Genomic DNA, 55,927 nt, shown 5'->3' with positions numbered 1-55,927 from the left:
CCACCAGAGAACTGAGAGACATGCCGATGGCCGCCAGCCAGGGTGGAACCAGGCCTGCCGCTGCCAGGGGCAGGGCGCAGACATTGTAGGCCAGAGCCCAGGCCATGTTCTGGCGGATAACGCGGCGTGTGTCCTGGCCGGCTTTCAGGGCTTCGGATAGCTGCGTCAACTGCCCACTCAAAAGTACGGCATCGGCCTTGAGCTGAGTCAGGTCGGCAGCGCTTCCCATGGCCACGGACACGCCTGCACCAGCCATAGAGGGCAGGTCATTGAGACCATCGCCAACCATCATGATATGACGGCCCTGGCCACGGAGGCTCTCCAATACACGGAGCTTCTCTTCCGGCGAGGCCTGGCCAATGGCTTCATCAATACCGAGTCTGCCCGCTATCTGCTCAACGTGGCCTGAGCGGTCGCCGCTGAGCAGGATGGTGCGCAGTCCTGCATTTTGCAGGGCCTGGACGGCTTCTCTTGCATCCGGCCTGGGTTCGTCGTCCAGTGTGAACCGGGCCAGCCAGTCATCGTCCGTGGCCAGCCATATTTCCATACCAGTGGAGGTGTCGGTTTCCGGAGCCGGGCTGCCGACTCTCTCTTCCACGAAACCGCGGTGGCCGATATAAAGGGGAGCACCGTCTACCTGTCCTGACAGACCGCCACCCAAGTGGTTCTGTACCTGCCTGGCGACGCTTCCACCGGATATCGGGTGAAAGACTCTGGCAATGGGGTGTTCGGAATGTTTTTCCAGGCTGGCAGCCATTTGCCGGCACCGATCCGCATCCAGGGCGCTGAAGGTTTGGGTATCCACCAGGCTGAGCTCACCTCGGGTCAGGGTACCGGTTTTATCGAAAATCACCGTGTCGATGGTGTTCAGGGATTCCAGGGTATGTCCTCGTGTCGGGAGGAATCCCAGTTTTCGAAGTCTCATGGTCGCAGAGGTAATCGCGGTCGGTGTGGCGAGTGACAGGGCACAGGGACAGGTGACTACCAGGACCGAGAGCGTAATGTCGAAGGCGTTATCGGCACCGGCCAGCCACCAGCCAATCCAGATGAGCGGCGCCAGGATCAGCACGCGGCTGACAAACACGCCGGCAATTCGGTCCGCTGCCAGCGCAACGGGCGGTTTCTCAGCCTGCACCCGGTCCAGTACCCGCAGAATGCCCGACAGCCTGGTCTGAGCGCCAGCGCGGCGGACCTCAACTTCCAGCGGGTTCTCACCATTAATGCTGCCGGCGTGGACCGGGTCATTTTCGCTGCGGGTTTCCGGTAGATATTCACCCGTCAACGCCGCTTCGTTGAGGGTGGAATGCCCGCTGACGATCACGCCGTCTGCGGGCAACGTCTCGCCGGGCCTGATGCGAATAACGTCGCCGGCAATCAGGTCGTGGGTGGCGACGACCTCACTGTTATGCCCATGGATGCGGTTGGCGACCATGGGCTGGAAACCGGCCAGTGCGTTGCCCGTCAGTCCTGCCCTGTAACGGGCCTGCATCTCGATGTAGCGGCCAAGCTGCAGGAAAAAGGTAAACATGCAGACCGACTCAAAATAGACTTCCTGACCGCCAAACACCGTCACCCAGGCGCTGGCAGCATAGGCTAGGCCAATCGCGATGGCCACCGGCACGTCCATGGTCAGGTGACGGCTGCGAATATCCCTGAATGCGTTGGTAAAGAATGGGCGAGCGCTGTAGAGAACAACGGGGGTGGCGACCAGAAGACTGAACCAGCGGAAAAAACTGACGAACTCCGGCGACAGGTCATTCACCAGTTCGAAATACAGCGGAAAGGCCAGCATCATGCTCTGGAATGAGCCGATACCTGCGACGGCAAGACGGATCAGTGCGGAGCGATGTTCGGCATTCAGGGCTTTCTCGGCTTCATCGGCCTGATAGGGGCGGGCGCGATAACCCAATTCGTGGACAGCGATCAGTAACTGGCTGAGTTTCGAGTGTTCCGGGTTCCAGACCAGCCGCGCGCGTTGGGTGCTGTGATTTACGGAAAACGACACCACGCCCGGTTGCCTGGCCATGTGGTTTTCCAGTAGCCATATGCAAGCAGCGCAGGTGATGCCGCTCACAAGCAATGTGGCTTCCTGTCCTGCGGTAACGGGGGACACAAACGATTTCTGAACGAGGGGATGATCGACTTCGAGGATACGGTTCCGTTCGGAATCGCTGAGTGCCTTTGGGGTGACCGCCGGCTCGGTGCGGAATTGGTAGAACCCGGTGAGCCCCTCGGCACGAATGGTCTCACAGACCGCCTTGCACCCAACGCAGCAGAAGTGTCGCAATGACCCTTCGAGCTCCAGGGTGATGGGGGGTGTTCCGATTGCCGGCTCACCACAATGATAACAATCCAAGGGGGTCACCCGCGGTCTTCTGTGACCGCACCGAAGCTCAGGGAACGTTGGGATGGCAGGCTTGACTCACCCTTCAGTCGCCATTGGTTATCTGGGCCACGCAGGTCAAAATACCAGCGGCCTTGAATCGGCTGATTCAGGGTTGCGCTGTAAAGCCCCTCTCCGATTGTCCGGAACTGTATGGTGCGGTCGTACTCCGACATGGTCGGGTGATACAGGCTCAGTATCAGATAAGGAAAGTCTGCAGGCCCGTTGGCAGTATCCATGGAGAGGGTGATTTCCCGTTCGCCAAACGTCATATCCGCCGTCAGGCCGAGATCTTCGGCTTTCTGGTCGCGGGCAATCGCCATGTTGATCCCCCGGCCTTCCTTGGAATAGTCATCGCTCACCATGGAGTTGTCGGTATTTATCGCGACCGTGATGGCAATGGAGCACCAGATAATAGCGGCGCCTGGGAATATCAGCAGGAACCACAGCCAGGGTTGCCGGTACCAGGGAATGACGGGTGCGTTTTCATTCATAATGCTGTCTCTCAAGGCTGGTCCCTCTGGTGGGTGTCAGGGACTCAGCGATTTGGACCGACAAACCGGCTTTCGGTTTCAAGAACGAGCGATTTGTCAGATTGTGATTTAAGCGTGAAGACAATGGCATTGTTGCTTTCCGAGATGTTCTCAGGTGAGACATCCACCACAGTCGGCAGCGCCCGGTTTTCACTGCTGGCCACCGTCAGGGTGCTCTCGGTCAGCAGCCGGATGCCTTCCATGCCTGAAACCGAGATCGTAAAGGTCTGCGGCATTTCCGACATGTTTGCGACTTTGAGGGTGTAGGTATTCTCTACCCGGCCTTCACCGTTAAAGCTGAATAGGGCACCGCGATCCCTCAGGACATCAAGTTGCGCAGGAACCCGGGTCGCAATTGTGAATATAATCGCTCCAACCATCAGGAGTAGAGCCAGCCCGTAACCAAAGGTACGAGGCCTCATCAGCTTCGAGGTTTTGCCTTCCAGTTCGTTTTCAGTGGTATAGCGAATCAGGCCGCGCGGATACTCCATTTTGTCCATGATCTCGTCACAGGCATCAATGCACAGCGCGCAGCCAATGCACTCGTACTGCAGCCCGTCACGAATGTCGATGCCGGTAGGGCATACCTGAACGCACTGGCCGCAGTCGATGCAGTCTCCGAGGCCCAGATCCGAGGGCTCTATGCCTTTCTTGCGTCCACCGCGGGGTTCTCCCCGGTTGGGGTCGTAGGACACTACACGGGTATCGGGGTCGAACATGACGGCCTGGAAGCGGGCGTAGGGGCACATGTACAGGCATACCTGCTCCCTCAGCCAACCCGCGTTCAGGTAGGTTGCTGCGGTAAAGAAGGCTACCCAGAAATAGGCCCAGCCATTGGCCTGCAGGGTAAACAGGTCGGTAATGAGTTCACGGATGGGATAGAAGTACCCGACAAAGGTCAGGCCAGTGGCCAGCGCGATCAACAGCCATGCGGAATGCTTTGCGGATTTCTTGGCGATTTTCTCGGCGGAACGGGGCGCCTTGTCCAGTTTCATGCGCTTATTGCGGCTGCCCTCTATACGCTCTTCCACCCACATGAAGATAAACGTCCACACGGTCTGGGGGCATGTATAGCCACACCACACCCGACCAAACAGCGTGGTGATAAAAAACAGGCCGAAAGCGGCGATGATCAGCATACCCGACAGCAGGATGAAATCCTGAGGATAGAACGTGGTTCCGTAGAGATGGAATTCCCGGGCCGGGAGGTCAAAATGAATCAGCGGCTGACCATCCACGGTGAACCAGACGAACAGGAAGTACATGCCCATCAGAGCGGTCAGGCTGACATTTCGGATACGCTGAAAGAAGCCTTTCGTGACCCCTTTGACGTAAATCTTTTTGCGGCTGGCGTATAGCTCGACAGTTCCGGTGTTTTTATTGTTGTCGGAGGTGTCAGAGGATGGGTCAACCTGTTTGACCGGAATCTCACTGCTCATCGTTACCTCCCGATGATGTGGCGCCCTAAATCACAATGGACTGTGGGGCAGGCGATCTTCTCAAGCCTTGGCCCGCAGGTGGCAGGCCAAGGGTTGAGCAGACCAGGCCGGGACAGGGTCCCGGCCGGGTACTCAGTTGGACAGGCTGTAGACGTACGCAGCCAGGATCTGGATCTGGTCGTCGGAGAGCCGGTCACCCTGTGCGGGCATCTGGTTCGCACGACCGTTCATCACGGTTTCCTTGATCCATTCGTAGGTAGAGCCGTACAGCCAGGTATTATCGGTGAGGTTCGGAGCGCCCATGGCCTGGTTGCCCTTGCCGTCCTGACCGTGGCAGGCCACACAGGCCTGTGCAAATACCTGCTCGCCCTGGGCAGCGGCTTCTTCGTCTTTTGCCCGGTCACTGAAATTGAGCACGTAGTTCACTACCTGATCAACCTGTTCAGAGGTCATGCCCGGCATGGTGCCCTTGGCGGGCATGTTGCCGTTACGCCCCTGGTGTAGGGTGGTCAGGATGGTGTCCGGGTCGCCGCCATACAGCCAGTCGTCATCCGTCAGGTTGGGAAACCCGAGAGAGCCGCGCCCTGCGGAACCGTGGCAGACGGCACAGTTATTGGCGAACAGCCGCTGCCCCATTTTCATGGCGTCGTCGTTCTCAGCCAGGTCGGCCACCGGGGTGTCACCAAACTTGGCGTAGAGCTCGCCGTAACGGGCATCGGCCTGCTGCATCTCGGCCTGCCACTGGTTCTCAGCAGTCCATCCCAGTAGCCCTTTGTAGTTACCCAGGCCCGGGTACAGTGCGAGATAGCCCAGCGCGAAAACACAGGTCGCGATAAAGAGGTAGTACCACCACTTGGGCAGCGGGTTGTCGTACTCCTCAATGCCATCGAACGAATGACCAACGGTTTTGTCGGTTTCAGTATCGGTGGTCTGGCCTTTGCGGGTGGCATAGAGCAGCCACCAACAGCCAAACACGGTACCGAGCACGATCACGCTGATCCAGATGCTCCAGAAGGTACTCATTGCTTTTTCTCCGTCTGTTCCTGTTCAAGAGTACGCTTTTCCACCTCGTCATCCTCGAAGGGCAGATGGGCCGCCTCGTCGTTGGGCTTCTTCCGGTGGGCGCTGTAGGCCCACCAGATAATGCCAAGGAACATGGCCATAATGACCAGTGAGTGAATGCCGCGTAACTCGTTAATATCCATGGGGATCACCGTTTATCTGAAATCACGGTACCAAGCTGTTGCAGGTACGCCACCAGAGCTTCGATTTCGAATTTGCCCCTGACTTCGTCCTTCGCACCGGCAACCTGCTCGTCGGTATAGGGCACGCCCAGGGTCTGGAGCGTTTCCAGCTTGGACTCGGTGCTGGTGTGATCGATGCGATCCTCGAACAGCCACGGGAAAGCGGGCATGTTGGATTCAGGCACAACGCTGCGGGGATCGTACAGGTGCTGGCGCTGCCAGGCATCGGAGTAGCGACCACCGACACGGGCCAGGTCAGGACCGGTACGCTTGGAGCCCCACAGGAACGGACGGTCGTAGACAAACTCGCCCGCAACGGAGTAGTGGCCGTAGCGCTCGGTTTCCGCGCGGAACGGACGGATCTGCTGGGTGTGGCAGACGTGGCAGCCTTCACGGATATAGATGTCCCGGCCTTCCAGTTCCAGTGCCGACAGGGGCTCAAGGCCTTCAATCGGCTCGTTGGTCTCGTCCAGGAAGAACAGTGGAACCACCTCTGCGAGAAAACCACCACTAATGGTGAAGATGATCAGCACGATCATCAGCCCCAGGTTCTTTTCAACAATTTCGTGTTTCATTGACTCTGTCTCCCGTTACGCCGCTTGCGCTGCTGTATTGTCCTGAGCAACGGCTTCTTTCTGACGCACGGTCATGTAAACGTTGTATGCCATTACCAGCATACCGGTCAGGAAAATGACACCGCCAAGGAACCGCACGAAATAGCCTGATTCGGACGCTTCAAGGGCTTCGACAAAACTGTAGGTCAGGGTTCCGTCTTCGTTGACGGCCCGCCACATCAGCCCCTGCATAATACCGTTTACCCACATGGCAACGATGTAGAGCACAGTGCCCACGGTAGCTAGCCAGAAGTGCACGTTGATCAGGCTGACGCTGTACATGGCCTGCAGACCCCACAGTTTGGGAATCAGGTGATAGATGGCACCGATACTGATCATGGCAACCCAACCCAGGGCACCGGAGTGCACGTGGCCAATGGTCCAGTCGGTGTTGTGCGACAGCGCGTTAACGGTCTTGATGGCCATCATCGGCCCTTCGAACGTGGACATGCCATAGAATGACAGGGAGACCACGAGGAAGCGGAGAATCGGGTCCGTGCGCAGTTTGTGCCAGGCACCCGACAGCGTCATCATGCCGTTGATCATGCCACCCCAGGAAGGCGCAAGCAGGATCAGAGACATCACCATTCCCGCGGTTTGGGCCCAGTCCGGCAACGCCGAATAGTGCAGGTGGTGGCCGCCCGCCCATACGTAGGTGGCGATCAGCGCCCAGAAATGGACGATGGAGAGACGATAGGAATAGATCGGGCGATTGGCCTGTTTGGGAACAAAGTAATACATCATCCCGAGGAAGCCCGCGGTCAGGAAGAAACCGACCGCGTTATGGCCCCACCACCACTGCATCATTGCGTCGGTCACGCCTGCGTAGGCCGAGTAGGATTTGAAGGCGCCCGCGGGCAAGGCCAGGTTGTTACCAATGTGCAGGATGGCCACGGTCAGAATGAAACCGCCATAGAACCAGTTGGCCACATAGATGTGGGCCGTGGCACGACGCATGATGGTGCCAAAGAAGACCAATGCGTAGGACACCCAGACAATGGCGATGAGGATATCAATTGGCCACTCGAGTTCCGCGTATTCCTTGGACGACGTGAGACCCATTGGCAGGGTGATGATCGCGGAGACCATCACGGCTTGCCAGCCCCAGAAGGTGAACGCCGCGAGTCCATCGGAAATCAGTCGCGCCTGACAGGTACGCTGAACAACGTAATAGGAGGTGGCAAACAGTGCCGAACCACCAAACCCGAAGATGACGAGGTTTGTGTGGAGTGGTCGTAATCGACCGAAGTGAGTCCAGGAGAAGTCGAGGTTCATCGAGGGCCAAACAAGCTGGGATGCGATCAGCACACCCATGCCCATGCCAACAATGCCCCAGACCAACGTCATGATGGCAAACTGTCTCACCACCTTGTAGTTGTATGTCAGGTTAGCATTTACTGTGCTCATAGCCTTACCAATGGGTTTAGAGTGGGGAAAATATGCGGGCGCAAGTATGGAGAAACGATTAGCTGTTTGCAATGACGTAGATCAACTCTGAAACTCTGTCAACTGTGTCTAAATCAGTAACATGGCGAATCTACAAGGGTAATCACGAATGCTCCAAAAGCGGTTTTTGATCTTCGGTTGATGCATTGCTTCCCGGAACACTAATGATAGTCATAATTCGGAGGTTTGGTGAATTCTGTAACCGTGTTCAAAACCAGGGCGCAAGGTAGTGTGGCCGCGCCGGTGCTTGTCCTTGCCCATGGCGCAGGTGCACCCGCCGATTCGCCATTCATGGAGCTCCTGGCAGCAGCGCTGTCAGCGCAGGGCGTGACAACCGTCAGGTTTGAGTTCCCGTATATGGAGAAGCGACGGGAGGATGGCAAAAAGCGGCCACCGGACCGCCAGCCAGCACTGCTTGAGCATTTTCGCGCCGTAATTGCAGAAACCTGCGCCGGCGCTGACGGTCAGGCCGGGGTTTTTGTCGGCGGCAAGTCCATGGGCGGGCGAATGGCCAGCATTCTGGCGGCGGAACCCGGTATTGATGACACGGTCCGTGGTGCCGTGTGTTTTGGCTATCCCTTTCACCCTCCGGGAAAAAATGATCGGTGGCGGACGGATCATTTCCCGTCGCTGCGCCGGCCGATACAGATTATTCAGGGGACGAGGGATCCTTTCGGCAGGCAGGCCGAGGTTGAAGCGCTCAACCTGGATGTGCTGAAAAACGTGAACCTGGCCTGGCTGGAAGGCGGAGACCACGACTATCGGCCTTTGGTGCGGCAGAGTGAGAGCCGGGAAGACCTGATCCACCAGGCGGCGACAACTGCTGCGAGGTTTATGACCGGGTGGGAATGAGTCAGGAAGCCTCGGGTATTGCTTGCTCAGTCCGGTTTCGACCCGACGCTTTGGCGCGATAGAGTGCCTCATCGGCACGCCGGAACAGATCACGCTCATCCTCCCCCTGAGATAAGGTTGCGGTACCGGCACTCATGGTCAGCCTGACCGGTGTACCGTCATCCGCGGGCACGCGTATCGCGGCGATATCCTCAAGAATGCCTATACAGACGCCCAGGGCGCCTTCTGCGTCAGTGCCGGGTAACAGGATGGCAAACTCCTCGCCACCAAATCGGATCGCGACATCACGTGGTCGTTTGACATGGTGCCTGAGAATGTCGGCAATGCGTTGCAGGCAGCGATCTCCAAACTCGTGTCCCCAGGAGTCGTTAACAGCCTTGAAGTGGTCCGCGTCCAGCAAGGCAATGGTCAAGGGGTGGCCAGTACGTCGGGCTTCGGCACACAGTTCCGGTAGCAGGTTGTCCATATGGCGGCGATTATAGAGCCCGGTCAGGGCATCATTGAGGCTAAGGGTTGCCAGCTGCCGGTTTGCCTTTTCCAGCTCCCTCATGGTGCTGCGAAGCTGCGCTGTGCGTTCATGCACCTTCAGCTCAAGCTCGGTCCGGGCGTTTTGCTCTACGTCTAGCAACTTCTCATTCAACAGTCGCCAGCGTTGCACCATAGCGTAATTGAGCAGGATGACCTGCGCTCCGACTGCAGCCTGCATAAAGATCTCCCGGGCCAGAAAATCGGCCAGGTAGCCAAAGGCCGCCATTGAATAGATCAGGGCGCCTGCGAGCATGCCTGACCATGCCATCACGTACCACTTGGCTGGAGAGTAGCCCTGGCGCCAGCGGATGATGCCCATGATGAACAGGCAGGCGATGATCACCAGTGCAATCCCGGTATTCAGTACTATGGATTTGTTGTAGGGCAACAGGAACGCCATGATGAACAGGCTTACGCTGGCCAGGGCCAGCCCCGTCAGTACCTTGTCTGCAATCGTTTTGGTCGGGATTTCAAGGAATGAGCGCCCGAACAGGGTCATCGCCAGCGAGCCGATCGACATCAGCATGGGAATCGACGTATTGGCGAAACCGGTACTGTCGGGCCAGAAATACTGGTTGGCGAAACCACCCATGGCGAACAGGAACAATCCCAAGGATGCCATGTAAAAGGCGTTGTAGAAGTAGTAGCCAGTGCCAGAACTGATAAAGAGCAGCAGGTTGAAGACCGCGAAAACCAGTAAGGCTCCATAGAAGACGCCGTGTATGAGGGTGAGATGATTGCTTTCAGCGATCGTGGTTTCCGGCGTTTCCAGTGACAGCGGCACATTCAGCGCCCCGCTGCTCTGGATCCTTAAGGTGATGGTTTGGGTTTCCCCGGCACCGAGCGTGACGGGGAGCAGGAAATACCGGTAATCTATGCCCCGCGATAGAAAGGGGTGCTGGTCCCCCGTGGTCATGGCGGGTTCGGCGAGTTCGCCGGAACGCCAGAACGTCACTTCGTCCAGCAATGGGTAATTGAGCTTCAGGTACCAGAGCTTCTGGGTACCGCCGGAGTTCCGTACGTTGAGGCGAACCCAGTAAACCGAATCGGTATGACTGAATACCAGATCGTGCCCCTTGGCGGATGTCCACTGAGTATCCGCCGGCAATTCACGAGGGGATTCGGCCTGATGTGCGGGCGTGCCGGGCGTTGCGCTCAGGAAGCAGACATGGGCCATCAGCGCTTCCCGCTGCACCGGATTGTTGGCGTTCAGCGCCGGACAATGAGGTGTCGTTCCCGGAAGAACTGCCAGTGACAGTTCGGTGACCAGTAATAGCCCGATCAGTGGGAGCAAATAGCGCAGGTACAGCGGCATTAAGGTATTCCTGCCAGCGGAAAGCCCAATAGTGTAGACAATTGCGGGCTGTGTATATGTTAAACAGATTCAAATTTAGGGGTTTCTGACGAGAAGCCCGGTCCAGGTGCCTGATGGAACAACTGATTGCAATTTGTCGTCCCGGATTCGAGACGGAAGCGGGTCGGGAATTGACCGACTCGGCTGCCAGCGGCGGGGTCTATGGTTACTTCGAGCCCTCTGTAAACCAGGGATTTCTGACCTTTCACTGCCCGGGGCCCGGGCAGGTGGAGATGTTGCTCCAGCGGTTGTCCATCGATCAGTTGGTGTTTGTCAGGGACTGGTTTGTGGTTTTAGCGGACGTAGCCCTGCCCACGTCTGATCGGGTCGGTGCTGTCATTGGCGCATTGCGATCCGTTGATGGGGCGATTCCTGTTTCTGCCCGTATTGAAATTCGCCTTCCCGAAAACAACGCTGACGCAGACCTTGGCAACTTCGCTCGCAAGTGGGTCTCCCCGCTGTCGAAAGCACTCAGGGGCGCCGGGGTACTGGAGCAGGATTCGAAAGCTGAGTCGCCGGCGCGGCTTGAAGTGTTATTGACGGGGTTTGAGCGCGCCATTGTCGGGTTCAGTCTGGCCAGTAATCGTGCGCGCTACGTCAGTGGCATTCCCAGACTTCGGCTACCTGCATCCGCGCCCAGCCGGTCAGCGCTGAAGCTGGAAGAAGCCTGGAAAGTGTTCCTGCCCCCAGGTGAGGAGTTGGATTACTTGGGCGGCGGCAAGCAGGCCGTGGACCTGGGGGCAGCGCCGGGCGGATGGACGTGGCAACTGGTCCGGCAGGGCATGATGGTGACTGCCGTCGACAATGGCCCGATGAATGACGAGCTGATGGCGTCTGGTCATGTGGAACACGTCGAGGCGGATGGCTATCAATGGCGGCCCCGGCGTGGTGTGGACTGGATGGTGTGCGATATCGTCGACCACCCACGTCGAACATCGGAGATGGTCGTGCATTGGCTGTCCGCCAAGCTCTGCCGCTACACCGTTTTTAATCTGAAACTGCCGATGAAAAAACGGTATGACGAGTGGATGGCGTGCCGGGATATCCTGGAGCAGGGGTTTGCCCGGACGGAGATGAATTTCCAACTGAGGGCTCGTCACCTCTACCACGATCGTGAGGAGATCACCTGTTTCATAGAGCGCCGGGACTGAGCGCCTTTGAATCGCGTGCTTTAGCTATGCTGCCACACGGTGATAATCTCGTCCCGGTCCATCATTGGAATCAACTCCGCCATCAGTTCCCTGCGTTCCTCGGAGAGGAACCAGCGCTGCCAGTCGGCTTCGGATCGCCAGTTGGAGAGGGTAAGACGATGGTTGGAGTCGTGGGTATCAACCAGCGTTTCACCGGAAACGAAGCCGGGGGCGCTTACGGCGTTCTGAAGGACCTTGCGAGATCTGTCCTCGTAGGCGGATTCGAGTGTTTCAGCAATATGACGTTCAATCAGCACCCGGATCATTGTTTACCTCGTTTTGTTTTTTGACATCTATAAACAATAATTTAGCACGTATTTTCCAAAATTCAGGTTGAATCGCAGGAGGAAAAACATTGGAGCAACCGGAACACGATGCAGAGCTGGACGCCCGGGGACTGTTTTGCCCGGAACCGGTCATGCTGCTGCACAATAGAATCGTGGATATCAGCATAGGGGGCGTGTTGAAAGTGATCGCCACGGACCCATCGACAACTCGGGACATACCAAGGTTCTGCCAGTTCCTGAATCACGAACTGGTGTACAGCGACGAGGACGACCAGGAATTCGTCTACTTCATTCGCAGGGGGGAATAACCGAAGGTAGTCAGGAGCCGCCGGACATGTCCAGAGCGTTCAGGTGGCCGAGAAATTGTTCGCGGTCCATTTCCCCCAATACCCGGGCGGTTTCCAGCTCAGCGCCATTGTCGTCGTAGAACAGGATGGCTGGCGGGCCGAACAGGCCCAGCTCCTCCAGCAGCGCCTGCTGGGCGGGTGTGTTGTCCGTCATGTCCAGCTGCAGCAGTGTGTAGGGTGAAAGCGCCTGGATTACAGAGCCATTATTGAAGACGTTTCGCTCCATGACCTTGCAGGAGATACACCAGTCGGCATAGAAGTCCAGCATCACTGGTTTGCCCTCTCGCTTCGCCTGGGCCAGTTCATTACGGATATCAGCTGGCGATTCAAGTCTGAGGAATTGGGCGTGGGCCATCTGGGATGAGGCGCCGCTATTGATTGCCGGGCTCGATGCCGTGAATGGTGCTAATGGTTTCATTGGGTCATTGGCGCCGGACACCGCACCGGCCAAGAGTGCAATACCGTAGGCAAACATCACCAGGCCAAGGCCTTTACGTGTGCGCTCCCAGCCAGCCTTTGCTGCATCGAAAGCCCCGAGTTGCACGCCGGTGACGGCAATCAATAACCCCCAGAGTGTCAGCGCCAGCCAGGCTGGCACCAGCCGTTCCACCAACCAGATCGCAACAGCCAGCAGCATGACGCCGTAAAAGGCCTTGACCACGTTCATCCAGGGGCCGGTGGAGGGCAACAGCTTACGGCCACCCACCGCTACGAGTATCAGAGGAACGCCCATGCCGAGCCCAAGGGCGAACAGGGCTACGCCTCCGATAACGGCATCCTGGGTGCTACTGATGTACAGCAGACTGCCCGCCAGAGGTGCTGACACGCAGGGTGAAACGATCAGTGCTGACAGCGCACCGATGCCGAAGATGCTGACTACCCGGCTTCCGGTCAGGCGATGACTGGCGTCGTTGAGTGGTTCCCGGATAAACCGGGGGAGCTGGATCTCAAACAGGTTGAACATGGAGAGGGCAAATACTACGAACAGTGCCGCGAAAACGCTCAGCACCCACGGCGACTGCAGGTGCGCCTGAAGGTTGAAGCTGGCACCCAGTAACCCGGTAATCACACCTGCTGCGGCATAGGTCAGTGCCATCCCCAGGACATAGCTGCCAGACAGCAACAGCGCATGGGCGGTGGTACTGGTGTTGCGACTGGACACCAGTGAGGAAATGATCGGCACCATGGGTAGGACGCAGGGTGTAAAGGTCAGCCCCAGCCCCAGCAGCAGAAACAGGGCTGCGATGACCAGGACAGACTGGTTGGCCAAAAAACCGGCGAGCCCGGTAGCCGTGGATGTATCCGGGGAGGGATTTGTGGAAGGCGACTGCGCACCGCCTGATGACCCCAAAGAGCCGGAGATGCCGGCAGGAACAGAGGCATCGTCGCTTCCGGCGCTGGCGTAGTACAACACGTCACGGGTTTGCGGTGGGTAGCACAAGCCTGCCTTGGCACAGCCCTGGTAGGTTACCTGGAGCTCTGCCTCGCGGACGCCTTCCGGGAGATTGATCGGGACACGTGCCTGAACCGGATCGTAGAAGACCGTGACCTTGCCGAAGAACTCATCCTCCGTATCGGTACCGGTGTAGGAGAAAACAGGTTCACCCAGGGTGGCGCCGTCTGTTTTGCTGCTTACCTGGATGCGGCCTTTATAGAGGTAGTGTTCAGGGGTGACGTCCCAGGACAGTACAATAGCGCCGGTATCGACGGTGTAATTGAACGGCAGGGCTTCGTCCACCGGCAGGAAATCGTTGCCGCCGCCGAATAGCGAATTGCCTGCCGCGGACGCGAACAGCGATACGGCGAACAGGGCCAGAAACAAGAAAAAGCGGCTCAGCGCCCGAGGGGGAGCACTACTGCGTGAGGCTGTGTTGTTGCCGGTCATAGTCAATGGATTACCGTAGCTGGTTCCGGAAATATCTGCGCGGTCTCAGTGTCTGTAGAAACCTTACATCCCAAGGTTGCAATGGACTCATTTGTCAGGCAAAAGTTCCCTCTGGTATTGAACGGTCTAAAGTCGCACAATAGCCGTCCCATGAAACACGATCCTGATGATCTTATCATGCTGTTTAGCGACCTGTTCCGGGAGAACTACCGGACCGTTCTGGTCAAGGGCAGCGATGAGCCTGAATACCTGCCTGCAACGGCGTCTGGCAGTTACGCACAGATTATCTTTGCTCACGGTTATTATGCCAGTGCTCTGCACGAAATCAGTCATTGGTGTATCGCCGGTGAGCACCGGCGCACACTTCGGGACTTCGGCTACTGGTACTGTCCCGATGGCCGCGATGAGGCGCAGCAGCAAGCCTTTGAAAAGGCTGAAGTCAAGCCGCAGGCCCTGGAATGGCTGTTCTCTGCCGCATCGGGCACACGTTTCCACATCAGCGTCGACAATCTCTCCGGTTGCGGGGCATGGGATGAGAGCGCCTTTCGCAGGAATGTGCGGGCGCAGGCAGATTATTACCTTGAGCACGGCCTGCCGGCCCGCGCGGGCCTGTTTTTCGAAACGCTCAAGACATTTTATGGAACCGGGGCTGACTTTAACGAAGCCTGGAAGAAAGAGACCAGGCGCTTGATGCCCGATGATTCCGCCACAGACACTGAGGTAGATTGAAGCAACATGACATCTGACGCACCCGAAGCCGGCAAAACCTTTTTCAAGGATCTCAACCTTGACCAACGAGTGCTCGATGCCATCACCGATATCGGTTTTGAGCATTGCACGCCTATCCAGGCAGAGACTCTTCCATTCACCCTCGCTTGCCAGGACCTGATTGGCCAGGCTCAGACTGGTACTGGCAAAACCGCCGCATTCCTGATTACCGCCATCCAGAGCATGCTGGAAACGCCCATTCCGAAGGAGGACCGGTTCGCCTCGGAACCACGGGTTCTGGCCCTGGCGCCAACCCGTGAACTGGCTATGCAGATCGCCAAGGACGCGGAGCAGCTCTGCGGATATACGGGCCACAATGTGGTCACCGTAGTGGGCGGTATGAACTACGACAAGCAGCGCGATCAGCTCCAGAACGAGATCGTCGACATACTGGTGGCGACCCCTGGCCGGCTGATCGACTTCCTGGGCTCTCAGGACGTTTTTCTCGACCAACTCGATATCCTGATCCTGGATGAAGCAGACCGGATGCTGGACATGGGTTTTATCCCCGATGTGAAGCGCATTATCCGCAAGTGCACGCCAAAGGAAGAGCGCCAGACATTGCTGTTCAGCGCCACCTTTAATCAGGACGTTCTCAACCTCGCCTCAATGTGGACCAAAAGCGCGGAGTTCGTCGAGATCGAACCGGAACAGAAAACCGCCGAGCGAGTGAAACAGACCGTCTACCTGGTGGGCGAGGATGAAAAGCTGCCAGTGCTGGTCAACTATCTTCAGCGCCCCGAGGTGGAGAAGGCCATCGTCTTTGCGAATCGTCGTGATCAGTGCCGTGACCTGGATGAGGATCTTCGCAATCAGGGCGTAAAGGTCGCGCTGATGTCCGGGGAAATCGCTCAGAACAAGCGGCTCAAGACATTGGAGCAGTTCAAGAACGGCAGTATTCAGGTGCTGGTTGCCACGGATGTCGCCGGTCGTGGCATCCACGTCGACGGTGTTACCCACGTATTCAACTATAATCTTCCGGACAACGCCGAAGACTACGTTCACCGTATCGGGCGTACCGGTCGGGCAGGTAAGCACGGTGTCTCTGTCAGCTTCGCCAGTGAAGACGATGCCTTTTCACTGCCGGCTATCGAGTCCTACATCAGCCAGAAACTGACCACGGCGGTGCCGGATGAGACGTTGATGAGCGAACTTGCCAAACCGCCTATCACTCGCAAACGTGGTGGCCGGCGGCCCCAGGGCAACCGCAGCCAGGGTGGACGTGGTGGCAACCAGCGTCAACGCAGGAACTAACGGGTTGGGAAGCGGGATCATGCGGATAGTAGCGGACGAGAACATACCCTTACTGGAATCGTTTTTTGGCGATATCGGCGAGATACGACCCGTGTCCGGGCGCACAATGTCTGCTGCGGATGTTCAGAATGCGGATATCCTGCTGGTTCGGTCGGTCACCCGGGTCAACCAGGCATTGCTTGAAGGAAGCCGGGTCCGCTTCGTTGGAACCTGTACCATCGGCACCGATCATGTCGACCAGAAATGGCTTGAGTCCAGCGGGATTACGTTTTCGGCGGCTCCCGGTTGCAACGCCAACAGTGTGGTTGAGTACGTGCTGTCAGTGATCTCACTGCACGCGGAAAAGCGTGGCGTGGCGGATTGGTCAAAGCTCAGTGTTGGTATCGTGGGTGCTGGCAATGTGGGTGGAGAGCTTGCGCACAAGCTGGACAGGCTCGGTTTCAATGTACGCCTTTGTGACCCGCCGAGAGCCGAACGGGAAGGCGACGAAGGTGAGGAATTTGTCGGTCTTGACGAGGCCATGGCGTGCGACGTGGTAACACTGCACACGCCACTGACCCGCGAGGGAGAGCATGCAACGCTTCATATGTTCGGGCAGAAACGCCTGTCCTCACTGACTGAAGACCAGTTGCTGATCAATACCAGCCGCGGTGAGGTGATTGAAACCTCCGCCCTGCTGGCGCGTCTGGAAGCGCCAAACGCGCCCTCAGTGGTACTGGATGTCTTTGAGCATGAGCCCCGGGTTAACGCCGAGCTCGTAGAAAAAGTATGGCTTGCCACTCCCCATATCGCAGGCTATAGCCTGGAAGGCAAAGTGCAGGGTAGTGAGATAGTCTACCAGGCGCTGAGTCGCTATATGGGGCTGCCCGCCCGCAAGAAGGCTGGTCAGTTCCTGCCAGAGCCGGCGTTGAGCAAACTTTCCTTTACCAGTGCGGCAGAAGAAATGGCTTCAGCTAACATTGCCATACGATCCTGTTACGATCCGCGTCAGGACGATGCTCGCATGCGACTGGAAATGGCGTTGCCGACGGAAGATCGTGCGCACGCCTTTGACCGGTTGCGTCGGGATTATCCGGTTCGCCGGGAGTTTTCCAGTCTGAAGATCCAGCTCAAGGGCACCAGTAAATCCATGCAGGATACTTTCCGGGCCCTTGGTTTTAAGCTGAAGCTCTAACCCCTCCGCGACCCCGTCTGTTCTCCCCAGTTAAAGCTGAGCGCTCTTCAGGGCCTCGATCCGGCTGTCCAGCGGTGGGTGTGTCATGAACAGGGCGCTGATTCCGGCCCTCGCACCCCGGTTAATGCCAAACGCCTGCAGACTATCGGGCATTTGATCAGGCACTTCGCTTTCCTGTTTTAGCCGCGCGAGGGCGTTGATCATGGCTCCACGGCCCGCCAGTTGCGCGCCAGCAATATCGGCGCGGTATTCCCGGCGACGCGAGAACCAGAACACGATGGTGCTGGCAAGAATGCCCAGCACGATTTCTGCCGCAATACTGACCACGAAGAAGCCGATACCGTGCCCGCTCTCGTTCTTGAACACCACGCGGTCAACAAACGAGCCGATCACACGGGAGGCAAAAATCACGAACGTGTTCACCACACCCTGAATCAGCGCCAGGGTCACCATGTCGCCGTTGGCCACGTGGCCTATTTCGTGGCCCAGGACCGCACGGATCTCATCCTTGTTAAAGCGGTGCAGTAGCCCCTCGCTAACGGCTACCAGGGAGTTGTTCTTGTTCCAGCCGGTGGCAAAGGCATTGGATTGTGACGCCGGGAAAATCGCGACTTCCGGCATACCGATACCCGCATTTTTCGAAAGCTCGCGAACGGTCTCCACCAGCCAGCGCTCAGCCGGCGTACGGGGCGACTCGATCACCTTTGCCTTGGTGCTCCATTTGGCGATTGGTTTGGAAATCAGCAGCGATACAATGGCACCGGCAAACCCGAAGACCGCCGAAAAGGCAAGCAGAGAGCCATACTGGATCCCGTTCTGGGCAAGGTAGCTGTCAACACCCAGCAGTTTCAGGGTGAAGCTGGCGACAAGAATGACGGCCAGGTTGGTGGCAAGAAACAGCAGAATACGCATCTTGAATCCCTTGTTGAATCATCGGCCGCAGACCGCGGTTTGTGTCTGGGTATTTATATGTGGCCAGCGTTGCCATGTTCAACAGGTTTACGCCAATTTAATAATCGAACCGGTCGCGAAAGAACGTCGCCTGCATAATGCGGCTGATCTTAGCCGAACTGCCACTTCGAAGGGCGTTTCGGAGCATGTGGATATGAGTGGAGAAGTCCTCGCGAATGGTCGGTGGCAGGTCCTGTCCGCTGTCGGAATCGTTTTTCTCATGCAGGTCAGGGCTGGCAGGTGAGCTCAGGCGTACGAATGCCCGCTGAGTCAGTACGGCCTGGTCCAGGGCTTCCTGGCGGATGGTGTCCACGTAACGGAGCAGGTCTTCCTCGGCCAGCCAGAGCAGGGTGCCGAAGCAGGCCATATGGCGTTTACTGTGAAGCCCGAACTCGTCCGGTTCGTCGGGGCCGGCAATGTCTTCCACAAACAGGTTTACTCGACGAGGGAAGGCATTGTAGAGCTGAACCAGGGCGATTGCGGCGTCCTTGTAAAACTCTTCGATATGAATGTCCGCCATTAAACCCCCTTTACAGCCGATAGGACGACAGGAAGTGTGCCAAACGCTTCATGGCATCCTCAAGGGCGTCCTCGCGGGGCAGGAAGACCACGCGCAGGTGCTGTTTGTCGTCAATGTTAAAGGCGGAGCCCTGAACCAGAAGGATGCGTTCCTGCAGCAGCAGGTCCAGTACCAGCTTTTCGTCATTGACGATGGGGAAGCGCTTCGGGTCCAGCTTTGGGAACAGGTAAAGTGCGCCCTTGGGCTTCACGCAGCTGACGCCGGGGATATCATTGAGCAGGTTCCAGGCGGTTTCACGCTGTTCGAACAGGCGCCCCCCTGGTGCCACCAGATCCTCAATCGACTGGTAGCCGCCCAGCGCGGTCTGGATGGCCAGCTGTGCCGGTACGTTGGCACACAAGCGCATGTTGGAGAGCATTTCGATACCCTCGATCAGGTCCCGAGCGCGGTGTTTGGCGCCGCTTATAATCATCCAGCCGGAACGGTAACCAGCGGCACGATAGTTCTTGGACAGGCCGTTATAGGTAAAGAACAGCACGTCATCCGCCAGTGACGCGGTGGGGACGTGTTCAGTGCCGTCGTACAGGATTTTGTCGTAGATTTCGTCTGACAGCACGATCAGGTTGTGTTGCCGCGCCAGTTCCACCACCTGTTCCAGTAATTCGCGGGAGTACACGGCGCCGGTGGGGTTGTTGGGATTGATAAGCACGATCGCCCGGGTGCGGCGGGTGATCTTCTTGCGGATATCGTCGATATCCGGGAACCAGTCCTGTTGCTCGTCGCATCGGTAGTGAACCGGCTTGCCACTGGACAGGGTTACGGCGGCGGTCCAGAGCGGGTAGTCAGGGGCCGGGATTAGCACCTCGTCGCCGGTATTGAGCATGGCCTGCATCGACATCACGATCATTTCGCTGACGCCGTTACCGAGGTAGATATCGTCGATATCCACCTTGTCGATGCCCCGTTGCTGGCAATAGTGCATCACCGCTTTACGGGCGGAGAACAACCCCTTTGATTCAACATACCCCTGGGCCAGGGGCATGTTGTGGATAACGTCCTGCTGGATTTCCTCGGGAACATCCAGTTCGAAAGCTGCCGGGTTGCCGATATTGAGTTTAAGAACCCGGTGGCCCTCTTCTTCCAGCCGACGGGCTTCACGCAGAACCACGCCACGTATCTCGTAACACACGTTATCCAGTTTGGCGGATTTGAGATAGTTCTGCATAAGCCCGGTATTTCCTCAGATCAGTAAGGTGACAAGTGCCATGTTTCAAAGATAAGCCTGTATTCTAGCGGAGCAACGGCCGGCGGCAACAGGCCAATTGTGATGAATTGTGGCACAGATGCAGAGATTTAACGCCCAAAGCTCACAGATTCCATGAACAGGGCGAGACAACCGTGGCGGAATCGGTTGTAAATAGGGTTGTGCACAATATAATAGCGAAAAATGCAAAGGAGGAATGTAATGAGCACGCAAAGCATCTACGACTTTAACGCGGCCGATATTCGTGGTGAAGAGCATTCCCTGGATGAGTTCCGTGGCAAAGTTCTGCTGATCGTAAATACGGCCAGCAAATGCGGATTTACACCACAGTTCGAGGGCCTGCAGTCCCTGTACGTCGACCTGAAAGAAAGCGGCCTCGAAGTGCTCGGTTTCCCCTGTAACCAGTTCCGGAATCAGGACCCGGCGGACGACAAGGCCATCAGCGAATTCTGTAGTCTTAACTACGGAGTGGACTTTCCCATGTTTGCCAAAATTGACGTCAACGGCCCTAGTGCCCACCCGCTGTTTGAGTACCTGAAGCACAGTGCCAAGGGACTGTTGGGCTCGGAAGCGGTTAAATGGAACTTCACCAAGTTCCTGGTGAATCGTGATGGTGAAGTTGTGCGTCGTTACCCGCCAACCACCAAGCCGTCTGCCATTCGCGCTGACATTGAAGCGTTACTGTAATCCATGACTAACGACGATGACGTGCTGGCGCTGGACAACCAACTCTGTTTTGCCCTCTATGCCGCCAACCGGGCAATAACCGCTCGCTACCGTCCGCTGCTGGCGGAGCTGAATCTGACCTATCCACAGTACCTGGTCATGTTGGTGCTCTGGGAAGCGGGGGAGAATGGGCAGACTGTCAGGGTGTCTGACCTGGGTAAACGACTGCGCCTGGATTCCGGAACCCTGACGCCTCTGCTCAAACGTCTGGCCGAGCGTGATCTGGTGACCCGTTTGCGGGATACCACTGATGAACGAGTGGTTACGGTCGCTCCCACGGAGGAGGGCATTGCCATGCGCCAGCAGGCTCGGGATATTCCCGGCCGCCTGCTGTGCGGTACGGGCATTGATCAGGAGCGCATTGTGGAATTGAGGGAGGAGCTGCGATCGGTCCTCAGTCTTCTGGAGGCTGGAGAGGCGCCCAGCGGTCGATAATGGATTTCAGGTCGGCGCGATTGTACGGTTTCGTGATGTAGTCGTTCATGCCGGACTCGAGACAGTCGTCCCTGTCCCCCTGCATGACGTTGGCGGTGACTGCGATCACCGGCAAATCCTGCCATTCGGGGTTCTCACGAATCTTGCGGGTGGCCTCATAGCCGTCCATCACCGGCATCTGGCAATCCATCAAAACAATATCGAACCTTCCCTCGCTTTGCTGCAAGGCTTCCAGTGCCAGCCTGCCATTTTCGGCCAGGGTGACGGTGTGGCCCAGCTTTTTCAGCATACTGCTGGCGACCACCTGGTTAACCTGGTTGTCTTCGACCAGCAGAAGATTCAATGTGCGTGACGCGCCGGCCGGCATTTCGATGGCTTTTGTCCTGTCCCCTGTGTCCAGCCCAGCGGCCTTGCACAGCGTGCGGTACAACTGCTCACGCCTGAGTGGCATCGACAGTATCTGACGATCTTCGTTGGGCTGGGCGGAGCCGTCCCTGTCCACCAGGATAATGCCGGTGCCGGACCAGGACGATGCCAATTGTGCTGCGGTGTTGTCGCTTTCATTCGCGACGATCATCAGTATTCCCTCTCCACCAGCTGCCGCCTCGCGTAGTGGAATGCTCCAGGCTCTCAGTTGATGCTCGATGGGGGGGCGGTGTGGATAGTCCTCTGGCATGCCAATATCCACACCCACCTTCTGGAGTAGGCCTGGAATGGCTGGCATCGACGGTTGGCTCTCCTGCTCATCGTGAACCGGCAAGGGCAGGTTCACGGTGAAGTGCGTGCCTTCATGTTCCTCGGAATCTACCAGGATCTGGCCATGCATCCGTTCCACCAGTTGACGACACAGTGTCAGGCCCAGGCCCGTGCCGCCATAGAGCCGGGTGGTGTCACTGTCAGCCTGTGAGAAGGGTGAGAATATTCTGTGCAGTCCTTCCTTGGACATGCCGATACCGGTGTCGATAACGTCAATGCGTACGTTGCCGTTGTAGCGAGTCGCGCGGATTCGAACACAGCCCAATTCAGTGAATTTAATAGCATTACTGAGCAGGTTATTAAGAATCTGCCGTGTGCGGGTGGGATCACCCAGGAAGGTTTCTGGCAGTTCACAGTCAATATCCGCCACAACATCAATATTCTTGCGCCTGGCTTGTTGGGCATGCAGCGTTGCACATTCTTCCGCCAGGTTGCGGAGCGAAAAGGGGATGTTTTCCAGACTCAGCTTCCCAGCTTCGACCTTGGAGATATCCAGAATGTCGTTCAACAGACCGAGCAGGCTCTGGCCCGCGTTAAGCGCAATCTCCAGCCGGTTTCGTTGTGCCTGTTCCATGTCGCCTTCCAGTGCCAGGCCCAACATCCCCAGAACACCGTTGAGCGGTGTGCGTATCTCATGACTCATGCTGGCCAGGAAATTGGCACGGGCTCTGGCGCGGCGTACGGCGTCTTCCTTGGCGCGGACCAGGGCGCGGTTGCCCCGCTGCAGGGCTTCATTTTTCTCGGATATTTCCCGGGTGCGGTCTTCAACCTCCTGCTCCAGCTGGTTGGAGTAGTTCTTCATGGCACTTTCGGCCATCCTGAGCTGTGCGAGGCTGGAATCAATGGTTTCCAGGTGCTGGTTGATGACGCCCACCATCAGCCCGATTTCATCTTCACGATGATTTTCCGGCACAGGAAGCCGGACCTTTTCAGGAGTCTCAGCCTTGACCCGGCTAAGAGCACCAATGACGTTCAACATGGGCCGGGTCAATACAAAGAAGAAAATGAACAACAGCGCAGCGGTCAGCACCAGGCTTTTCAGTAAGCCGCTGATGACGGTATAGCCCGCGCGTTGGAGGAACAGCAGGCCGTAGTGGTAGGTGTCGATGGTAACCGTGAGACTCCCGAGGGAGAGGTCGCTCAGCTGCGGCACCACCAGTTCCTGACTGAATACGCGGCTGTCGCCGAATAGCAAGTCGCTGATCCAACGATAGCGAGAATCCGGGCTGCTCTGGCTCGCGGCAGCCATGGTTTGGCCATTGTTGTCGATAATGCGGGCATCGATGGTTGCAGGATGGCGAAGTAAGCCGTCAAGAAGCTCTTCTGCAAGCCGGATGTCGATGTTATAGGCGATCTGGGAAGCAGGGCTGTGGCTGATTTCGATGAGCGCACGGATCTCCTGCTCCATGGAGTCCCTGGCGCTGAAATAATCGAGAGTGACCTGAACAACGTTGAGCACAAGGCCCAATACCATTGCGATTAAAACGGTGTCACGGGTCAGGCGATAGGATAGCCGCTTTTGGAATGCAGTTGTCACGGCGTTTCACGGTCCCTGTTATAACGTTTCGGTGGTTTATGCGGGCGCCAGCCGACGCTTAGTCGTCGTAGTCGGCTTTCTTGCGCCACTCATCGTCATGGAGGAATGTATCCCATTCCTTGTCCAGGCTCGACTGGCCCTCGGTGGCGGCACTGTGTTCTTCGTCTCCCTTTATGGCCTCCAGTTCCTTAATGCGGGTACGGAAACTTTTAACGGCTTTCATGGCCATCGGGTTGTCCCTGGATTTGCCCATTTCGGTACTGGCCAGATGATAGGCGTGAATGGCCTTTCGAATCTGGTTCTGCTTCACATAATCGCGTGCCTGAAACACATGTAGGTCGGCATGGGTCTTGTGTACCAGGAACAACACGAACTTCAGGTTTTTCTTGGCTGTGGCACTATCAATCTTGCCAGCCTTGTGCATGCTTTCGATCATCTTGAACAGATTCTGCAGCAGTTCCTGGACATAGGTGGACTTTTCTGGGGAATCGATCTTGATCGGAGTGCGCTTGTCTTCGCCGTCCATAACGGACTTTTTCAGCTGTTGTACAGCACTCAGTCGTTCTTCAACGGGCTGCTCAGATTTAAGGCTCTGGAGGTCTTTGCAAGACTCCTCCATTCGCTTGATCAATAACAGTTTGAGATCTGCAGTGAAATACTGGCCCGGGATCTCGGAGAGCAGGCGGCTGGCTCTGTTGTAGTTGTCTTCCAGGGCCGTTGTTTTACGAATACGCTCGATACGTGCGCGTTCTCGCATCTGACTGGCCACAATAATAATGATCGAAACAGTAACGACAGCCGCCAATAGCAGCACAATCATTGTGGTATCCATCTTTTTGCAAACACTCCGGCTAAATGGACAGGCCACTGGCAGCTCCGGTTACACAAAAAAATCCGGAGAAATCCAGCAAGTATCCGGAAGATTAGCAGAAAACCCGGGATGATTCCGTTCTGAAATGTGAAAGATTGCAGCTTCATATCAATTCGATGAATTGATACTCTGTCAGTCATTATTCTGGTGAATAAACATCGTTTTTTTGAGTTACCGTCGATAGAGGCCGTTTCATGGACATTTCCCGGGTAGATCTCAATCTGCTTGTTTATCTTGATGTACTGTTGCGAGAGCGGAACGTCACCAAAGCTGCTAATCATCTTGGGATTACCCAACCCGCGATGAGCAATGGTCTACGCCGATTGAGAGACCTGTTTGGAGATCCGCTGCTGGTTCGTACCAGCGAAGGAATGACTGCGACCGAGCGTGCCACTGAGCTGCAACCGCTGGTGCGGAGCATTCTTTCCGATATTGAGCAGGCGGTTCACGAGAAAACCGCGTTCGCGGCTATGGAAAGTCAGCGAGTGTTCCGGATCATGGCCAGTGATTACGCGGAATCCTGTCTGATGCCACGGGTACTCCGTCGGATTCGCCAGGAAGCACCCCACGCTACTCTGGATGTTCTTACACCCAGTGACGTGAGTTTCCTCGACGTGGAGCAGGGGCGCCTTGATATGGCGATCAACCGTTTTGACAAGATTCCCCAGTCGTTCCACCAGAAAACCCTGTGGACGGAGTACTTTGCCTGTCTGATGAATGCACGTAACCCTATCTTGAAGGAGCCATTTACCCTCGATACCTACCTGGACGCCAGTCATATCTGGGTCAGCAAGACCGGTTTTGGTGTCGGGGTTGGGGTGAATCCGAAGGACGTCCAGCGTCTGGGGTGGGTGGACGAGGCTTTGTCATTGATGGGCCGAAAACGCCAGATCTCCGTGTTTACGCGGCATTATCAGGTGGCGATGCTGCTGGCGGAGCAGCACGATCTGATCGCCACGCTGCCGTGCCGGGCAGCCTGGCTGCAAAAAGACAACGCCAACCTGGTGGTTAAGGTGCCACCGTTTGAGATACCGCCGTTCGAACTCAAAATGGCCTGGAGCCCGCTATTGCAGCACAACACGGATCACCAGTGGTTACGTAAACTGATTGCCGAAGTGGCGGAAGAGGTAGACGCGGAATTTGCACCGTTCGGAGCACAGTTTGAATCCACCGGGGTGCCCGGTATCCGCCACTCAGAGCGGTAGTTCTCGCAGTTCCAGAGAGCTCCTTCCTGCATCCCACATGCGCTGGAACGACTCAGCCAGCAGCTTGACCCGGCCGCTGTTGGCAAACGTTGCAACGCCTTCCGGCTTGTAGAAGTCATGCCGGTAAACCACGCCTTCGCGGTCCGCGAGCAGAAAGGGCTGGTCGTCCACCGGATAATCCTCGTTCACCAGCCTCAGTTCAATCCGGCTGGGTAGGCGGCGCATCAATTCAACAATCTGGTGACGGCGCTGGACCAGCGGCTTGTCATCGTGAATCAGAAGCCGCACATCACTGAGCCGATGTTGACGGGCCAGGCCGGATAGCAGCTCCCGGAAGCGCAGGCGGTCATAGAGATCATGGTCCAGCACCCGGTCATACAGCCAGAGCCGCTGACGTGCCTGGCCAGCCAGGGAGTCGATCAGTTCTACCATGGTGCTCTCGCGGTCAAACAGCCAGGCGTCCCGATCTTCACCCAACAACATGGGATTCTCACGGGTTGAGTAGGCGTCGTTCACCAGTTTCGGGGTCAGGCAACGCATGTCGACATGGGGGATTCCGGCGTCGTCGTAGAGGTCGGAGCACACGTGAAAGCCCGAGCGTTGGTAGAAAGGGATGGCGTGTTCCTGGGCGGAAAGCTGCAGCTCGGTGAACCGCTCTGCGGCTTCGGAGACAAGATGGCGTAGCAGGACTTCGCCCAGACCCTTGCCCCGGTGCGCCGGAAGAATAGCCATGCGGCCGATGTGTGCCGTTTCCTCCAATGTGGAGAACAGGCGGGCGACGCCAACGGGGGTGTTGTCGGGCAATACCATCAGGTAGTGGTCGGCAATTTCGTCGGTGTCGTCCCACTCCAGTTCCGGTGGGACTTTTTGCTCGTCCACGAATACGGACTGGCGGATGTTCCGGACATCGGCTGGCGCCAGTTGCCAGCTGTATTTTCGAACCCGTACGTTCATGCTGCCTTCATCCAGGTTTCAGTCAGATGTCAGTCAAAGTACAGAGAGCCTTGGTTGACGAGTGTGCTCAGAAGACCCTGTATGGCATCGTCACCGGCAAAGCTGGCCAGTGCGCCCATGTCCGGGCGAGCGCTGGCACAAAGAAGGGGTGCCAGAGGCCGTGCATCGCCCCTTAGCAGGAACTGTTCGCCATCTACAAACAGGGCGGTCTCGTCCTCGAAGTCATGGTAGGCGAAACGTGAGCCCTCGTTCCAGCGCAATGGGTTGCCGGCCGCAATCAACTCGCCCAGCAACTCTGGTGTAACCGGTTCTTCCGCGGGCACAACGATTTCCAGGCTCTTGGGTGCCGTTGAGTACTGGCCGAACCAGAGTGCCAACTGGCGTTGATCACTGAGTTGGTCGCGGATGAGGCGGTCAAGCCGATGGATAACGTCGGGCTTGATGGCGCCGGGGTTGTCCTGGACCTTCAGGTCCGGATCATCCAGATGGTCAGAGGCATCGGAGCGGCTGCACAGGAAGTCGGTGAAGCCTGTCAGTACATCGTCGACCGTAGGTGCGCGGAACCCGATAGACAGGGTAATGCAGTCGTCCTCGGCGACCCCGTGATGACCAACGCCCGGTGGCAGGTACAGCATGTCTCCCGGTGCCAGGGTTACCGTTTCCTCGCCGTCCCAACTGCTCAGGATTCGTAGCGGCGTACCGTCCACGCGCGGCGAGGTGTGGTCACAATGGCCGCCAAAGGTCCAACGACGGTGCCCCTCGGCTTGCAGAAGGAAGACATCGTACTGATCGTAGTGGGGGCCTACGCTGCCACCTTTTGGCGCGTAGCTGGCCATAATGTCATCCAGCCGCCAGTTGGGTACGAAGCGGAATTCGTCCAGCAGGTCCGCAAAGTCAGGAACCCAGTGGTCAAGACCCTGAACCAGCAGTGTCCAGTGGCTGTCTGGCAGTTTGCTGAAACGCTCAGGCTCGAAAGGGCCGTTGTGCAACTGCCAGGGTTTGCCGTTGTCGTCCTCGATCACAATCCGCGATTCAACAGCGTCCTCGCAGGCCAGTCCTGCCAGTTCGTCGGCTGAGACAGGGCACTCAAAGCCTGCAAAGGCCTGGCGGATGACCATTGGTTTTTTTTGCCAGTAGTCCCGCAGGAATTCCTGGGCGGGCATTCCGCCGGGCAGTTGCATGGTTCAGATATCCCGTGCCTGTTGCGTGGCGTTGCCAATGTAAGAGCCGGGAGTGAGTGCCATCAGTTCCGCCTTGGCGGCATCTGGAATCTCCAGTGATTCCACAAAGGCCTTGATCACATCCGGTGTCATGGCCTTGCCACGGGTCAGCGCCTTCAATTTTTCGTAGGGCTTCTCGATGTTGTACCGGCGCATAACGGTTTGGATCGGCTCTGCCAGTACTTCCCAGGCGTGGTCCAGGTCCTTGTCCAGGCTTGTCGGGTTGATTTCCAGTTTGCCCAGACCTTTCAGGGTGGCCTCGTAGGCAATCAGGCTATGGGCGAAACCCACACCGAGGTTGCGCAAAACCGTTGAGTCGGTCAGGTCCCGCTGCCAGCGGGAAATCGGCAGCTTGGCAGATAGATGACTGAACAGGGCGTTGGCGATGCCCAGGTTGCCTTCTGAATTCTCGAAATCAATCGGATTGACCTTGTGAGGCATGGTGGAGGAGCCCACTTCGCCCTCCACGGTTTTCTGCTTGAAGTAGCCCAGGGAGATGTAGCCCCAGATATCCCGGTCCAGATCGATCAGGATGGTGTTGAAGCGCGCAATGGCGTCGTAGAGCTCCGCGATGTAATCGTGGGGTTCAATCTGGGTGGTATACGGGTTCCAGTCCAGGCCCAGGCTTTCAATGAAGTCTTTGGCGTTCTGGGCCCAGTCAATCGATGGGTAAGCAGACAGGTGGGCGTTGTAGTTGCCCACGGCCCCGTTGATCTTGCCCATCAACTCCACCGCGCGAATCTGTTTTACCTGCCTGCGCAAGCGGTGAACCACGTTGGCCAGTTCCTTGCCGACGGTGGAGGGCGATGCCGTCTGGCCATGGGTGCGGGACAGCATGGGTTGTTCCGCGTGCTCATGGGCCAGTTCTGCCAATCGGTCGACGATGCGGTTCATCGCTGGTAACAGACCGTGGTCCAGTCCTTCTCGTAGCATCAGCGCGTGGGAGAGATTGTTGATGTCCTCGGAGGTGCAGGCAAAATGCACGAATTCGGTAACGGCGTGCAATTCGGGAACATCAGCAATTTTTTCCTTGATGAAGTATTCCACCGCCTTTACGTCATGATTGGTGGTGCGTTCAATGCCCTTGATCCGTTCCGCGTCTGCCAGTTTGAACTCTGAAATCATTTGATCCAGGAACTGGTTGGCTTCGGCAGAGAAGGCCGGCACTTCGGTGATGCCGGGATGGGTCGCCAGTTTCTGCAACCAACGGAGTTCAACGGTCACGCGGTTCCTGATTAGGCCATATTCGCTGAAAATGTCACGAAAAACGCTGACTTTGCTGCCATAGCGTCCGTCGACCGGGGAAATGGCGGTCAGGGCGTTGAGTTCCATCGAAAACCTCTCAAGTCATCAAAGATACGGTCAAAAGAAAACTGGGGGCGCATATGATACACCAGCGGCGGTCGGGATTCAGTCGTAAACCGAGCGGTTAGCCTTCTCAGCCAGTTCCCGGGCGGTCATGATGACCTTGCGGCGGGTAAATATGAGCTGCCAGCGGCGGCCGCCGGTCTGGTGCCAAAGGATCGCGGAGCGAATGCCGGCGAGTAACAGGGCACGTACCTTGGCAGCGTTCTCCTCACGTTGAAGAATCGTGGGCTCACCACTGACCTGGATGCGTTGGCTGAAGGTGCTGACGGTATCTGTGTAAATCGACGCCACGTTGGCAATCAGGTTGCTGTGGCTGTAGCCAAAGTGGCTTGCGGTGTGCCGGGCCTGATCGATCCGGCTGCCTATCACATCCAGCATATCGCTGTTTCGACGAAGCTTGGAAGACAAGTTGATCAGGTTCAGCGCGTAACGCAGTACTTCTATGTCCTGCTGCTTGCTCTGTTGGCTCAGTACGCTGGCGAGAGTGGAAAGGCCTTCACGCAGATCCTTCAGTTCACCGCCGAACACATCAAGGGTAGTATCAGGCTGCGTGGCGAACAGCGAACGCAAGCAGGTTTCGAAGCTGGACTCCGCACACTGGCCTGAGTGGGCTACTTGCTGAACCAGAGCAGATGCCTGGAAGACGCCCGCCAGAGCCAGGGTCTGGTCGTGTATCGATCGGCTCATACGCCGGCTCCTTCCGCCTGGTTTTCAGTTCCTGTGGGAGCCTGCTCACCGTCCCGCCAGGTTTGTTCAATAACGCCCCCACCCAGGCAGACCTCGTCATGATAGAACACAACCGACTGGCCTGGAGTGACGGCTCGCTGGGCGTCGTCAAAGATTACCCTGAATCCGTTGTCCAGGGCCGTCAGGGTGCAGTCCTGGTCCGGTTGGCGGTAGCGGGTCTTGGCCTTGCAGCGGAATTCCGTCGCTGGTGGTTCACCGGCAATCCAGTCCACCGGGCCGCTGATCAGTCCCCGGGAGAACAGCAGGGGGTGGTGCTTGCCCTGAACGGCAATCAGTGCATTGCGGGACAGGTCTTTCTCTACGACGTACCAGGGGTCGTCGCCAAACTCACTCAGGCCGCCAATGCCCAGACCCTGGCGCTGGCCAATGGTGTGGTACATCAGGCCCTGATGGCGGCCGATCACCTTGCCATCGGGGGTCTCGATGTTGCCTGGCTGTGCGGGAATGTACTGTTTAAGGAAGTCCCGGAACTTGCGTTCCCCGATAAAGCAGATACCGGTGGAGTCCTTTTTGTCGTGGGTAATGAAGCCTTGTTCGGCGGCAATACGACGTACTTCCGGCTTTTCCAATTCGCCCACCGGGAAAAGGGTGCGGGCAATACGTTCGCCGGAAACGGCGTGTAGGAAATAACTCTGGTCCTTGTTGGGGTCAAGGCCCTTGAGCAGTTCGGCTCCGCCACTGCCGTCGTTCAGAGGCCGCTGGCGGGTGTAATGGCCGGTGGCAATGTAGTCGGCACCCAGGGTAATGGCGTAATCGAGAAACGCCCGGAATTTCACTTCTTTGTTGCAGAGAATATCCGGATTTGGGGTCCGGCCGGCTTTGTATTCCGACAGGAAGTGCTCGAATACCCGATCCCAGTATTCCGCGGCAAAGCTGGCGGTATGCAGTGTAATACCGATGGTTTCCGCTACTGCCTGAGCGTCCGCCAGGTCAGTCATGGCGGTGCAGTATTCGGTGCCGTCATCCTCGTCCCAGTTTTTCATGAACAGGCCTTCCACCTGGTAACCCTGGTCCTTCAGGAGCCAGGCTGCCACGGAGGAGTCTACGCCGCCGGACATGCCGACAATCACTCGGGTATTTTCAGGTGCTTTAGTCATGTCTGGGTCTGTCGGAGTCAAAAGGGCGGATTCTAGCATTTAAGCCAGGTTACGTCTGCGGCTCGACAATGACATCCAATGGAAAGCGACGTCCGTTTCGGTAATCTTCTATGCACTGCATGACCAGAGGGCTTCGAAGCCGGTCAGCCTGTGCACGGATTTCACCGGGTGTTAACCAGTGGGCGGCGATAATGCCGTCGTCCAGCTCATCGGTCACGCGGCTCAGGGCTCGGGCCGAGAAGCAAAACCGGTAGTAGGTAACGCCGTTGGCGGGGGCCGTATAGGTGTAGACACCCAGGAAGTGTTCAGGTGACACCTCCCAGCCAGTCTCCTCCAGGGTTTCCCGCTGTGCGGCGTCAAGAATCTTTTCGCCTTCCTCCACGTGGCCCGCGGGTTGGTTGAACACCACTTGGCCATGGCTGAGCTCCTCCACCAGTAAAAAACGGCCCTGGTCATCTTCAACAATAACGGCAACTGTGGCGTGGGGTTTCCAGGTCATGGGCGGTGGCGCCTCCGGGGCGGGTGTTTGCGAAATTTCGCCGGCTTCCGCGCCGCCTTTCCGGGCGGGGGTGACGGCACATGTACTGAGGACGCCCTGTATTCGCCGGGCGAAAGCCCATCCAGGGTCCAGTCTCCAATACCATAGCGAACCAATCGTAGGGTAGGGAAGCCGACTGCCGCGGTCATGCGACGGACCTGCCGATTTTTACCCTCGGTAATGGTGATCTTCACCCAGCTTGTGGGGATCGCTGCCCGGTGCCGCACCGGTGGGTTTCTGGGCCAAATTTCTGGCGGTGCCATTGTCGATACCTCGGCCGGCCGAGTTTTACCGTCTTTCAGTGCTACGCCTTCTCGCAGTTTGTTCAGAGCCGTTTCGCTGATCTCGCCTTCAACCTGAACCCAATAAGTCTTTGGCATTTTTAGCCGTGGAGAGGCAATTCGATTCTGCAGCTGTCCGTCGTCCGTCAGCAGCAGGAGACCTTCCGAGTCATAGTCGAGCCGCCCAGCAGGGTAGATAGCTGGGATTGTGAGCCAGTCGGCGAGGGTGGCGCGGAGGCTGCCGTCCTTGCTGCCTTTTTCGTCGGTGAACTGGCACAGTACCTGGAACGGTTTATTGAACAGAATCAGCGTTGCCATGGTGGCAAATGAACCTTGATTTGGGGAACAGAATTTGAAAAGGCGCACTATGCCAGAAGTAAGAAAAGGGGAGCGCTAGGCCGCAGGGCCCGGTCGCACCAGCTGGTTGCGGAGCGACCGAACGTCCGGACACGGACGGACTCGCCGGTCATCGTCATCGTGGGCCGGTGTTGCCTGCCTGGGCAGTGGCGTCAGCAGTCAGGCATTTGCTGCGCGAGGATGATCCTGGTATCCACTGTCCTGGTTTTGCTCCACGTCGTCGTCACTGCCAGATGTTTTCTCAGAAGCATTCTCCTGTGAGGTCTGCTTCTGTGGCTGCTCTTCCGGGACAATGTTGACCGCGTGGATACCCTTGTCGCTGGGCTTTTTATCGAAGGTAACGGCCTGACCGGCCTTTAAGGTTTTGTAACCTTCCATTTGCACTGAAGAGAAGTGAGCAAACAGATCGTCACTGCAGCCTTCCTCGATAATGAAGCCATAACCCTTGGCATTGTTAAACCACTTTACCTTGCCTCTTGGCATGATGAACTCCCCTGTTCTTTCACTGTCAGTGTCTTTGTTATTGATGTTATTACCGAGCGTTTTGCCTTGCACGGATTGCAGCCTGTTACAGACACTGTTTACGGTTCTACGGTTGCCGCTACAGGCTTCTTACGCCAATTTACAATATTTTACATTGCTATCGTACTGTTGACCAATATTCGCTCAGAGTCAATAGCAGTTATAGCCGGAATGTATGGTTGAACCGGGGGGAGAGCCTGTATCATGACCAGATTGATAACCAGCGCACGCCCGGTTCTGTCCAGTACCTTGAAAACCGGGTTGCAGACAACCATCTTTAGGACGAGGCACCGATTTCCGGTAAAGAATCATGCGGACTATCCAGAATTCTCTACTAGTATTAAATCAGGGAGAGGACGAACAACCCGGGCGTCAGGACGATGTCAGTGTTGCTCCCGAGAAGCCGGCCCTCAAGCGCCCCGCGCGTTTCAGGGTTCTGCTTCTGAATGACGATTACACACCCATGGATTTCGTCGTGGATGTGTTGATGACCTTCTTCGGAATGAACGAAGAAAAGGCGACGCAGGTGATGCTGCTCGTCCATACGCAGGGAAAGGCTGTATGCGGGGTATATACCCGGGACATCGCGGAAACAAAGGCGGCACAGGTGAACCAGTATTCCTCGGAATGCGAACATCCGCTCCTTTGCGAGATTGAACGTGCGGACTGATAGACCTTGGGGTGGCCCATGCTGAGCAAAGATCTTGAAATTACATTGAATACGGCTTTCAAAAGTGCCCGCGACAAGCGTCATGAGTTCATGACCGTCGAGCATCTTTTGCTGGCCTTGCTCGACAACGAATCGGCAGTGGGCGTCCTGAAAGCATGTGGTGCAGATTTGGCCCGGCTTCAGGAAGAACTCGTAGAGTTTGTGGATTCAACCACACCACTGATCCCCAGCAACGACAGCGAGCGGGAAACACAACCCACGCTCGGATTCCAGCGCGTGCTTCAGCGTGCTGTCTTTCACGTGCAATCCTCTGGCAAGAAGGAGGTGACCGGCGCCAATGTGCTGGTGGCTATCTTCAGCGAGCAGGAAAGCCAGGCGGTATACGTGCTCAAGAAGCAGAGCATCGCCCGCATTGACGTGGTGAATTTCGTTTCCCACGGCATTTCCCGCGTCCAGGGTGCCGAGGATCAGGAGGGTCACGACCAAGCGTCCCACGAAGAGGCTGGAGAGGAAGGCGGAGCATCCCGTCCTCTGGAAAGCTATGCAACCAACCTGAACGAACAGGCTCGCCAGGGCCGCATTGATCCGTTAATCGGCCGCGAGCACGAGGTCGAACGGGTGGTTCAGATACTGGTTCGCCGTCGCAAGAACAACCCGCTCCTGGTGGGTGAGGCCGGCGTAGGCAAAACCGCGATTGCCGAAGGCCTTGCCAAGCGCATTGTGGATAGCCAGGTGCCGGAGATCATTTCCGATGCGGTGGTTTATTCGCTCGACCTGGGCGCACTGCTGGCCGGCACCAAGTACCGGGGTGATTTCGAGAAGCGGCTGAAAGGGCTGCTTGCGGAACTGAAGAAAGAGAAGCACGCGATCCTGTTCATCGATGAAATACACACCATCATTGGTGCCGGTTCTGCGTCCGGTGGTGTGATGGATGCCTCCAACCTGCTCAAGCCCATGCTGAGCTCTGGGGAAATCCGTTGCATTGGTTCCACTACTTTCCAGGAATTCCGTGGCATTTTCGAGAAAGACAGTGCGCTGGCTCGCCGTTTCCAGAAAATTGATGTAAACGAACCCAGCGTTGAGGATACCTACCAGATCCTCAAGGGGTTGAAACCCCATTTCGAGAAACATCACGACCTGAAATACACCGATCAGGCGCTGCGTGTGGCGGCGGAACTGTCCGAGCGCTATATCACTGACCGTCATCTGCCGGACAAGGCGATTGATGTGATCGATGAAGCAGGGGCCCACCAGCGCCTGCTCGCGGTGTCCAAACGCAAGAAGACGGTCGACGTGTCAGAAATCGAGGATGTGGTGGCCAACATCGCCCGCATCCCGCCGAAGAACGTGTCCACCAGCGACAAGGACCTGCTGCGCAACCTGGAGCGGGATCTCAAGATGGTGGTCTTCGGGCAAGATCCGGCTATCGAGTCACTGTCCACCGCCATCAAGCTGGCCCGTGCCGGCCTGAAGGCGCCGGAGAAGCCGGAGGGGGCCTTCCTGTTTGCCGGCCCCACGGGTGTGGGCAAGACCGAAGTCACCAAGCAACTGGCCAAGGTGCTGGGTATTGAGTTGGTGCGCTTCGACATGTCCGAATACATGGAACGGCATACTGTATCCAGGTTGATCGGTGCGCCTCCGGGCTATGTCGGGTACGACCAGGGTGGTCTGCTGACGGAATCCGTGAGTAAGCATCCGCATTGTGTACTGTTGTTGGATGAGATCGAGAAGGCCCATCCGGAAGTTTTTAACCTGCTGTTGCAGGTGATGGATCACGGTACGCTAACAGACAACAACGGTCGTAAGGCTGATTTCCGCCATGTGATTCTGGTGATGACCACCAACGCCGGTGCTGAGAGCTTGGCCCGCCGTTCCATTGGCTTCAGCGAGCAGGACCACAGCACGGACGGTATGGAGATTATTTCCAAGACCTTCACGCCGGAGTTCCGCAACCGCCTGGATGGCATTATCCAGTTCGGTGATCTCCAGCCGGCCACCATCACCCACGTGGTGGACAAGTTCCTGACCGAACTGCAGGCACAGCTGGATGAAAAACATGTGGTGCTCCACGTCGATGACGCCGCGAAAGAGTGGCTGGCAGAGATGGGCTACGACGTCACCATGGGCGCGCGCCCGATGGCACGCCTGATCCAGGACAAGATCAAGCGCCCCTTGGCGGAGCAGATACTGTTCGGTCGGCTGTCAGAACACGGTGGCGACGTACACATTCACCTCAAGGATGGCGAACTGCAATTTGAGTATGAGGACGAACCAGCCGAGGCGGTATAAGCACGCTTGACCGGTTTTTAGACTCCTGAAAAGGCCATGTTGGAAACAGCATGGCCTTTTTTGTCTGTAGAGGCTCGCCAATTGGCTCTGTTGAACGGCCACCCCTGACATTGTCGTCAATCCAATTCCTTCACTTCTCTGTCAAATTGTTGTCTGACAGTCAGATTACCTGACGCGAGGACGCTGCAATCTGCGTTTCCGTAAGACAACAATGATAAGGAGAGCCGGGAGATGAAAGCGTTATCCATGCTTTTGTTGGTGGTGCTCGGCCTTACAGGCTGGAGCAGTGCCGGTGACCGATATGGGGGCTCGTAAATTCAACGATTTTTCAGGCTCCATCAGCGCCATCGGGGCTGTTCCCTATTACGAGGACCTGAAAGTGCTGCTCCATATTCTGGCCAGCCCCAGGGTGGATCATCATCTCGAGCAGAATGGATACGAGGTGTTGGGTGTGACGCCGATGGGAGCCGCTTATCTGTTTGTGAATGATCGGAGTATTGATCAGGTAGGCGCTTTGAAAGGTAAACGGATTACCGTGTTTGAGGGGCACCACGATGCTCGCCATATGGTTGAGTATGATGGCGCGGTACCGGTTACGGCGAAGATTTCCAGCTTTGCCAGCCTGTTCAATTCCGGCGAGGCTGATATCAGTTATGCGCCGGCGGCTGCCTACGAGGTTCTGGAGATGTTCCGGGGTATGGGCAGCAAAGGCGGTATCGTCGATTATCCGGTAGGGCAGGTGACCGTTCAGTTGATCGCCCGGGCGGATGAGTTCGACGATGCTTTTGTCAGGAAGTCACGGCGGATCATGTCCAGGCTTTATCCGGAGGCCATGCGTATTGTAAGGCAGTATGAACGGTCGATTCCCGAGGAGCGCTGGGTCGAGATTTCACCCGAGGCCGTTCGGGGTTACCAGGAAATGCTGCGTAGTGTGAGGATTGATATGCAGCAGTCCACTGAAGACTCGGGCGTGCTGGCTGCGGGTGTGTACCACGACGACATGATGACGATACTGCGTAAGGTGCGGTGTTATACCAATCCAGGCGCGATGGAATGTTCGGCTGACAATCGGGAATAGTGGCGCCAGGTTAGAGAGGCCTGAAAACAAAAAAGCCCCGATACTCGGGGCTTTCAAGTCTCATAAAGCTATCAGCGGGCGCGGTAAACGATGCGTCCCTTGCTCAGGTCGTACGGGGTCAGTTCTACCTTGACCTTGTCGCCTGTCAGAATGCGGATGTAGTTTTTGCGCATCTTGCCAGAAATGTGAGCGGTCACAATATGGCCGTTTTCGAGTTCAACCCGGAACATGGTGTTTGGAAGCGTATCAACAATAACGCCTTCCATTTCAATAGCATCGGACTTCGCCATTCAGTAAAAACCTCGTAAATTGGCTTGCTGTGATTTTAAATTGCGCAATTCTGCCTGATTTACCGCCATTTGGCAAAATCAGTTCACTTCCATGGTGTGCCATTGCCCGTCCCGAAGCGCTTCGATCGGGCGGAATCGTGTTTTATAGTTCATTTTCCGACATTCTTCGATCCAATACCCCAGATACAGGTGCGGAAGCCCCAGCCGTTTTGCTTCCTCTATCTGCCAAAGCACCGCAAAGGTGCCCAGGCTTCGGCTTTCGTAGGCAGGATCAAATACGGTATAGATGGCAGACAGGCCTTCGTCCAGCATGTCCACGGCGGCCAGGCCAACCAGCTTTTGTCCGTCCATGATTTCGACGAACCAGGAATCGGTGGCGCCTTCCACCAGGAATGACATGAATTGTTCCCGGGAGGGTGGGTACATGTCTCCGTCAGAGTGCCGTTGCTCAATATAATTCGCGTAGAGACTGTAATACCGTTCCGAGAAGGTTGCCTTGACCATGCGGCAACTAAGGTCGGCATTCTTTTTCATGACCCTGCGTTGGCTGCGGTCTGGCTGGAACTCTTCCACCTTGAGCCTGACAGGAACACAGGCATTGCAGTTTTCGCAGTGCGGTCGATAGTAATGCGAGCCGCTTCGACGGAAGCCCAGGGCGGTCAGCTGGCTGTATAGCCGCTTGTCCACATGCGCCCTCGGGTCGACGAACATGGTGGTTGCTTCGCGATCTGGCAGGTAACTGCAGTCGTGGGCCGGCGTGGCAAAAAACACCAGGGTCCTGAGATTGCTCATTCACACCTCCGGGCCGGGCCACTGCCACCGGAAGGTCCAGTCGCTGTGGTCCGGACTACTGTCGACGCATGTCCTGAGTATAGATAAAAATTCGCTGCGAGGGATACTCCGTGCGCCCATCCGCAATAGATGGCCGCTTTCCACCTGGCAATCCATGATCTGATAGCCCCAGTCCCGGAGCTGGTTGGCAAGATGAACCATCAGTACTTTCGAGGCGTTGGTTTCCAGTGAAAACATCGATTCGCCAAAAAAACAACGGCCAATCGCCAGGCCGTACATTCCGCCAGCCAGTTCTCCTTTCGGGTTCCACACTTCGATGGAGTGGGCGATCCCCTGTTTATGAAGCTGGCCATAGCTGTCAATCATATCCTGGGTGATCCAGGTGCCTTCGGCACGGGTGTTGGCGCAGAGGCGAATGATGCGGGGGAAGGCCTGGTCGGTGGTGATGGTGAAATGGCCCCGGTTGAGGGTGCGCCGGAGGCTTCTGGATACGTGGATTTGTCCTGGGAAAAGGACGCATCTGGGGCTGGGGGACCACCAGAGTATGGGCTGGTCGTCGCTGAACCAGGGGAAGATGCCGTTGCGGTAGGCGAGTTTGAGCCGCTCCGTGGATAGGTCACCGCCCACTGCCAGCAATCCGTCTGGGTCGTCCAGGGCCTGTTCGGCGGGGGGGAACCAGAGTTGGTCGGGGTCTAGCCAGGGTAGTGACGTCATCTCGGTCCGGAGTTAGTGCTCGAGTGTTGGTGGAGTCGGCGAATGGTCACGGATGTCTGAAACACGCTCGAGCACGTCCGTGTGGCGCTTGGGCTCCGCCATCCATGGCTCCGCACAGTTTCAGACACCCGCCTCCACCCGCCTTTTCAGACCTGGGAGTTACCTGCCTTGGCTTTGATCGAATTCCGTTGTTCAGTCCTGATCCAGGAACTTTTCCGCGTCCAGCGCTGCCATGCAGCCGAAGCCTGCAGAGGTGACGGCCTGGCGGTAGACGTGGTCGGCTACGTCGCCTGCGGCGAATACGCCCGGTACGCTGCTCTGGGTGGCCATGCCTTCCAGGCCGGAGCGGATTTTGATGTAGCCGTTTTCCATGTCCAACTGGCCCTGGAACAGGTCGGTGTTGGGTTTGTGGCCGATGGCGATGAATACGCCAGCCAGGTCCATTTCCTGGGTGGACTCGCCCTTGGTGCTTTTGATGCGCATGCCGGTGACGCCGGTGCCGTCGCCGAGAACTTCGTCCAGGGTGTGGTCCCAGATGATGTTGACGTTGCCGTTTTCGGCTTTTTCGAACAGTTTGTCCTGCAGGATTTTTTCAGCGCGCAGGCTGTCGCGGCGATGTACCAGGGTGACTTCGTTGGCGATGTTGGAGAGGTACAGCGCTTCTTCAACAGCGGTGTTGCCACCGCCGATGACGGCGACTTTCTGTTTCTTGTAGAAGAAGCCGTCGCAGGTGGCGCAGGCGGAGACGCCTTGGCCCTTGAACTTTTCTTCCGAGTCCAGGCCCAGGTACATGGCGGAGGCGCCAGTGGCGATGATCAACCCGTCGCAGGTGTATTCGCCGCTGTCGCCCTTGAGGCGGAAGGGACGGTTGCGCAGGTCGGCTTCGTTGATGGTGTCGTAGACCACCTGGGTCTCGAAACGCTCGGCGTGCTTGAGCATCCGCTGCATCAGTTCGGGGCCCTGCACGCCGTCGTTGTCGCCCGGCCAGTTGTCCACGTCGGTGGTGGTGGTCAGCTGCCCGCCGACTTCGATGCCGGTGATCAGCGTGGGCTTGAGGTTGGCGCGGGCGGCGTAGACAGCGGCAGTGTAGCCGGCGGGGCCGGAGCCTAGGATGATCAGTCTGGAGTGTTTGGTTTCGCTCATTATGGGTCTCTCGCTAACGAATCTGGACGTGTTGCGCTGGCCGCGTTTTCACGTATTCGGTACGTTGGTCCGGGGGCTGGCCCGGAGGAAAAGGGCAAAAGGCTAACATGAACAGGATTGGTTTCCAGTTGTTTTGCCCAATTCATTCCATTAAGTGATGCTATCTATTCAATGACAGAGACGGAGGTCAGAAGTTGCCTTACCCTCTCCGCGCTTTTTCCGGACTCGCCCTGTTCAAGGCGGTGTTCGGCGACCGCGGGAAATACGGCCTGAATGTCATCCGGCAATACATGGTGGCGTCCATCCATCAGGGCCCATGCCCGTGCGGCGCGCACCAGCCCGAGCCCCGCCCTGGGTGACAGGCCGTACAGCAGGCCGGGCATGCGCCGGCTCTGTTCCAGCAGGCGCTGTACGTAGTCCAGCAGTGCCGGGCTGGTGGACACCCGGTTGACGGCGTCCTGGAGGGCTTGCAGGTTCTCCGAAGAAAGCAGTGACTGAAGCCTGTCGGTCATGACCCGGCGGTCTTCACCTTCCAGCAGTTCCCGTTCGGCGCGCGGATCGGGATAGCCCAGGCGTATGCGCATCAGGAAACGGTCGAGTTGGGACTCCGGTAACGGGTAGGTGCCGCCCTGTTCGATGGGATTCTGTGTGGCGATCACAAAGAAAGGATGGGGCAGTGGCCGGGTTTCGCCCTCGATGGAAACCTGGCGTTCCTCCATGGCTTCCAACAATGCGCTCTGGGTTCTGGGGGAGGCGCGGTTGATTTCATCGGCCAGGACAACCTGCGCGAAGATTGGACCGGGATGGAACACCAGGCTGCCCGCCTGCTTGTCGTACATAGAGAACCCAAGAACGTCAGCAGGTAACAGATCATTGGTAAACTGGATGCGTTGGTAGGTCAGGCCCATGACCTTGGCCAGCGCGTGGGACAGGGTGGTTTTGCCCATTCCCGGAATGTCCTCAATCAGCAGGTGGCCCTTGGCCAGCAAGCCGCAGAGTGAAAGCCGTACCTGGTGATCTTTGCCCAGGAGTATGCTGTTTAACTCGCGGATAACCGTATCCGTCAGTTTTTTCATGAAGTGCTTAGTCCCTTACCCGCTTGAGAATGTCGCCGTAGGCGTCGATGCGTCGATCTCTGAAATACGGCCAGATGCGCCGAATCGATTCACTGCGAGAGCGGTTAATGGTGGCGGACAATAAGGTTTCGGAGTGGTCGTCGGCGCGAGCCAGGAATTCTCCCTGGGGCCCGCAAATGAAGCTGTTGCCCCAGAAGCGAATGCCATCCGAGCTGCCGGACGGATCGGGTTCCGTGCCGACGCGGTTTGGTGCAATGACCGGCAGGTTGTTGGCAACCGCATGGCCGCGTTGAACGGTTACCCAGGCGTCCAACTGGCGCGCTTGTTCCTCTGGGTCATCGGTGACATCCCAGCCAATGGCGGTGGGGTAGATCAATACCTCCGCGCCGGCCAGCGCCATCAGGCGGGCGGCCTCTGGATACCACTGATCCCAACACACCAGCACACCCAGCCGACCCACTGAGGTGTCGATGGGGGTGAAGCCATTGCGGCCGTCGTTGAAGCTGGCGTCGCCCGGTGTGAAATAGAATTTTTCGTAAAAGCCGGGGTCGTCGGGAATATGCATCTTGCGGTAGAGACCGGCGATGCTTCCATCCCGCTCGAAAACGACAGCCGTATTGTGGTAGACGCCGTTCATTCGCCGTTCAAAGATAGACCCGACGAGAACAATGCCAAGTTCCGCAGCCACAGCGGATAGCCGACGACTGGTCGGGCCGGGTATGGGTTCGGCGAGTTCGAATACCGAGGTGTCTTCGGTCTGGCAGAAGTAGAGCGTGGCGTGCAATTCCTGCAGTACGACGAGTTGGGCGCCGTCCGCTGCCGCCTGACGAACCAGGCGTTCGCTGGTGGCCAGGCTGGTGTCCTTGTCGGCGCTGCACTGCTGTTGAATGGCGGCAATGGCCAGGTCGGCGGATTGAGGAGTCTGAGTCATGCGCCTACAACCCCTGCAGGTACCTGCATGGTGACGCAATGCAGGCTGCCCCCCTGTGCGATCAATGGTCGGCAGTTCACCGGAATCACTTCCCGGCCGGGGAACAGATTCGCCAGGGTGGTCACAGCCTCTTCATCCTGCGGTACTCCGTAAACCGGCACCAGCACCGCGCCGTTGATGACCAGGAAGTTGGCATAGGTTGCGGGAAGGCGCTCGCCGTCTTCGTCATGGATGGCGTCCGGCCAGGGCAGCGGGGTCAGGTGGTACGGCTGGCCGTCAGCCTGATGAAACTGCTGCAGCTCTTCCTCCATGGCTGCCAAGGCGCTGTAGTGCTCATCGCTGACGTCCGGGCAGGTCACGTAACAGATATGGTCCTCGGCACAAAAGCGCGCCAGGGTGTCGATATGACTGTCGGTGTCGTCGCCGGCAAGGTAGCCGTGATTCAGCCAGAGGATGCGCTCCGCGCCCAGCGTTTCCGACAGCAGATGTTCAATACCGGCTCGATCCATGGATGGATTGCGGGAAGGCGTCAACAGGCATTCGCTGGTGGTCAGCAGGGTGCCGTTACCGTCGGATTCGATAGAACCTCCCTCAAGAACAAAGTCGACCGGTATCAGCGGTGCCGTTCCAAAACTGCCAAAATTAGACAGGTGGCTGTTCAGGGCATTATCCTTTTCCCAGGAGAATTTTCCGCCCCAGGCGTTGAATCTGAAATCCAGTAATTCGTGGCTTTCACCGCGGGTGATGGCGATGGGGCCGTGGTCGCGTGCCCAGGTATCGTTTGCCGGGGCGGGGACCGCCACAACACGGCCGGGTAAGCCATTCTCTTGAGCGAACTGGTTGAGCTCCCTTTCCAGCTCCTGCAAACGGAAAACATGTTCACAGCTGAGTATTACGTGCTGAAAGCGCAGTACGGTTCGTGCGATCTCCATAAACACCGGCTCGACATCAGCGAGGATGTCGCTCCAGTCCGTTCCGGGATGGGGCCAGGTAAGCATGATGGCACTTTGGGGTGCCCACTCGGCGGGCATCACAGGTCTGGAAGTCAAGTTGTGAACACCTTATCCAAAAGCCGCCATTCTAACGAACGAGCGGGGTTGCGTCAGGATATGCAGAGGATTTTTTAGCGGCTGGGCTTTAGTACCGCATGGATCACCCGGTCAGCTTCAAAGTACACGACAAAATCCGCGTAGTGCCATTGCGATATGGGTGGATTGCCCACAGGCCCGGAGGTGCGTATCGGGTTGCCCCAGCCGTTGCGAACGCTGGACTGACTCACGCCAGTACGTGGCAGGTTTTCCTGTGCGCCGCGCTCAGCCTGCGACATCACTGGAACCCGAACCTCTTCTGCCACTGTGGTGGAAAGCGGGGCTGCCGCCAGTCCTGAGAGGGCTGCGGTGGCGCAAACGGCTTTTATGGTGCGGTAGTTCATCAGTGACTTACTCCCTGGGATCGTCGTATTCGGTTGAACGGGGTTGCCTGGAAAATCTGGAAAGTACCGAGGCGGGTACTCGCCAGACATTGATAAAACGTAATATCTAACAAAGACTAACAAAAGTCAGCCCGAATTCGGTGATTTGTGGACCGTTTACTCTTTCTGTCGCTGGCGGATCTGCCATCGCATCACATGGCGGGCAATTTGCTGTCGGTCGCTGTCATGAATGTCGGTGAACTCCGTATGAACCGTGCCACCGCCGCTTTTGTCAGGTACAACGTCGATGACTCTGGCAGTAGCCACGGGTTGAAACAGCTCAGGCGGCAGGGTCATTCTCAGAGCCAGTTGGTCACCGGCGGAAAAGCGGTTGGTGGAGCTGTGGAACGACAGTCCCCCCTCGCTGAGTGTGACGTCCTGCCAGTCCCCAGGTTGCAACGGATTTTGCTCAAAGGCCATAATGCGCGCCAACGTATCCAGCTTCCCGTTCAGAGACTTGATCAGAGAGGTCAGCAGACGGTCACGTTCTGCCAGGTTGGCGAGCTGTGCCCTGACATCCTGGTCCAGGCGCCTGAACTCCGAGCGCAGGCTTTCCATGTGGTTGCCGTTAAAAGGGTTTTCCCGATTGGTTTCGCCAGAACCCAGCGTTCGGACTTCCAGGCCTATGTGGTCACTGATGCGAAAGAAGTCCCTGCGGTCAGTGGGTATATTCGCCGGGTTATTGTCGGGTGTCATTTCAGACATTTGGGCTCCATAACGCGGTATTATTGTTTCCTGATAGCAGTTTAGCAGCTTCCTGACGGCCCGTATTGCCGTAGGATTTTCGACAGACCAGAAGGCAGCGACAGGCTCCTCCCAATGTTCAGACCCTTATCATTGTATGTTGGCTTGCGGTACACCGCGGCCAAACGACGTAATCACTTCATTTCGTTCATTTCCCTGACGTCCATGATTGGCCTGATGCTGGGCGTGGCCGTCCTCATCATCGTGTTGTCGGTGATGAATGGCTTTGACCGTGAGCTCAAGCAGCGAATTCTGGGCATGGTGCCTCACGCTGTGATCCAGGGTAATCCCGATCTTGATGATTGGCAGGAAGTTGATCGGGAAGTAGAGAAACACCCGTCGGTGATTGCCGCGGCGCCCTTTATCCAGGGTCAGGGCATGGTTACAGGTGGCGGTGATGTTCGCGGCGTGATGCTCAATGGCGTACTGCCAGAGCAGGAGCGAAGCGTTTCCATTATCGAAAACCACATGATCGAAGGTGGGCTGGACGATCTGAAATCCGGAGAGTTTGGCATTATTATCGGTCGGCAAATGGCCGCAAGCTTGCGCCTGCAATTGGGTGACCGGGTAACGGTAGTGTTACCGGAAGCATCGGTAACTCCGGCAGGCGTGCTGCCGCGACTGAAGCGCTTCACCGTCAAGGGCGTATTCAGTGTCGGGGCTGAACTGGATGGCAATTACACTCTGATTCATATGGATGATGCGTCAAAGCTCATGCGCACCGACGGCAAAGCCCAGGGCGTGCGCCTTCTGGTGGACGATCTGTTTCAGGCTCCGAAAGTGGCAGAAGAAGTTGCGCGCCAGCTGAGCGGCCGCCACTACATATCTGACTGGACCCGAACCCATGGCAATCTGTTCCAGGCCATCCGCATGGAGAAGACCATGATCGGCCTGCTACTGATGTTCATTGTCGCGGTGGCTGCGTTCAACATTGTATCGACACTGGTGATGGTGGTTACCGACAAGACAGCCGATATCGCTATTCTGCGGACCATGGGCGCAACACCCGGGCGAATCATGCGGATCTTCATGGTGCAGGGCGCGGTGATCGGCATTACCGGTACCCTGGTGGGTACAGCGCTGGGCATTCTGGGCGCCTATAACATCAGCGGGTTTATTGCCTGGCTGGAGGCGTTCATGGGGCATCAGTTCCTCAGTGCGGACGTCTATTTCATCAGTTATCTGCCGTCCCAGTTGCAATGGCAGGACGTGTGGATCATCAGTGGTGCCGGCCTCGCCATGAGTCTGTTGGCAACGATCTATCCGGCGTGGAGAGCATCCCGCGTCGACCCTGCGGAGGCCCTGCGATATGAGTGATTCAGCAACCATGAACGATGACAGGTCCTTGGTGATCAACTGTGAAAAAGTGACCAGAACCTACAACGAGGGACCGGGAAAGCTAACGATTTTCTCAGACATATCCCTTCAGGTATCGGCTGGCGAATCCGTTGGTATTGTTGGCAGCAGTGGTGCCGGCAAAACCACGCTGCTGAACCTGCTCGGGGGGCTGGACAAACCTTCCTCGGGCCATATTGATATCTGCGGAACGGATATCCACCGGATGAGTGAATCCGGCCGAGCGCGTTTTCGCAACCGTCACCTCGGGTTTGTTTACCAGTTCCATCACTTGTTGCCGGAATTCTCGGCACTGGAAAACGTCATGATGCCGGGCGCGTTGGGTGGCCGTGGCGTCCGCCAGGCTACGGAACAGGCAACCGCCATTCTCGAACGTGTCGGGCTGGGCGCGCGTCTGGGGCATAAACCCGGAGAGCTTTCCGGTGGTGAGCGTCAGCGGGTGGCGATTGCCCGAGCTCTGGTGAACGAGCCGGAGTGCGTCTTGATGGATGAGCCCACCGGCAATCTGGATGAGCAGACCGGGGAAAGTGTTCGCGAGCTTATCGAGTCGCTCAGGGACCAAATCGGCATTGCGTTCGTGTTGGTCACTCACGACATGGCCATGGCCAGGAGCTTGGGGCGGGTGCTACGGCTTGAGCAGGGTGAATTATTTCAGGAGCTTTGATGGGCGTCGGCGCCCGGCTTGGATTTGCTGTGGGCGGCCCGGCGGCATCGGATTCGAAGTAGCTGGCGCTCCCGCCAGTCGCTACGGACCTTGCGCCGCCACAGGAATTGAATGATCAGATAGGCAAGGCAGGCTGAGCAGGTGGCCACCAGTACCGATCCCAGGTAGAGAGGGATGCCGATATCCATTAGACGGCCGCTGAGCCACGACCAGGACAACTGGATCTCGAAGTTCAGTACCGGTCTGTCCAGTATCCAGGCCCCAATCTTGTAATTGAAGTAGAACATCGGCGGCATGGTTACGGGATTGCTGATCCAGACCAGTACCACCGAAAGCGGCAGGTTGGCGTTGAACCAGATGGCGAAGAACGCAGCGGCAACCATCTGGAACGGCATCGGTATGAATGTCAGGAAAATGCCTACCAGGAATGCCCTGGCGACGCTGTGCCGATTTATGTGCCACAGGTTGGGTTCATGAAGGATATCTCCGAGGAAGTGCAGCGACTCGATCGAGCGCACTCGTTCCGGCGTTGGTAGATAGCGTTTCATGAACTTCTTTGGCATTGGGAAGTTCTGCCTGCTCGGGATAATGGTTCCGGGGTATGGCGGCTCCCGGAATTGACCAACTATCAGGAGGACAAGGATTGTCCGGAAGTTTTATGGCCAGGGTCGGCCTCGTGGGCTTCGCCTGCGGCGTTATCTTACTGTATAGCCTGGCGGTCTTGCCACCTTTGCACTGGCTGATTTCCGCGACGCCTCTCCCGTTTATCGCGATACTCCTTGCCAGGTCCCCGCTGTTCAGGGCAGTCGCAGTCCTGCTTGCTGGTGGAATTGTTGGTCTGGCCTGGGCGGCGATGCAAGCGGGCGACCGGCAACGGTCGGTGCTGCCGCCTGCACTGGAAGGCAAGGAGCTGGACGTCTCAGGGTATCTTTGTGATGTCCCATCCGAAGGTAGCTTCGGTAGCGTCCGTTTCGGCTTTTGCGTAACGCAATGGCATCTGCCTGAGGTCGACAATACATACTCCTCTGATGAATTGCCGGATCAGCTTCGGCTCGCCTGGTACGATGACGAAGCAACAACCTCTCCCGGCCATCGGCTGACGCTGACGGTTGTTCTCAAGCGCCCTCATGGAGCGGTGAACCCGAAGGGATTCCGCTATGAATCCTGGCTGTATCGCAAGGGCTTTGGTGCCACCGGAACGGTTCGCGAGCTTTCCCGCGCAGACCACCTTCCATGCCCGGTTCGTTGCCGGTACCACCGCTGGCGCGATGAGCTGGTGGACGCTACCTCGAACAGACTGTCCGGCGCCCACCATTTTCCGTTAATAACATCCCTGATGATGGGCTACCGCGGGCATATGCAGCCCGAACACTGGGACGTCCTTAAGGCCACTGGCACCATTCATCTGGTCGCGATTTCAGGGCTTCACCTCGGGTTGATTGCCGCTGGGGCCGGCTTCCTGTGCCGCCGCCTGCTGCTTTGTCTTCCGGAAAATCGAGTATCGCCCGCGACACTAAGGGTGTTGGTCTTCCTCGTAGTCGCCAGTGCGAGTGTCGGGTATGCGCTTGTGGCCGGGTTTTCCGTGCCAACAAGGCGTGCATTGGTAATGGTCATCATCGCCGGGTGGGTTCTCGTCGGCGCTCGGCAGTCTGGGGTGTTCACGGGTCTGCTGACCGCGCTGGTGGTGGTGTTGCTGAGCGATTCGTTCTCACCCCTGGACCAGGGGTTCTGGCTTTCTTTTGGCGCTGTCACGGTTCTGGTATTGCTGTTTGCACTTCGTGTTGGGAGGACCGGTTGGCTCGCGGGGCTGTTACTTGCCCAGATGGCCGTATTTGCGGGGCTCTGGCCGATATTGTCCAGCCTGGGGCAGTCTCAGCCGGTGGTCGGGCTGGTTGCCAACCTGTTCGCCATTCCCTGGGTATCGCTGGTGGTGATGCCGTTATTGGCCCTGGGCGCTTTTACACTGGTATTCCTTCCCGCTGCTGATGCGCTGGTAGTTGGTGTGTTGGATGGAGCTTTCGGGGTGCTATGGCAGGGGCTTTCCTGGCTCGCGAACGTTGATGTTGTGCTGGCGGCACCCGGCCCAGCGCAGATTGCGGGATTTTCCCTGGTGGTCCTGATGGCCTTGCTGGTGCCGTTCAGCGGGTTTCGGAAGGCCAGTGCTTCCGTTGTGTCGTTATGGATTGCCGTGATCATGTTTCGGGGCAGCGGGATGGAACCACCGAACGAGACGGTGACCCATCCTGAAATCTGGGTTTGGGATGTGGGTCAGGGGCTATCCGTTATGCTTAGAGAGCGGGACCGGGTGCTGGTCTACGACACCGGCCCGGCACTGGAAGGTGTCTACTCGTCGGTGGAATCGGTGCTGGTTCCCAATCTGACTGCTCTGGGCGTTCGCCGTATTGATACTCTGGTTGTCAGTCACGGCGATGGTGACCACGCCGGGGGACTGCCGTTGCTGTTCGATCGATTCGAGGTCGGACGGGTTATTACCGGCGAGACCGGGAGAGTTGCCGACAAGCTGCCGGAAGGCGTGAAGGTGGAGCCCTGTTCTGGCGAGGTGGATGTCCGAATGGGGGAGTTGGAGCTGACGTTCTGGCGAAGCCCAGGCAAAGTTGAGGGTAATGACGCGTCCTGCGTGCTGACGGTATCGTCGGCTGTGCCGCCTGTTGAAGTGGTGTTGCCTGGCGACATAACCCGCCGGGTGGAAGGGGCGTTTATTGCCCGGGCCGACAATTTCGGGAATGATATCGACCCCTACCGAGTTGTGTTGGCACCCCACCACGGCAGCATAACGTCCTCATCGGAACCTTGGGTCGCCCACATGGCACCGGATCTCGCCCTGGTCAGCGCCGGCTACCGGCATCGTTTCGGCCATCCCCATGCAGACGTGGTTGAACGTTATCAGTCCGTTGGCAGCGACATCGTCAATACCGCTACCTCCGGCGCAATCAGGCTGGTTCTGGAGCCGGGCGGAGTGATAATGACCGAGGCCAGGGCAGCGGCCCCTTTCTGGATTCGTAAACCCGAAACTCCCTGAGAAGAGTGTAAAAACCGTGACATTCCGGGTGTGGCCTACAGCGGCAGCTATGCTAAAGTAGCGCGGCTTGTAAACAATCAGGGAGACCAAGCGTGTTCGAGCTTTTGAAAGCCGGTGGCATCCTCATGGTGCCGATTCTTGCCTGTTCCATTCTTGCCCTTGCCATCATTCTTGAGCGCTTCTGGACGCTCAGGCCATCCAGGGTAACGCCCCAGCACACCATCAACGAACTGTGGCGGTGGATCAAGAAAAAAGAGCTTAACGGGCGCAAGCTCAAGGCGTTGCAGGGATCGTCTCCTCTGGGCCGGATTCTGGCCGGCGGTTTGATGAATGCCAAACATGGTCGCGAGATCATGAAGGAAAGCATTGAGCACGAGGCGAGTCAGGTCATCCATGAACTGGAGCGCTTCCTGAATCCCCTGGGGACCGTTGCGACCATTACGCCTCTTTTGGGACTTTTGGGAACCGTTATCGGCATGATCAAGGTGTTTGCGGAAATCCAGCTCGCCGGTGTGGGTGATGCCGGCAATCTGGCGGGGGGTATTTCGGAAGCGTTGATTACGACGGCTTCGGGCCTGAGCGTGGCCATACCGGCACTGATCTGCCACCGTTACTTCATTCGACGTGTCGATGAGTTGGTTGTCGGTATGGAGCAGGAAGCCATCAAGCTCGTGGAAGTGGTGCATGGCGACCGCGAAATTGACGTGGAAGGAGCCTGAACACTGTGAAGTTCAAGCGTCAGAGAAGTCAGGAAGTCGGGGTAGACCTGACGCCACTGATCGATGTGGTCTTCCTGCTACTGATATTCTTTATGGTGTCCACCACGTTCACCCGTGAGAGCCACCTCAATATCGAATTGCCGGAAGCCAATGGTGAGCGGTCGGAGTCCGAGGCAGAGTTGATTGATGTGGTCATCAACGCCGAGGGCCAGTACATTCTCAACGATCGAACCCTGGTGAATAATCGTCGGGAAACACTGGAAAGGGCGGTTCGTGAATTGGCGCAGGACAACACGTCGCTGCCGTTCATCATCACCGCGGATGCCCGTACCCCTCACGAGTTCGTCGTGCGTGCCATGGATGTGGCGGGGCGTCTTGGTTTTGCCAAACTCAGCATCACCACCGAGCGAGAGGCGGAAGGCAGTGAGTGACGCCACGTCGACAGCCGAAGAGTCCCACCAGCCGGCAAGTAACTGGGGCACCTACAAACGCCTGTTGGCATACGTAAAGCCGTTCTGGCTGGCGTTCTCGCTGGCCGTGGTTGGCAACATCATCTACGCATCGGCCTCCACCGGTATGGCGGCGGCGATGGAATACGTTATCACGGCGCTGGAAAACCCCACTGACGAGAACCGGATTCTACTGACGTTGCTGATTGTCGGTGTGTTTGCCTTCCGCGGTGTTGGTACCTTCATGAGCCAGTATTTCATCAGTTACGTCGGGCGCCAGGTTATTAACGCCTTGCGCAAACAGGTCTTTGATCGGTTGCTGAGCCTGCCTTCCCGCTATTTCGATGAGAATGCTTCCGGCCGGCTGGTTTCCAAGATTACGTACAATGTGGAGCAGGTGGCAGATGCCACGACCAATGCCGTGACCATCACCCTCAGGGAAGGGCTTACCATCCTGGGCCTGTTAGGGTTTATGATTTACACCAACTGGAAATTGACCCTGGTGTTCCTGGCCGTAGGGCCGCTGATTGCCCTGGTGGTCAGCTACGCGAGCAAACGCTTCCGCAAGATCAGCAAGCGTATCCAGGGGTCGATGGGTGATATCACCCACGTGGCCTCCGAATCGATCAGTGGTTACCGGGTGGTTCGCACCTTCGGTGGCGAGCACTTCGAGCGCGATCGCTTCCGCAAGGTCAGTGAAAAAAATCTGGAGCAGAGTCTGAAGATGGCCTCCACACAGGCCATTAGCATTCCGGTTATCCAGGTGTTGGTGGCGATTGCGATCGCAGCACTGGTATGGACCATGCTGGCGCCCGAGATCCGTGGAGCAATGAGCACTGGTGAGCTCGTAGCCTTCATTACTGCCGCAACGACCATGGCCAAGCCCATTCGTCAGGTAACGTCCGTGCACGCCAAAATCCAGCGTGGCGTTGCTGCCGCCCACGATGTCTTTGGAACCATGGACGAGGAACCGGAACACGATCCGGGTACCTACGCACCGGAGCGGGTTGACGGCAACATCGAATTTGAAAACGTGTCGTTCCGCTACCGTGATCAGCTGGATGACGTTCTCAAGGAAATTTCCCTGAACATACCCGCCGGTCAGAGTGTGGCCCTGGTAGGGCGTTCGGGCAGTGGCAAATCGACACTGGTCAGCCTCCTGCCGCGTTTCTACGAATATACCGGTGGGGATATCAGACTGGACGGCCATTCCCTGAAGGAATTCAGCCTGGAAGCCTTGCGCTCCCAGATCGCTCTGGTGACCCAGAATGTCGTTCTTTTCAACGATACCATTGCCGCCAACATCGCCTATGGCGCTCTCCGGCACTGCAGTCGCGAGCAGATCACTGACGCAGCGGCCAAGGCCCATGCGCTGGAGTTCATCGACCGTATGCCAGAGGGCCTGGATACCATGATCGGTGACAACGGGGTGATGCTCTCTGGTGGCCAGCGTCAGCGACTGGCCATCGCAAGGGCTTTGCTGAAGAACGCACCGGTGCTGATCCTGGACGAAGCAACATCGGCCCTCGATACCGAATCGGAACGGCATATACAGAACGCACTGGAAACCGTTATGCAGGGTCGCACGACCTTGGTCATTGCCCACCGGTTGTCCACCATCGAGAAGGCGGATCGCATCCTGGTGATGGAGGGCGGAAGAATCGTCGAGTCCGGTCGCCATGACGAGTTGCTGGCCGAAGGGGGTGCTTATGCCCAGCTCCACCAGATGCAGTTTAGCGAGCAGGCATGACCACGCTGGTGGAGCGGGTATGGTACAGCGGTAGACGCCCCCTATGGCCGTTGTATCCGTTGGTCTGGCTTTACCGCACCATTTCTGAAAACCGTCGCCGCCGGGCCTGGCAGGCTATGAACGAACGCATCCCGGTTCCGGTGGTAGTGGTGGGCAACATCACGGTCGGGGGCACCGGGAAATCCCCGCTGACCGCCGCCCTCACCAGCCTGCTTAAAGCTCAGGGCTGGCAGCCAGTGATCCTGAGCCGTGGCTATGGTGGCAAGTCCGATCACTATCCTTTGTTGGTGCGCGCTGATAGCGACGCGGGAACAGCCGGTGACGAGCCGGTAATGCTCGCAGCGCAATCGGGGTGCCCGGTAGTGGTGGACCCGGATCGCAGACGGGGCGCCCTATGGGCGTTGGAGAATGAGCTGGGTACCATTTTGGTGTGTGACGATGGGCTCCAGCATTATCGGCTTCCCCGGGATATCGAACTCGCGGTCTTCGACGCTGCCCGTGGCGTCGGCAACGGCGCTCTGATTCCGGTGGGGCCCTTGCGTGAACCTTTGGCGCGGCTGGAATCCGTCGATTTCGTGATCACCAATGGTGGTCTTCTCGAGGAACTGGAGCATGAGCACCAGTTCACCATGACCCTGGCTCCGACAGAGCTGCGCAACCTTGTGACCGGGGAAGTACTGTCTCCGGAGCGCCTTGAGGGCCGTCGCGTGAGGGCTGTGGCGGGGATCGGTAATCCCGGCCGGTTTTTCGATACACTGATCGCGCTGGGGGCCCAGGTCAGGCCTCTTGCCTTGCCGGATCATCATCGATTTACGCCCGCAGACCTGCACTCCGAAGACGGCGAATGGCTGGTGATGACCGCCAAGGATGCCGTCAAGTGTCGCGGGATCGCCCCGGATAACACCTGGGTCCTGGCTGTCACGGCCAGCCTCCCCAAGACGTTTGCCGAGGCTTTCGTAGCCCGCGTCAATAACTGCAGCCAATCGCTGGATACAACGACACTGTGAGAACCGCACCATGGATAAAAAACTGATGGCTCTGTTGGCATGCCCGGTATGCAAAGGGGACCTGAAGCTGAACGACGCCAAAACCGAACTGGTCTGCTATCAGGATGCGATGGCCTTTCCGATTCGCGAGGGGATACCGGTGATGCTCGCCACCGAAGCTCGGACTCTGACGACCGACGAGCGACTCCACAAACGCTGACAGGAAGACTGTATGTCATACACCGTCGTTATCCCGGCACGTTATGCATCCACTCGGTTGCCTGGCAAACCACTGGCAGACATTGCCGGCAAGCCGATGATTGAGCATGTTTATGAGCGGGCATGTGAAAGTCAGGCTGGTCGTGTGGTGATCGCCACGGATGATGAGCGCATTGAGACTGCTTGTGCCGCCTTCGGTGCGGAAGTGGTGATGACCTCCGACAATCATGCCAGTGGTACCGACCGCCTTGAAGAGGTGGCCCGGAAGCTGGGGTTTGGCCCGGATAACCGGGTCGTCAATGTTCAGGGTGATGAGCCCTTGATCCCGCCGGAACTGATCGACCAAGTGGCGGCAAACCTCGAAGCTCACCCTGATGCGGCCATCGCCACCCTCTGCGAGCGGATTCCGGACGCCACCAGCGTGTTCAATCCCAATGTTGTCAAAGTGGTGTTCGATAACCGGGGCATGGCCCACTACTTCAGCCGGGCACCCATTCCCTGGGCCCGGGATTCGTGGCAGGGCCACGGCAGCACCACCGACGCCGCACGGTCGCTACCGGAAGGGTGCGATTACTTTCGTCACATTGGTATCTACGGTTATCGCGTCAGCTTACTGCGGAACTTCGTGACCTGGGCGCCAGCCCCCACCGAAGTCACTGAATCCCTGGAACAGTTGCGGGCGCTCTATAATGGCGCCCACATTCATGTCGAAGAAGCGTGCCGGATGCCACCCGCAGGCGTGGATACCGCCGAGGATCTCGAGCGTCTGAGACAAATCATGACCACCAGGCAAAGGGGGGCAGGACACTCATGAATCCGGAAGTAAACGTATTGTTTGTCTGTCTTGGCAACATCTGCCGTTCGCCCAGCGCGGAGGGTGTTTTTCGCCAGGTGGTTCAGCAGTCCGGGTTTGAAGACCGCATTGCCATTGATTCCTGTGGTACCGGCGACTGGCATGTTGGCAAGTCCCCGGACGGAAGGGCCGTGTCGGCTGCGGGCACGCGCGGAATAGATATCAGCGATCTTCGGGCTCGCCAGTTTCAGGCGCCGGATCTGGATCGGTTCGACTACGTACTGGTGATGGACCGTCAAAACCTCGCGGACGTAAGGGATGTCTGGCAGCGGCATGGTGGTACCGAGCCAGCCCTGTTTTTGGGGTTCGGCCGTTCCGGCGAAGAGGAAGTGCCGGACCCATACTACGGTGGCGACCAGGGTTTCGAGCACGTACTTGACCTGATCGCCGAGGCCAGTGAAGGTCTTCTTGACCATATCCGGGAGCAGCTGGTGTGACCCGTTTCGGGGAGATCAGGGAGAACGTGTCCCTGGGAACGATGAACAGTCTTGGTATCGAGGCGAGGGCACGGTATTTCGTGTCGGTAACCACTGTCGAAGCGCTCCGGAGGGCGTTGGAGTGGGCATCGGAAGCGTCGGTTGAGCCGCTTCTGCTGGGGGGCGGAAGCAACCTGGTGTTTGCCGGCGATTTCCCGGGGCTGGTGATTCGTATCGCCATCGCCCGCCGTTGCTGGGAGAAGGTTGATGGCGATGAGGCGACTCTGGTACTGGGTGCTGGCGAAAACTGGCATGAGAGTGTGTTGTACGCCGCTTCCGCGGGCTACAGAGGTGTCGAAAACCTGGCGCTGATTCCTGGCACTGTCGGGGCGGCACCGGTTCAGAACATCGGGGCTTATGGAACTGAATTGCAGGACACCTTGGTAGACATCAGGGCCCTGGATCGGCAGACCGGCAACGACGTGGTGTTGACCAACAGTCTCTGCCATTTCAGCTATCGCGACAGTGTGTTCAAACACGAACCCGGGCGTTACGTCATCACTGAGGTTCGTCTGCGTTTGTCCCGCACCCGACCATTTTCACTGGATTATCGTGACCTTTGCGACTATTTCGATGGGCAGAACCTGGGCGATCTCACCCCTTTGGATGTTGCCAATGCTGTCATGGCGGTTCGTCGTCGCAAGTTGCCTGATCCGGAACAGCTTCCAAATGCCGGCAGCTTTTTCAAGAACCCGGTAGTACCGCTTACAACCTGGGAATCGCTTAAGAAGCAGCATGCCGAGATTGCCGGCTACCCAAGTGATGACAATGCCAAGGTGGCGGCCGCGTGGCTGATCGACCAGTGTGGCTGGAAGGGGTACCGCAATAGCCGGGTTGGCGTCCATAACCGTCAGGCATTGGTGCTGGTGAACCATTCGAACGGCAGCGGTCAGGACGTGTTGGCGTTGGCCAACCGTATCCGGGAGGATGTCGAAGCGCGCTTCGGTATTGTGCTGGAAATGGAACCAGGTGTGATCGGTTCATGCCCATAGGGCAGGCCTGAACCGATCACGTTCGTTGCGCGGTGCCTTAGAGGCCGTTGCGCGGGGATGCGCTGATCAGGAAGGGGAGTGCCTCGGCCAGCGGAATATCCTGCTTGTCTTCGTCACGGCGGCCCTTGTATTCCAGGGTTTCTGCCGCCAGGCCCCGTTCGGACACCACGAACCGGTGAGGAATGCCGATCAACTCCATGTCCGCGAACTTCACGCCCGGGCGTTCGTTTCTGTCATCCAGCAGAACATCAAAGCCAGCCTGACGGAGCTGTTCATAGAGCTTTTCGCCGGCGGCCTTCACCGTCGGGGATTTGTGGCCGTTCAGGGTCACGATAGCCACCTGAAACGGGGCAATGGCGTCGGGCCAGATGATGCCCTTATCATCGTGGTTCTGCTCAATGGACGAGGCGACAATTCGGGACACGCCAATGCCGTAACAACCCATTTCCAGGGTGGCGCTCTTACCGTTCTCGTCTAGTACCGTGGCGTTCATGGCCGTGCTGTACTTGTTGCCCAGCTTGAAAATGTGGCCAACTTCAATGCCGCGTCGGATTTCCAGGGTGCCCTTTCCGTCTGGG

At 57.4% G+C, this 55,927-nt stretch carries 57 protein-coding genes (2 of these 57 cut by a window edge); 23 read left to right on the top strand and 34 right to left on the bottom strand.

All coding sequences use genetic code 11. From position 1 onward, the window contains the following. The 7 genes from AC0B60_RS09580 to ccoN all read right to left on the bottom strand — a co-directional run. A protein-coding gene (locus AC0B60_RS09580) for a heavy metal translocating P-type ATPase (protein ID WP_465085587.1) crosses the window boundary here: on the bottom strand, nt 1–2,365 show its 5' portion. It extends 86 nt beyond the left edge of the window; the window shows 2,365 of its 2,451 coding nt (coding positions 1–2,365); its start codon is at nt 2,363–2,365; its stop codon lies off the left edge, out of view. Further along, entirely contained in the window at nt 2,362–2,877 is a 516-nt protein-coding gene (locus AC0B60_RS09575; protein WP_465085586.1) for a FixH family protein, read from the bottom strand. The genes AC0B60_RS09580 and AC0B60_RS09575 overlap by 4 nt, the downstream gene beginning before the upstream one ends. A gap of 44 nt (nt 2,878–2,921) precedes the next feature. Next, a complete protein-coding gene (gene ccoG / locus AC0B60_RS09570; RefSeq protein ID WP_465085585.1) occupies nt 2,922–4,355 on the bottom strand; it encodes a cytochrome c oxidase accessory protein CcoG in 1,434 nt (477 codons plus the stop codon). 132 nt (nt 4,356–4,487) lie between these two features. Beyond that, a complete protein-coding gene (gene ccoP, locus AC0B60_RS09565; RefSeq protein WP_465085584.1) occupies nt 4,488–5,378 on the bottom strand; it encodes a cytochrome-c oxidase, cbb3-type subunit III in 891 nt (296 codons plus the stop codon). Further along, nucleotides 5,375–5,560: a cbb3-type cytochrome oxidase subunit 3 gene (locus tag AC0B60_RS09560; RefSeq protein ID WP_465085583.1), complete on the bottom strand. Its 186-nt coding sequence runs from the start codon at nt 5,558–5,560 to the stop codon at nt 5,375–5,377. Before AC0B60_RS09560 ends, ccoP begins: the two co-directional genes overlap by 4 nt. Before the next feature lie 5 nt (nt 5,561–5,565). After that, on the bottom strand, nt 5,566–6,174 hold the full coding sequence (ccoO, locus tag AC0B60_RS09555) for a cytochrome-c oxidase, cbb3-type subunit II (RefSeq protein ID WP_465085582.1): 609 nt from the start codon (nt 6,172–6,174) through the stop codon (nt 5,566–5,568). Nucleotides 6,175–6,189: 15 nt separating this feature from the next. Then, nucleotides 6,190–7,620, bottom strand: a complete 1,431-nt coding sequence (ccoN, locus tag AC0B60_RS09550; RefSeq protein WP_465085581.1) for a cytochrome-c oxidase, cbb3-type subunit I — start codon at nt 7,618–7,620, stop codon at nt 6,190–6,192. 228 nt (nt 7,621–7,848) lie between these two features. On the opposite strand from ccoN, the gene AC0B60_RS09545 reads away from it, so the two are divergent. Next, a complete protein-coding gene (locus AC0B60_RS09545; RefSeq protein WP_465085580.1) occupies nt 7,849–8,511 on the top strand; it encodes an alpha/beta family hydrolase in 663 nt (220 codons plus the stop codon). Between the two features lies 1 nt (nt 8,512). Here AC0B60_RS09545 and AC0B60_RS09540 read toward each other — a convergent pair whose 3' ends face one another. Then, entirely contained in the window at nt 8,513–10,354 is a 1,842-nt protein-coding gene (locus AC0B60_RS09540) for a sensor domain-containing diguanylate cyclase (protein ID WP_465085579.1), read from the bottom strand. Between the two features lie 113 nt (nt 10,355–10,467). On the opposite strand from AC0B60_RS09540, the gene rlmM reads away from it, so the two are divergent. Continuing rightward, complete coding sequence (rlmM, locus tag AC0B60_RS09535; protein ID WP_465085578.1) at nt 10,468–11,544, top strand: 23S rRNA (cytidine(2498)-2'-O)-methyltransferase RlmM; 1,077 nt, start codon at nt 10,468–10,470, stop codon at nt 11,542–11,544. Nucleotides 11,545–11,564: 20 nt separating this feature from the next. Here the strand turns inward: rlmM and AC0B60_RS09530 are convergent, their stop codons facing one another. Then, nucleotides 11,565–11,849, bottom strand: a complete 285-nt coding sequence (locus tag AC0B60_RS09530) for an antibiotic biosynthesis monooxygenase family protein (protein ID WP_041334237.1) — start codon at nt 11,847–11,849, stop codon at nt 11,565–11,567. Between the two features lie 89 nt (nt 11,850–11,938). Here AC0B60_RS09530 and tusA point away from each other — a divergent pair, with 89 nt between their 5' ends. Then, the gene (gene tusA / locus AC0B60_RS09525; protein WP_465085577.1) at nt 11,939–12,178 is read left to right on the top strand and encodes a sulfurtransferase TusA; all 240 of its coding nucleotides are present in this window, start codon (nt 11,939–11,941) and stop codon (nt 12,176–12,178) included. A gap of 10 nt (nt 12,179–12,188) precedes the next feature. Here the strand turns inward: tusA and dsbD are convergent, their stop codons facing one another. Beyond that, a complete protein-coding gene (dsbD, locus tag AC0B60_RS09520; RefSeq protein ID WP_465085576.1) occupies nt 12,189–14,102 on the bottom strand; it encodes a protein-disulfide reductase DsbD in 1,914 nt (637 codons plus the stop codon). A gap of 177 nt (nt 14,103–14,279) precedes the next feature. On the opposite strand from dsbD, the gene AC0B60_RS09515 reads away from it, so the two are divergent. The 3 genes from AC0B60_RS09515 to pdxB are packed head-to-tail and all read left to right on the top strand — an operon-like array spanning nt 14,280 to nt 17,298. Further along, nucleotides 14,280–14,831: an elongation factor P hydroxylase gene (locus AC0B60_RS09515; protein ID WP_465085575.1), complete on the top strand. Its 552-nt coding sequence runs from the start codon at nt 14,280–14,282 to the stop codon at nt 14,829–14,831. A 6-nt stretch (nt 14,832–14,837) separates the two neighbouring features. Beyond that, nucleotides 14,838–16,124 (top strand): DEAD/DEAH box helicase, encoded by a 1,287-nt coding sequence (locus tag AC0B60_RS09510; RefSeq protein ID WP_465085574.1) that lies wholly within the window; start codon nt 14,838–14,840, stop codon nt 16,122–16,124. 19 nt (nt 16,125–16,143) lie between these two features. Next, on the top strand, nt 16,144–17,298 hold the full coding sequence (gene pdxB, locus AC0B60_RS09505) for a 4-phosphoerythronate dehydrogenase PdxB (protein ID WP_465085573.1): 1,155 nt from the start codon (nt 16,144–16,146) through the stop codon (nt 17,296–17,298). Between the two features lie 30 nt (nt 17,299–17,328). Here pdxB and htpX read toward each other — a convergent pair whose 3' ends face one another. From htpX to AC0B60_RS09490, 3 genes are all read right to left on the bottom strand, one after another. Next, nucleotides 17,329–18,210, bottom strand: a complete 882-nt coding sequence (htpX, locus tag AC0B60_RS09500) for a protease HtpX (RefSeq protein WP_465085572.1) — start codon at nt 18,208–18,210, stop codon at nt 17,329–17,331. Nucleotides 18,211–18,307: 97 nt separating this feature from the next. After that, the gene (locus AC0B60_RS09495) at nt 18,308–18,769 is read right to left on the bottom strand and encodes a hypothetical protein (RefSeq protein ID WP_465085571.1); all 462 of its coding nucleotides are present in this window, start codon (nt 18,767–18,769) and stop codon (nt 18,308–18,310) included. A 10-nt stretch (nt 18,770–18,779) separates the two neighbouring features. Then, entirely contained in the window at nt 18,780–19,994 is a 1,215-nt protein-coding gene (locus AC0B60_RS09490; RefSeq protein WP_465085570.1) for a pyridoxal phosphate-dependent aminotransferase, read from the bottom strand. A 240-nt stretch (nt 19,995–20,234) separates the two neighbouring features. Between AC0B60_RS09490 and AC0B60_RS09485 the strand changes: the two genes are divergently transcribed. After that, nucleotides 20,235–20,720 carry a glutathione peroxidase gene (locus tag AC0B60_RS09485; RefSeq protein ID WP_465085569.1) on the top strand — a complete coding sequence of 162 codons (486 nt, stop codon included), beginning with the start codon at nt 20,235–20,237 and terminating at the stop codon, nt 20,718–20,720. A 3-nt stretch (nt 20,721–20,723) separates the two neighbouring features. Beyond that, complete coding sequence (locus tag AC0B60_RS09480; RefSeq protein ID WP_465085567.1) at nt 20,724–21,194, top strand: MarR family winged helix-turn-helix transcriptional regulator; 471 nt, start codon at nt 20,724–20,726, stop codon at nt 21,192–21,194. Here AC0B60_RS09480 and AC0B60_RS09475 read toward each other — a convergent pair. Beyond that, entirely contained in the window at nt 21,154–23,424 is a 2,271-nt protein-coding gene (locus AC0B60_RS09475) for a hybrid sensor histidine kinase/response regulator (protein ID WP_465085609.1), read from the bottom strand. The two genes, AC0B60_RS09480 and AC0B60_RS09475, sit on opposite strands and share 41 nt — an antisense overlap. A 121-nt stretch (nt 23,425–23,545) precedes the next feature. Further along, the gene (locus AC0B60_RS09470) at nt 23,546–24,319 is read right to left on the bottom strand and encodes a hypothetical protein (RefSeq protein WP_465085565.1); all 774 of its coding nucleotides are present in this window, start codon (nt 24,317–24,319) and stop codon (nt 23,546–23,548) included. 233 nt (nt 24,320–24,552) lie between these two features. On the opposite strand from AC0B60_RS09470, the gene AC0B60_RS09465 reads away from it, so the two are divergent. Beyond that, nucleotides 24,553–25,563: a LysR family transcriptional regulator gene (locus tag AC0B60_RS09465; protein WP_465085563.1), complete on the top strand. Its 1,011-nt coding sequence runs from the start codon at nt 24,553–24,555 to the stop codon at nt 25,561–25,563. On the opposite strand, the gene AC0B60_RS09460 is transcribed toward AC0B60_RS09465, so the two are convergent. The 8 genes from AC0B60_RS09460 to AC0B60_RS09425 all read right to left on the bottom strand — a co-directional run bounded on the left by AC0B60_RS09460 (nt 25,552) and on the right by AC0B60_RS09425 (nt 32,608). Continuing rightward, the gene (locus AC0B60_RS09460) at nt 25,552–26,517 is read right to left on the bottom strand and encodes a GNAT family N-acetyltransferase (protein ID WP_465085561.1); all 966 of its coding nucleotides are present in this window, start codon (nt 26,515–26,517) and stop codon (nt 25,552–25,554) included. The genes AC0B60_RS09465 and AC0B60_RS09460 overlap by 12 nt on opposite strands. Before the next feature lie 29 nt (nt 26,518–26,546). Then, a complete protein-coding gene (locus AC0B60_RS09455; protein ID WP_465085560.1) occupies nt 26,547–27,698 on the bottom strand; it encodes a JmjC domain-containing protein in 1,152 nt (383 codons plus the stop codon). A gap of 3 nt (nt 27,699–27,701) precedes the next feature. Continuing rightward, nucleotides 27,702–29,069 (bottom strand): adenylosuccinate lyase, encoded by a 1,368-nt coding sequence (purB, locus tag AC0B60_RS09450; protein WP_465085558.1) that lies wholly within the window; start codon nt 29,067–29,069, stop codon nt 27,702–27,704. A gap of 78 nt (nt 29,070–29,147) precedes the next feature. Continuing rightward, nucleotides 29,148–29,792 carry a high frequency lysogenization protein HflD gene (gene hflD, locus AC0B60_RS09445; protein ID WP_465085556.1) on the bottom strand — a complete coding sequence of 215 codons (645 nt, stop codon included), beginning with the start codon at nt 29,790–29,792 and terminating at the stop codon, nt 29,148–29,150. Next, nucleotides 29,789–30,949: a tRNA 2-thiouridine(34) synthase MnmA gene (mnmA, locus tag AC0B60_RS09440; protein WP_465085554.1), complete on the bottom strand. Its 1,161-nt coding sequence runs from the start codon at nt 30,947–30,949 to the stop codon at nt 29,789–29,791. The genes hflD and mnmA overlap by 4 nt, the downstream gene beginning before the upstream one ends. 49 nt (nt 30,950–30,998) lie before the next feature. Further along, nucleotides 30,999–31,448: an NUDIX hydrolase gene (locus AC0B60_RS09435; protein WP_465085552.1), complete on the bottom strand. Its 450-nt coding sequence runs from the start codon at nt 31,446–31,448 to the stop codon at nt 30,999–31,001. Next, nucleotides 31,445–32,086 carry a pseudouridine synthase gene (locus AC0B60_RS09430; protein WP_465085550.1) on the bottom strand — a complete coding sequence of 214 codons (642 nt, stop codon included), beginning with the start codon at nt 32,084–32,086 and terminating at the stop codon, nt 31,445–31,447. Before AC0B60_RS09430 ends, AC0B60_RS09435 begins: the two co-directional genes overlap by 4 nt. Nucleotides 32,087–32,284: 198 nt before the next feature. Continuing rightward, nucleotides 32,285–32,608: a cold shock domain-containing protein gene (locus AC0B60_RS09425; RefSeq protein ID WP_465085548.1), complete on the bottom strand. Its 324-nt coding sequence runs from the start codon at nt 32,606–32,608 to the stop codon at nt 32,285–32,287. A gap of 349 nt (nt 32,609–32,957) precedes the next feature. On the opposite strand from AC0B60_RS09425, the gene clpS reads away from it, so the two are divergent. The 3 genes from clpS (at nt 32,958) to AC0B60_RS09410 (ending at nt 36,684) form a co-directional block, all read left to right on the top strand. Beyond that, a complete protein-coding gene (gene clpS, locus AC0B60_RS09420) occupies nt 32,958–33,317 on the top strand; it encodes an ATP-dependent Clp protease adapter ClpS (RefSeq protein ID WP_137434762.1) in 360 nt (119 codons plus the stop codon). 18 nt (nt 33,318–33,335) lie between these two features. Further along, nucleotides 33,336–35,606, top strand: a complete 2,271-nt coding sequence (clpA, locus tag AC0B60_RS09415; protein ID WP_465085546.1) for an ATP-dependent Clp protease ATP-binding subunit ClpA — start codon at nt 33,336–33,338, stop codon at nt 35,604–35,606. A 286-nt stretch (nt 35,607–35,892) separates the two neighbouring features. Then, a complete protein-coding gene (locus tag AC0B60_RS09410) occupies nt 35,893–36,684 on the top strand; it encodes a putative solute-binding protein (RefSeq protein WP_465085544.1) in 792 nt (263 codons plus the stop codon). 71 nt (nt 36,685–36,755) lie between these two features. Here AC0B60_RS09410 and infA read toward each other — a convergent pair whose 3' ends face one another. The 9 genes from infA to AC0B60_RS09365 form a co-directional block, all read right to left on the bottom strand. Then, the gene (gene infA / locus AC0B60_RS09405) at nt 36,756–36,974 is read right to left on the bottom strand and encodes a translation initiation factor IF-1 (protein ID WP_007153725.1); all 219 of its coding nucleotides are present in this window, start codon (nt 36,972–36,974) and stop codon (nt 36,756–36,758) included. A gap of 78 nt (nt 36,975–37,052) precedes the next feature. Then, nucleotides 37,053–37,766 (bottom strand): arginyltransferase, encoded by a 714-nt coding sequence (locus AC0B60_RS09400; protein WP_465085542.1) that lies wholly within the window; start codon nt 37,764–37,766, stop codon nt 37,053–37,055. After that, nucleotides 37,767–38,480, bottom strand: a complete 714-nt coding sequence (gene aat / locus AC0B60_RS09395) for a leucyl/phenylalanyl-tRNA--protein transferase (RefSeq protein ID WP_465085540.1) — start codon at nt 38,478–38,480, stop codon at nt 37,767–37,769. A 192-nt stretch (nt 38,481–38,672) separates the two neighbouring features. After that, nucleotides 38,673–39,623, bottom strand: coding sequence for a thioredoxin-disulfide reductase (gene trxB / locus AC0B60_RS09390; protein WP_465085538.1), 951 nt, complete (start codon nt 39,621–39,623; stop codon nt 38,673–38,675). 164 nt (nt 39,624–39,787) lie between these two features. Then, the gene (locus AC0B60_RS09385) at nt 39,788–40,699 is read right to left on the bottom strand and encodes an AAA family ATPase (RefSeq protein ID WP_465085537.1); all 912 of its coding nucleotides are present in this window, start codon (nt 40,697–40,699) and stop codon (nt 39,788–39,790) included. 7 nt (nt 40,700–40,706) lie between these two features. Further along, on the bottom strand, nt 40,707–41,630 hold the full coding sequence (locus AC0B60_RS09380; protein WP_465085535.1) for a carbon-nitrogen hydrolase: 924 nt from the start codon (nt 41,628–41,630) through the stop codon (nt 40,707–40,709). Next, complete coding sequence (locus AC0B60_RS09375; protein WP_465085608.1) at nt 41,627–42,661, bottom strand: agmatine deiminase family protein; 1,035 nt, start codon at nt 42,659–42,661, stop codon at nt 41,627–41,629. The genes AC0B60_RS09380 and AC0B60_RS09375 overlap by 4 nt, the downstream gene beginning before the upstream one ends. 92 nt (nt 42,662–42,753) lie before the next feature. Next, nucleotides 42,754–43,062: a hypothetical protein gene (locus AC0B60_RS09370; RefSeq protein ID WP_465085533.1), complete on the bottom strand. Its 309-nt coding sequence runs from the start codon at nt 43,060–43,062 to the stop codon at nt 42,754–42,756. Between the two features lie 156 nt (nt 43,063–43,218). After that, on the bottom strand, nt 43,219–43,806 hold the full coding sequence (locus AC0B60_RS09365; protein ID WP_465085531.1) for a PilZ domain-containing protein: 588 nt from the start codon (nt 43,804–43,806) through the stop codon (nt 43,219–43,221). 114 nt (nt 43,807–43,920) lie between these two features. Between AC0B60_RS09365 and AC0B60_RS09360 the strand changes: the two genes are divergently transcribed. Both AC0B60_RS09360 and AC0B60_RS09355 read left to right on the top strand, forming a co-directional pair. Further along, the gene (locus tag AC0B60_RS09360) at nt 43,921–45,162 is read left to right on the top strand and encodes a lipoprotein-releasing ABC transporter permease subunit (RefSeq protein ID WP_465085529.1); all 1,242 of its coding nucleotides are present in this window, start codon (nt 43,921–43,923) and stop codon (nt 45,160–45,162) included. Beyond that, the gene (locus AC0B60_RS09355; RefSeq protein ID WP_465085528.1) at nt 45,155–45,865 is read left to right on the top strand and encodes an ABC transporter ATP-binding protein; all 711 of its coding nucleotides are present in this window, start codon (nt 45,155–45,157) and stop codon (nt 45,863–45,865) included. The genes AC0B60_RS09360 and AC0B60_RS09355 overlap by 8 nt, the downstream gene beginning before the upstream one ends. On the opposite strand, the gene AC0B60_RS09350 is transcribed toward AC0B60_RS09355, so the two are convergent. Next, nucleotides 45,853–46,428 (bottom strand): DUF2062 domain-containing protein, encoded by a 576-nt coding sequence (locus tag AC0B60_RS09350; RefSeq protein WP_465085526.1) that lies wholly within the window; start codon nt 46,426–46,428, stop codon nt 45,853–45,855. The two genes, AC0B60_RS09355 and AC0B60_RS09350, sit on opposite strands and share 13 nt — an antisense overlap. A gap of 95 nt (nt 46,429–46,523) precedes the next feature. Here AC0B60_RS09350 and AC0B60_RS09345 point away from each other — a divergent pair, with 95 nt between their 5' ends. From AC0B60_RS09345 to murB, 9 genes are all read left to right on the top strand, one after another. Next, entirely contained in the window at nt 46,524–48,905 is a 2,382-nt protein-coding gene (locus AC0B60_RS09345) for a DNA internalization-related competence protein ComEC/Rec2 (RefSeq protein WP_465085524.1), read from the top strand. Between the two features lie 92 nt (nt 48,906–48,997). Continuing rightward, nucleotides 48,998–49,624: a MotA/TolQ/ExbB proton channel family protein gene (locus AC0B60_RS09340; RefSeq protein WP_007155358.1), complete on the top strand. Its 627-nt coding sequence runs from the start codon at nt 48,998–49,000 to the stop codon at nt 49,622–49,624. A 5-nt stretch (nt 49,625–49,629) separates the two neighbouring features. Next, the gene (locus AC0B60_RS09335) at nt 49,630–50,055 is read left to right on the top strand and encodes an ExbD/TolR family protein (RefSeq protein ID WP_317305559.1); all 426 of its coding nucleotides are present in this window, start codon (nt 49,630–49,632) and stop codon (nt 50,053–50,055) included. After that, nucleotides 50,048–51,823, top strand: coding sequence for a lipid A export permease/ATP-binding protein MsbA (gene msbA / locus AC0B60_RS09330; protein ID WP_465085521.1), 1,776 nt, complete (start codon nt 50,048–50,050; stop codon nt 51,821–51,823). Before AC0B60_RS09335 ends, msbA begins: the two co-directional genes overlap by 8 nt. Continuing rightward, entirely contained in the window at nt 51,820–52,830 is a 1,011-nt protein-coding gene (lpxK, locus tag AC0B60_RS09325) for a tetraacyldisaccharide 4'-kinase (protein WP_465085519.1), read from the top strand. Before msbA ends, lpxK begins: the two co-directional genes overlap by 4 nt. Before the next feature lie 10 nt (nt 52,831–52,840). Beyond that, nucleotides 52,841–53,029, top strand: a complete 189-nt coding sequence (locus AC0B60_RS09320; protein WP_007155362.1) for a Trm112 family protein — start codon at nt 52,841–52,843, stop codon at nt 53,027–53,029. 12 nt (nt 53,030–53,041) lie between these two features. Then, on the top strand, nt 53,042–53,842 hold the full coding sequence (gene kdsB, locus AC0B60_RS09315; protein ID WP_465085517.1) for a 3-deoxy-manno-octulosonate cytidylyltransferase: 801 nt from the start codon (nt 53,042–53,044) through the stop codon (nt 53,840–53,842). Next, a complete protein-coding gene (locus AC0B60_RS09310) occupies nt 53,839–54,318 on the top strand; it encodes a low molecular weight protein-tyrosine-phosphatase (RefSeq protein WP_465085515.1) in 480 nt (159 codons plus the stop codon). The genes kdsB and AC0B60_RS09310 overlap by 4 nt, the downstream gene beginning before the upstream one ends. Then, nucleotides 54,315–55,349 carry a UDP-N-acetylmuramate dehydrogenase gene (murB, locus tag AC0B60_RS09305; RefSeq protein ID WP_465085513.1) on the top strand — a complete coding sequence of 345 codons (1,035 nt, stop codon included), beginning with the start codon at nt 54,315–54,317 and terminating at the stop codon, nt 55,347–55,349. Before AC0B60_RS09310 ends, murB begins: the two co-directional genes overlap by 4 nt. A 37-nt stretch (nt 55,350–55,386) precedes the next feature. Here the strand turns inward: murB and AC0B60_RS09300 are convergent, their stop codons facing one another. Then, nucleotides 55,387–55,927 carry the 3' portion of a proline--tRNA ligase gene (locus tag AC0B60_RS09300; RefSeq protein WP_465085511.1) on the bottom strand. 1,193 nt of this gene lie beyond the right edge of the window, so 541 of the gene's 1,734 nt are visible here — the last part of the coding sequence; the start codon falls outside the window, past its right edge; it ends in the stop codon at nt 55,387–55,389.

The sequence above is a fragment of the Marinobacter sp. V34 genome (assembly GCF_055524115.1).
Note: the sequence above shows the minus strand (reverse complement) of the source record. Positions and strands in the feature narration are given on the sequence as shown.

Bases quoted from the DNA above. Each gene is read 5' to 3' on its own strand.
- AC0B60_RS09575 (WP_465085586.1), bottom strand. From the start codon at position 2,877: ATGAATGAAAACGCACCCGTCATTCCCTGGTACCGGCAACCCTGGCTG.
- ccoG (WP_465085585.1), bottom strand. From the start codon at position 4,355: ATGAGCAGTGAGATTCCGGTCAAACAGGTTGACCCATCCTCTGACACC.
- ccoP (WP_465085584.1), bottom strand. From the start codon at position 5,378: ATGAGTACCTTCTGGAGCATCTGGATCAGCGTGATCGTGCTCGGTACC.
- AC0B60_RS09560 (WP_465085583.1), bottom strand. From the start codon at position 5,560: ATGGATATTAACGAGTTACGCGGCATTCACTCACTGGTCATTATGGCC.
- ccoO (WP_465085582.1), bottom strand. From the start codon at position 6,174: ATGAAACACGAAATTGTTGAAAAGAACCTGGGGCTGATGATCGTGCTG.
- ccoN (WP_465085581.1), bottom strand. From the start codon at position 7,620: ATGAGCACAGTAAATGCTAACCTGACATACAACTACAAGGTGGTGAGA.
- AC0B60_RS09540 (WP_465085579.1), bottom strand. From the start codon at position 10,354: ATGCCGCTGTACCTGCGCTATTTGCTCCCACTGATCGGGCTATTACTG.
- rlmM (WP_465085578.1), top strand. From the start codon at position 10,468: ATGGAACAACTGATTGCAATTTGTCGTCCCGGATTCGAGACGGAAGCG.
- AC0B60_RS09530 (WP_041334237.1), bottom strand. From the start codon at position 11,849: ATGATCCGGGTGCTGATTGAACGTCATATTGCTGAAACACTCGAATCC.
- dsbD (WP_465085576.1), bottom strand. From the start codon at position 14,102: ATGACCGGCAACAACACAGCCTCACGCAGTAGTGCTCCCCCTCGGGCG.
- AC0B60_RS09515 (WP_465085575.1), top strand. From the start codon at position 14,280: ATGCTGTTTAGCGACCTGTTCCGGGAGAACTACCGGACCGTTCTGGTC.
- AC0B60_RS09510 (WP_465085574.1), top strand. From the start codon at position 14,838: ATGACATCTGACGCACCCGAAGCCGGCAAAACCTTTTTCAAGGATCTC.
- pdxB (WP_465085573.1), top strand. From the start codon at position 16,144: ATGCGGATAGTAGCGGACGAGAACATACCCTTACTGGAATCGTTTTTT.
- htpX (WP_465085572.1), bottom strand. From the start codon at position 18,210: ATGCGTATTCTGCTGTTTCTTGCCACCAACCTGGCCGTCATTCTTGTC.
- AC0B60_RS09495 (WP_465085571.1), bottom strand. From the start codon at position 18,769: ATGGCGGACATTCATATCGAAGAGTTTTACAAGGACGCCGCAATCGCC.
- AC0B60_RS09490 (WP_465085570.1), bottom strand. From the start codon at position 19,994: ATGCAGAACTATCTCAAATCCGCCAAACTGGATAACGTGTGTTACGAG.
- AC0B60_RS09485 (WP_465085569.1), top strand. From the start codon at position 20,235: ATGAGCACGCAAAGCATCTACGACTTTAACGCGGCCGATATTCGTGGT.
- AC0B60_RS09480 (WP_465085567.1), top strand. From the start codon at position 20,724: ATGACTAACGACGATGACGTGCTGGCGCTGGACAACCAACTCTGTTTT.
- AC0B60_RS09475 (WP_465085609.1), bottom strand. From the start codon at position 23,424: ATGGTATTGGGCCTTGTGCTCAACGTTGTTCAGGTCACTCTCGATTAT.
- AC0B60_RS09470 (WP_465085565.1), bottom strand. From the start codon at position 24,319: ATGGATACCACAATGATTGTGCTGCTATTGGCGGCTGTCGTTACTGTT.
- AC0B60_RS09465 (WP_465085563.1), top strand. From the start codon at position 24,553: ATGGACATTTCCCGGGTAGATCTCAATCTGCTTGTTTATCTTGATGTA.
- AC0B60_RS09460 (WP_465085561.1), bottom strand. From the start codon at position 26,517: ATGAACGTACGGGTTCGAAAATACAGCTGGCAACTGGCGCCAGCCGAT.
- AC0B60_RS09455 (WP_465085560.1), bottom strand. From the start codon at position 27,698: ATGCAACTGCCCGGCGGAATGCCCGCCCAGGAATTCCTGCGGGACTAC.
- purB (WP_465085558.1), bottom strand. From the start codon at position 29,069: ATGGAACTCAACGCCCTGACCGCCATTTCCCCGGTCGACGGACGCTAT.
- hflD (WP_465085556.1), bottom strand. From the start codon at position 29,792: ATGAGCCGATCGATACACGACCAGACCCTGGCTCTGGCGGGCGTCTTC.
- mnmA (WP_465085554.1), bottom strand. From the start codon at position 30,949: ATGACTAAAGCACCTGAAAATACCCGAGTGATTGTCGGCATGTCCGGC.
- AC0B60_RS09435 (WP_465085552.1), bottom strand. From the start codon at position 31,448: ATGACCTGGAAACCCCACGCCACAGTTGCCGTTATTGTTGAAGATGAC.
- AC0B60_RS09430 (WP_465085550.1), bottom strand. From the start codon at position 32,086: ATGGCAACGCTGATTCTGTTCAATAAACCGTTCCAGGTACTGTGCCAG.
- AC0B60_RS09425 (WP_465085548.1), bottom strand. From the start codon at position 32,608: ATGCCAAGAGGCAAGGTAAAGTGGTTTAACAATGCCAAGGGTTATGGC.
- clpS (WP_137434762.1), top strand. From the start codon at position 32,958: ATGCGGACTATCCAGAATTCTCTACTAGTATTAAATCAGGGAGAGGAC.
- clpA (WP_465085546.1), top strand. From the start codon at position 33,336: ATGCTGAGCAAAGATCTTGAAATTACATTGAATACGGCTTTCAAAAGT.
- infA (WP_007153725.1), bottom strand. From the start codon at position 36,974: ATGGCGAAGTCCGATGCTATTGAAATGGAAGGCGTTATTGTTGATACG.
- AC0B60_RS09400 (WP_465085542.1), bottom strand. From the start codon at position 37,766: ATGAGCAATCTCAGGACCCTGGTGTTTTTTGCCACGCCGGCCCACGAC.
- aat (WP_465085540.1), bottom strand. From the start codon at position 38,480: ATGACGTCACTACCCTGGCTAGACCCCGACCAACTCTGGTTCCCCCCC.
- trxB (WP_465085538.1), bottom strand. From the start codon at position 39,623: ATGAGCGAAACCAAACACTCCAGACTGATCATCCTAGGCTCCGGCCCC.
- AC0B60_RS09385 (WP_465085537.1), bottom strand. From the start codon at position 40,699: ATGAAAAAACTGACGGATACGGTTATCCGCGAGTTAAACAGCATACTC.
- AC0B60_RS09380 (WP_465085535.1), bottom strand. From the start codon at position 41,630: ATGACTCAGACTCCTCAATCCGCCGACCTGGCCATTGCCGCCATTCAA.
- AC0B60_RS09375 (WP_465085608.1), bottom strand. From the start codon at position 42,661: ATGCCCGCCGAGTGGGCACCCCAAAGTGCCATCATGCTTACCTGGCCC.
- AC0B60_RS09370 (WP_465085533.1), bottom strand. From the start codon at position 43,062: ATGAACTACCGCACCATAAAAGCCGTTTGCGCCACCGCAGCCCTCTCA.
- AC0B60_RS09365 (WP_465085531.1), bottom strand. From the start codon at position 43,806: ATGTCTGAAATGACACCCGACAATAACCCGGCGAATATACCCACTGAC.
- AC0B60_RS09360 (WP_465085529.1), top strand. From the start codon at position 43,921: ATGTTCAGACCCTTATCATTGTATGTTGGCTTGCGGTACACCGCGGCC.
- AC0B60_RS09355 (WP_465085528.1), top strand. From the start codon at position 45,155: ATGAGTGATTCAGCAACCATGAACGATGACAGGTCCTTGGTGATCAAC.
- AC0B60_RS09350 (WP_465085526.1), bottom strand. From the start codon at position 46,428: ATGCCAAAGAAGTTCATGAAACGCTATCTACCAACGCCGGAACGAGTG.
- AC0B60_RS09345 (WP_465085524.1), top strand. From the start codon at position 46,524: ATGGCCAGGGTCGGCCTCGTGGGCTTCGCCTGCGGCGTTATCTTACTG.
- lpxK (WP_465085519.1), top strand. From the start codon at position 51,820: ATGACCACGCTGGTGGAGCGGGTATGGTACAGCGGTAGACGCCCCCTA.
- AC0B60_RS09320 (WP_007155362.1), top strand. From the start codon at position 52,841: ATGGATAAAAAACTGATGGCTCTGTTGGCATGCCCGGTATGCAAAGGG.
- kdsB (WP_465085517.1), top strand. From the start codon at position 53,042: ATGTCATACACCGTCGTTATCCCGGCACGTTATGCATCCACTCGGTTG.
- AC0B60_RS09310 (WP_465085515.1), top strand. From the start codon at position 53,839: ATGAATCCGGAAGTAAACGTATTGTTTGTCTGTCTTGGCAACATCTGC.